Annotated in this window: 43 protein-coding genes (1 of these 43 only partly in view); 25 read left to right on the top strand and 18 right to left on the bottom strand. The window is 69.6% G+C overall.

What is annotated here, in order from left to right:
• Positions 1-15 precede the first annotated feature (15 nt).
• Both BM109_RS31080 and BM109_RS31075 read left to right on the top strand, forming a co-directional pair.
• Positions 16-7,578 carry a LysM peptidoglycan-binding domain-containing protein gene (locus BM109_RS31080; protein ID WP_093351647.1) on the top strand — a complete coding sequence of 2,521 codons (7,563 nt, stop codon included), beginning with the start codon at positions 16-18 and terminating at the stop codon, positions 7,576-7,578.
• Positions 7,578-7,865, top strand: coding sequence for a hypothetical protein (locus BM109_RS31075; RefSeq protein ID WP_256222885.1), 288 nt, complete (start codon positions 7,578-7,580; stop codon positions 7,863-7,865). Before BM109_RS31080 ends, BM109_RS31075 begins: the two co-directional genes overlap by 1 nt.
• Positions 7,866-8,082: 217 nt before the next feature.
• Here BM109_RS31075 and BM109_RS31070 read toward each other — a convergent pair whose 3' ends face one another.
• The 3 genes from BM109_RS31070 to speD are packed head-to-tail and all read right to left on the bottom strand — an operon-like array spanning position 8,083 to position 10,640.
• Positions 8,083-9,480, bottom strand: a complete 1,398-nt coding sequence (locus BM109_RS31070; RefSeq protein ID WP_093351642.1) for an aminopeptidase P N-terminal domain-containing protein — start codon at positions 9,478-9,480, stop codon at positions 8,083-8,085.
• Positions 9,481-9,510: 30 nt separating this feature from the next.
• Positions 9,511-10,224 carry a nucleotidyltransferase family protein gene (locus BM109_RS31065; protein WP_093351687.1) on the bottom strand — a complete coding sequence of 238 codons (714 nt, stop codon included), beginning with the start codon at positions 10,222-10,224 and terminating at the stop codon, positions 9,511-9,513.
• Between the two features lie 29 nt (positions 10,225-10,253).
• Positions 10,254-10,640 carry an adenosylmethionine decarboxylase gene (gene speD / locus BM109_RS31060; RefSeq protein ID WP_093351640.1) on the bottom strand — a complete coding sequence of 129 codons (387 nt, stop codon included), beginning with the start codon at positions 10,638-10,640 and terminating at the stop codon, positions 10,254-10,256.
• A gap of 172 nt (positions 10,641-10,812) precedes the next feature.
• Here speD and BM109_RS31055 point away from each other — a divergent pair, with 172 nt between their 5' ends.
• Together BM109_RS31055 and gap are read left to right on the top strand one after the other, a co-directional pair.
• Positions 10,813-12,915, top strand: coding sequence for a transketolase family protein (locus BM109_RS31055; protein WP_093351637.1), 2,103 nt, complete (start codon positions 10,813-10,815; stop codon positions 12,913-12,915).
• Between the two features lie 59 nt (positions 12,916-12,974).
• Positions 12,975-13,976 (top strand): type I glyceraldehyde-3-phosphate dehydrogenase, encoded by a 1,002-nt coding sequence (gene gap, locus BM109_RS31050; protein WP_093351635.1) that lies wholly within the window; start codon positions 12,975-12,977, stop codon positions 13,974-13,976.
• 64 nt (positions 13,977-14,040) lie between these two features.
• On the opposite strand, the gene BM109_RS31045 is transcribed toward gap, so the two are convergent.
• The 3 genes from BM109_RS31045 to BM109_RS31035 all read right to left on the bottom strand — a co-directional run bounded on the left by BM109_RS31045 (position 14,041) and on the right by BM109_RS31035 (position 15,703).
• The gene (locus BM109_RS31045; protein ID WP_093351632.1) at positions 14,041-14,646 is read right to left on the bottom strand and encodes a hypothetical protein; all 606 of its coding nucleotides are present in this window, start codon (positions 14,644-14,646) and stop codon (positions 14,041-14,043) included.
• Positions 14,647-14,669: 23 nt separating this feature from the next.
• Positions 14,670-15,269: a hypothetical protein gene (locus tag BM109_RS31040; RefSeq protein WP_093351630.1), complete on the bottom strand. Its 600-nt coding sequence runs from the start codon at positions 15,267-15,269 to the stop codon at positions 14,670-14,672.
• Between the two features lie 125 nt (positions 15,270-15,394).
• Positions 15,395-15,703, bottom strand: coding sequence for a putative quinol monooxygenase (locus BM109_RS31035; protein WP_057593255.1), 309 nt, complete (start codon positions 15,701-15,703; stop codon positions 15,395-15,397).
• Between the two features lie 139 nt (positions 15,704-15,842).
• Between BM109_RS31035 and BM109_RS31030 the strand changes: the two genes are divergently transcribed.
• Together BM109_RS31030 and BM109_RS31025 are read left to right on the top strand one after the other, a co-directional pair.
• Positions 15,843-17,171 carry an Nramp family divalent metal transporter gene (locus BM109_RS31030; RefSeq protein WP_093351627.1) on the top strand — a complete coding sequence of 443 codons (1,329 nt, stop codon included), beginning with the start codon at positions 15,843-15,845 and terminating at the stop codon, positions 17,169-17,171.
• 108 nt (positions 17,172-17,279) lie between these two features.
• Positions 17,280-17,570 (top strand): YciI family protein, encoded by a 291-nt coding sequence (locus BM109_RS31025; protein WP_057593253.1) that lies wholly within the window; start codon positions 17,280-17,282, stop codon positions 17,568-17,570.
• 4 nt (positions 17,571-17,574) lie between these two features.
• Here BM109_RS31025 and BM109_RS31020 read toward each other — a convergent pair whose 3' ends face one another.
• Both BM109_RS31020 and BM109_RS31015 read right to left on the bottom strand, forming a co-directional pair.
• Positions 17,575-18,774, bottom strand: coding sequence for a pirin family protein (locus tag BM109_RS31020; RefSeq protein WP_371268910.1), 1,200 nt, complete (start codon positions 18,772-18,774; stop codon positions 17,575-17,577).
• A gap of 20 nt (positions 18,775-18,794) precedes the next feature.
• Complete coding sequence (locus tag BM109_RS31015; protein WP_093351622.1) at positions 18,795-19,211, bottom strand: VOC family protein; 417 nt, start codon at positions 19,209-19,211, stop codon at positions 18,795-18,797.
• 222 nt (positions 19,212-19,433) lie between these two features.
• Here BM109_RS31015 and BM109_RS31010 point away from each other — a divergent pair, with 222 nt between their 5' ends.
• On the top strand, positions 19,434-21,035 hold the full coding sequence (locus BM109_RS31010) for a CYTH and CHAD domain-containing protein (RefSeq protein WP_093351620.1): 1,602 nt from the start codon (positions 19,434-19,436) through the stop codon (positions 21,033-21,035).
• Positions 21,036-21,065: 30 nt separating this feature from the next.
• On the opposite strand, the gene BM109_RS31005 is transcribed toward BM109_RS31010, so the two are convergent.
• Positions 21,066-21,542 (bottom strand): FKBP-type peptidyl-prolyl cis-trans isomerase, encoded by a 477-nt coding sequence (locus BM109_RS31005; protein WP_093351617.1) that lies wholly within the window; start codon positions 21,540-21,542, stop codon positions 21,066-21,068.
• 37 nt (positions 21,543-21,579) lie between these two features.
• Complete coding sequence (locus BM109_RS31000) at positions 21,580-22,506, bottom strand: LysR family transcriptional regulator (protein WP_093351615.1); 927 nt, start codon at positions 22,504-22,506, stop codon at positions 21,580-21,582.
• Between the two features lie 86 nt (positions 22,507-22,592).
• Here BM109_RS31000 and BM109_RS30995 point away from each other — a divergent pair, with 86 nt between their 5' ends.
• The 16 genes from BM109_RS30995 to BM109_RS30920 all read left to right on the top strand — a co-directional run bounded on the left by BM109_RS30995 (position 22,593) and on the right by BM109_RS30920 (position 37,188).
• Positions 22,593-22,979: a DoxX family protein gene (locus BM109_RS30995; protein ID WP_093351612.1), complete on the top strand. Its 387-nt coding sequence runs from the start codon at positions 22,593-22,595 to the stop codon at positions 22,977-22,979.
• Between the two features lie 36 nt (positions 22,980-23,015).
• Positions 23,016-23,603: an NADPH-dependent FMN reductase gene (locus tag BM109_RS30990; protein ID WP_093351610.1), complete on the top strand. Its 588-nt coding sequence runs from the start codon at positions 23,016-23,018 to the stop codon at positions 23,601-23,603.
• Positions 23,600-24,463 carry a pirin family protein gene (locus tag BM109_RS30985; protein ID WP_093351607.1) on the top strand — a complete coding sequence of 288 codons (864 nt, stop codon included), beginning with the start codon at positions 23,600-23,602 and terminating at the stop codon, positions 24,461-24,463. The genes BM109_RS30990 and BM109_RS30985 overlap by 4 nt, the downstream gene beginning before the upstream one ends.
• A gap of 103 nt (positions 24,464-24,566) precedes the next feature.
• Complete coding sequence (locus BM109_RS30980) at positions 24,567-25,769, top strand: M20 aminoacylase family protein (protein WP_093351605.1); 1,203 nt, start codon at positions 24,567-24,569, stop codon at positions 25,767-25,769.
• A 53-nt stretch (positions 25,770-25,822) separates the two neighbouring features.
• Positions 25,823-26,785, top strand: coding sequence for a tripartite tricarboxylate transporter substrate-binding protein (locus tag BM109_RS30975; RefSeq protein ID WP_093351602.1), 963 nt, complete (start codon positions 25,823-25,825; stop codon positions 26,783-26,785).
• A 92-nt stretch (positions 26,786-26,877) separates the two neighbouring features.
• Positions 26,878-27,348, top strand: a complete 471-nt coding sequence (locus BM109_RS41530; RefSeq protein ID WP_093351599.1) for a helix-turn-helix domain-containing protein — start codon at positions 26,878-26,880, stop codon at positions 27,346-27,348.
• Entirely contained in the window at positions 27,342-28,682 is a 1,341-nt protein-coding gene (locus BM109_RS30965) for a HipA domain-containing protein (RefSeq protein WP_371268918.1), read from the top strand. The genes BM109_RS41530 and BM109_RS30965 overlap by 7 nt, the downstream gene beginning before the upstream one ends.
• A gap of 138 nt (positions 28,683-28,820) precedes the next feature.
• Complete coding sequence (locus tag BM109_RS30960) at positions 28,821-29,510, top strand: outer membrane lipoprotein (protein ID WP_093351597.1); 690 nt, start codon at positions 28,821-28,823, stop codon at positions 29,508-29,510.
• 146 nt (positions 29,511-29,656) lie between these two features.
• A complete protein-coding gene (locus BM109_RS30955) occupies positions 29,657-30,571 on the top strand; it encodes a dihydrodipicolinate synthase family protein (RefSeq protein WP_093351595.1) in 915 nt (304 codons plus the stop codon).
• An 82-nt stretch (positions 30,572-30,653) separates the two neighbouring features.
• A complete protein-coding gene (locus BM109_RS30950; protein WP_093351593.1) occupies positions 30,654-31,787 on the top strand; it encodes a branched-chain amino acid ABC transporter substrate-binding protein in 1,134 nt (377 codons plus the stop codon).
• Positions 31,788-31,878: 91 nt separating this feature from the next.
• Entirely contained in the window at positions 31,879-32,823 is a 945-nt protein-coding gene (locus BM109_RS30945) for a 4-hydroxyproline epimerase (protein WP_093351590.1), read from the top strand.
• Between the two features lie 8 nt (positions 32,824-32,831).
• Positions 32,832-33,941 carry an NAD(P)/FAD-dependent oxidoreductase gene (locus BM109_RS30940; protein ID WP_093351587.1) on the top strand — a complete coding sequence of 370 codons (1,110 nt, stop codon included), beginning with the start codon at positions 32,832-32,834 and terminating at the stop codon, positions 33,939-33,941.
• The gene (locus BM109_RS30935; RefSeq protein ID WP_093351585.1) at positions 33,938-34,201 is read left to right on the top strand and encodes a 2Fe-2S iron-sulfur cluster-binding protein; all 264 of its coding nucleotides are present in this window, start codon (positions 33,938-33,940) and stop codon (positions 34,199-34,201) included. Before BM109_RS30940 ends, BM109_RS30935 begins: the two co-directional genes overlap by 4 nt.
• Positions 34,198-35,490 carry an NAD(P)/FAD-dependent oxidoreductase gene (locus BM109_RS30930; protein ID WP_093351582.1) on the top strand — a complete coding sequence of 431 codons (1,293 nt, stop codon included), beginning with the start codon at positions 34,198-34,200 and terminating at the stop codon, positions 35,488-35,490. Before BM109_RS30935 ends, BM109_RS30930 begins: the two co-directional genes overlap by 4 nt.
• A 34-nt stretch (positions 35,491-35,524) precedes the next feature.
• Entirely contained in the window at positions 35,525-36,199 is a 675-nt protein-coding gene (locus BM109_RS30925; RefSeq protein ID WP_093351581.1) for a GntR family transcriptional regulator, read from the top strand.
• A gap of 65 nt (positions 36,200-36,264) precedes the next feature.
• The gene (locus BM109_RS30920) at positions 36,265-37,188 is read left to right on the top strand and encodes a fatty acid desaturase family protein (protein ID WP_093351578.1); all 924 of its coding nucleotides are present in this window, start codon (positions 36,265-36,267) and stop codon (positions 37,186-37,188) included.
• A gap of 4 nt (positions 37,189-37,192) precedes the next feature.
• Here BM109_RS30920 and BM109_RS30915 read toward each other — a convergent pair whose 3' ends face one another.
• Positions 37,193-38,107 (bottom strand): EamA family transporter, encoded by a 915-nt coding sequence (locus tag BM109_RS30915; protein ID WP_093351576.1) that lies wholly within the window; start codon positions 38,105-38,107, stop codon positions 37,193-37,195.
• 80 nt (positions 38,108-38,187) lie between these two features.
• On the opposite strand from BM109_RS30915, the gene BM109_RS30910 reads away from it, so the two are divergent.
• Positions 38,188-39,075, top strand: coding sequence for a LysR family transcriptional regulator (locus BM109_RS30910; protein ID WP_093351573.1), 888 nt, complete (start codon positions 38,188-38,190; stop codon positions 39,073-39,075).
• Here the strand turns inward: BM109_RS30910 and BM109_RS30905 are convergent.
• The 4 genes from BM109_RS30905 to BM109_RS41365 form a co-directional block, all read right to left on the bottom strand.
• On the bottom strand, positions 39,012-40,229 hold the full coding sequence (locus tag BM109_RS30905) for an acyltransferase family protein (RefSeq protein WP_093351570.1): 1,218 nt from the start codon (positions 40,227-40,229) through the stop codon (positions 39,012-39,014). The two genes, BM109_RS30910 and BM109_RS30905, sit on opposite strands and share 64 nt — an antisense overlap.
• Before the next feature lie 56 nt (positions 40,230-40,285).
• Positions 40,286-41,293 (bottom strand): MerR family transcriptional regulator, encoded by a 1,008-nt coding sequence (locus BM109_RS30900; protein ID WP_093351568.1) that lies wholly within the window; start codon positions 41,291-41,293, stop codon positions 40,286-40,288.
• Positions 41,294-41,310: 17 nt separating this feature from the next.
• Positions 41,311-41,631: a hypothetical protein gene (locus tag BM109_RS30895; RefSeq protein ID WP_093351565.1), complete on the bottom strand. Its 321-nt coding sequence runs from the start codon at positions 41,629-41,631 to the stop codon at positions 41,311-41,313.
• Between the two features lie 111 nt (positions 41,632-41,742).
• Positions 41,743-41,913 (bottom strand): hypothetical protein, encoded by a 171-nt coding sequence (locus BM109_RS41365; RefSeq protein ID WP_172705803.1) that lies wholly within the window; start codon positions 41,911-41,913, stop codon positions 41,743-41,745.
• An 86-nt stretch (positions 41,914-41,999) separates the two neighbouring features.
• Between BM109_RS41365 and BM109_RS30890 the strand changes: the two genes are divergently transcribed.
• Complete coding sequence (locus BM109_RS30890; RefSeq protein WP_256222881.1) at positions 42,000-43,448, top strand: MATE family efflux transporter; 1,449 nt, start codon at positions 42,000-42,002, stop codon at positions 43,446-43,448.
• Here the strand turns inward: BM109_RS30890 and dbpA are convergent.
• The 3 genes from dbpA to BM109_RS30875 form a co-directional block, all read right to left on the bottom strand.
• Positions 43,423-44,829, bottom strand: coding sequence for an ATP-dependent RNA helicase DbpA (gene dbpA, locus BM109_RS30885; protein ID WP_093351560.1), 1,407 nt, complete (start codon positions 44,827-44,829; stop codon positions 43,423-43,425). The two genes, BM109_RS30890 and dbpA, sit on opposite strands and share 26 nt — an antisense overlap.
• A 146-nt stretch (positions 44,830-44,975) precedes the next feature.
• On the bottom strand, positions 44,976-45,251 hold the full coding sequence (gene infA, locus BM109_RS30880) for a translation initiation factor IF-1 (protein WP_093351558.1): 276 nt from the start codon (positions 45,249-45,251) through the stop codon (positions 44,976-44,978).
• Positions 45,252-45,666: 415 nt separating this feature from the next.
• Positions 45,667-46,104: the final stretch of an MFS transporter gene (locus BM109_RS30875; protein WP_093351555.1), read on the bottom strand. It continues 801 nt past the right edge of the window; 438 of the gene's 1,239 nt are visible here — the last part of the coding sequence; its start codon lies beyond the right edge, outside the window; its stop codon occupies positions 45,667-45,669.

Genomic DNA, 46,104 nt, shown 5'->3' with positions numbered 1-46,104 from the left:
GGTGACGCGCTGCCCGTGCCGCTCAACGCCGCCAACGTGCGCACCACCACCTACCAGGTCGATGCCAACAACCGGGTGACCAGCAGCACCATCGCGCAGGTGGAGTTCGGTGAATACAACGCGGCTACTGCCCAATACAACATGGGCCGACGCGATCTGGTCCAGCGCAGCGGCTACGACGCCAACGGCAATGTCGTGCGCCAGGAGAACGGCAGGAACGCGGCCACCCGCACCTGGTACGACAAGCTGGGCCAGAAGGTGCTCGAGGTCGATGCGACGGGCTACGGCGTGCGCTGGGAGCGCGACGCCAACGGTGGGGTGTTCCGCGAGACCCGCTTCGCCAAGGGCATCGACCTGGGCAGCATGAGCGAGAGCACACCGATGACCGACGTGCTCGCGAAGTTCCAGTCGAACGCGGACGACCAGATCACCGACTACACCTACGACCGCAATGGCCGCATGCTCAGCGAGTCGCGCCTGGCGGTGGCCTACGGCAGCGTGAACGCCAGCAATGGTGCGCTCATCGAAGGCACACTGGCCGCGATCAAGCGCTATGGCTATGACGCCATGGGCAACCGTACCTCGTCCATCGATGCGCTGAGCCAACGCACCGATCTTGCTTACGACCGGCTGGGCCGGCTGCTGAGCGAGCGCAAGCCCACAGCCACGACCAACACGGGCGCAGGCACCAGTGCATCCTTGCGTCAGACCACCGAGTACGAATACGACGGGTTGAACAACGTGCGCCGCGAGATCCGTCGTGGCACCGACAACGCGGTGGAGAGCGACGACGAGATCGTGCGCTACGGCTACGACGCCACGGGTGTGCGCACCTCGATGGTGACGGCCAAGAACGAGACCTTCACCTACGGGCGCGATGGCAACGGCAACACCACCGCGCAGATGGTGGACCGGCTGGATGCCGACGGCACGGTGTCCAAGGAGATCGTGAGCATCGCCTACGACGCGGCCAATCGGGAGACCACGCGCTTCACGGGCACGCGCAACGCGGCCAATGCGCCGGTCTACGACATCAGCAAGACGGTGACCCTGGGCTACAACGCTTACGGCCAACTCGCGAGCAAGCGCACCGGCAGCGGCAACAGCGGTGGCGCCGCACAGGAGTACTACGACTACGACAAGGCCGGGCGCCTGTGGCGCACCAACTCGCAGGAAGGGGTGAACAAGGCCTGGATGTACGACATGGCGGGCAATGCCACGCTGCTGCTGCAATCGCAGCGCGTGAACCTGCGCGCGATGACCTGGGACCAGATGGCCGGCGATGGCAGCCGGCCCGATCCGGACATCCTGATCACCATCACGTCCTACGACAAGCGCAACCGCGCCGTGAGCGTGATGCAGCCCAAGATGGATGCGTCGCGGCCGAACCTCAAGATGTTCGCCACCGCCATCAACGTGGAGTCGGGCCAGTACGGCGGGCTCGACCTCGCCGTGGCTTCCCCGCTGGCGGGCACCACCTCGATCCAGGCGCCGAGCGATACCTCGGCCACGGGCCAGGTCGCCGTGCTGGGCATGCCGATGAGCGGCGGCAACATCCGTCCCATCACCAACGGGGAGTTCGGTGGCGCCGGCGGCAGGAACAACGCCAGCAGCACGGTCGTCGGCGTGACCGATATCGTGCTCGGCTCGGCCGGCAGCCCGGGCTCGAACATCGAGAGCATCTACGGCGCCGTGACCTGGCGCGTCGAGGTGGGTGGCGTTCCCAACTACCTGGGCCGGGTGACGACCTGGCCCGTGACCGTGCATCCGCGCAACGCAGACATCAACATCATGATGGGGCAATTGCCCTTCAGCCTGGTGCTCGATCGCGGCGTGGCCTACAGCCAGTTGATCCCGATCCGGGTCGTCGCCACCGCGCAGAGCAGCGGCATGGACATCGTCGTGTCCACCGGAGCGGTTCGCACGGCACCGCAGCCCACGCAGAGCCAGGGGCTCAGCGGCACCTTCATGCGCCTGACCGCGGGCGAGGCACGCGACAGCGACACGATCCAGGTGTATCACCGGCCAGCGGGCTCGAGCGGACCGTTCTCGGAGTCGTTGCCCAAGTTCAAGGCCGGCCAGGGCGGCTCGAGCCTCAACGGCACCTCGGTCGATGGCTGGTATCTGACCCGGCTCGAGAGTCTGAGCGGGCCGACCGAACTGCTGGTCGTCGTGACCCAGGCCGACGGCAAGGTGGTGCGCCGGGATTCGATCCAGTGGAACCCGTCGACGCAGCAGGCAACGGCATCCGTGGCCGCGGCCAAGCCCGTCTTCACCGCCGACAACGTGGCTCACTTCACGGGCCTGCAGCTTTCCGGCACCAGCCCCGCCGCGATCCGCGTGCGGCAGCGGCCGCAAGGCAGCCAGGGTGCGTACTCGGAGGCACTGTACTGGCCGGTCGCGGGGGCCAACGGCCGCTTCGACGTCGCGCTGGGCACGGGTGCCAACGACGTCATCATCGACATGCTCGACAGGCATGGCGCGGTGATGGACACGCTCGTGGGCACCATGGATGCGCGTTCCTCGCTCTACGACATGCGCGTACTCGGCAGCCTGCCCTCGAGCGTCACGTTCCGCGACGTGCCGCTGGCGGCACAGACGCTGACCGTCGAGTACCAGCCGCTCACCGCGGGCGGCAAGCCCGCCGGCTCCGTGAGCCTCACTCGCCAGGCCGGCAAGGCCGAATGGGTCTGGGATGCGAGGAACCTGGTCACCGACCCGGCCAGCCTCTACAGCTACGCCGTGCACTTCGTAGCGCGCGATGCCGACGGCTTCATCCTGACCGATGCCACCGGCAACGTGACCATCGGCGCGGTCAGCAATGGCACCAAGGCCTCGCTGACCGGCAGCATCAAGCACCAGGTGCTGACCTTCGATCCGGGCCTGCCCGAGGGCAAGACGCTCAAGCTGCGCTATCGCCCCAAGGGCGCCACCACGCAGGACTTCGTCGAGGCGACGGCCACGCGCGGCAGTGTCAACGCGATCTTCAAGTGGGATGCCACCGCCAACAACCTGGACCCGGCCAAGGAATACGAGTTCATCTACGACGTGTACAACGCCGCGGGCGCGGTGATCGGCAACGGGGAGGGCTATTTCCGGCCCGACAGCGACAGCAGCAACGATGGTTCCAACGTCAACGTGCACTGGGGCATCCCGAATCTGCCCGGCGATCAGGTCGTCAACGGCACCTGGGTGATCCAGCGGCGCCAGGACTACGATGCCTTCGATCATGTCGTCATGGAGAAGGACGGCAAGGAGAACGTCACCGACCTGCGCTACAACACTCTGGGCCTGCTGGTCGACAAGATCGGTCCGATGGTGGAAGTCACGTCGGCCAGCGGCCAGAAGCAGATGGTGCGACCGGCCGAGCACTATGGCTACAACCTCAACGGCCAGCTCGTGGGCAAGCGCGATGCCAATGGCTACCTGAGCACGCTCGAGATCGATGCCGCGGGCCAGACCGTGGCCGAGTGGCATCCGGGCGCCGCGGCTGGCAGCGCGATCGCCGTGCGCAAGACCTACGACATCTTCGGCAACCTGATCACCGTCACCGACGAGATCGGGCGCGTCACGACCAACAAGTACGACCTCAACAACCGCCTCGAGCGCGTAGATCGGCCCGTCAACCTCGATGGCTCGCGTGCCTACGATACCTATGCCTACGATATCCTCGGCCAGCGCATCGCGCATGGCAATGCGCTGAGCTTCAAGGAGCGCACCTACTACGACAGCCAAGGGCGCGTCACGCGCTACATCTCGGCCGAGGGCGCGACCGTCAACTACGGCTACACCTACGACAACACGATCGGCTCGGCCGGTGGGGTGAACACCGGCGGCTGGGTGAACACGACCACCGACGCCAACGGCCGGGTGCAGACGGTCAAGAACGACGTCTTCGGCCGTACGATGTGGAAGCAGGACCTGGGCGGACACCAGTTCACCTATGGCTACAACTGGTCGGGCCTGATTGCCACCCAGACCGGCACCTCGGGCCAGAACATCAACTACAGCTACTACGACAACGGCTACCTGCGCAAGGTCATCGATGCCGGGGTGTCCACCGAGAGCACCTTCGAGTACGACAACAACGGCAACCGAACCTTCGAGGGCTTCAAGTCCACCGCGAGTGGTGTGGCCATGGTGTTCCAGCAGTCGCGCGTGGAGTACGACGCCTTCAATCGCGTCAAGAAGATCGACGACGCGCGCTACCTCATCGAGTACGACTACGACGCCAACGGCAATCGCCGCCGGGTGCTCAGCACTTACACCAACATCGTCGACAACAGCAAGGAGACCCAGGAGTACTGGTACGCCTACGACGGCATGAACCGCTTCACCGTGACCATGGGACAGATGGTCAGCGGGCAGATCGTGCGCGGAACCTCGGGCGACGGCGTGACCATCGAGTACGACAACGCTGGCCAGCGCAAGGCAGCAACCTACGCCAACGACGGGCACCGCGAAGACTACGACTACGACGGCGCCGGCAACCTGACCACGATGAAGCTCAACGGCGTGCTGCGCAGCCGCCGCACCAACGACCTCGCAGGGCGGGTCACGCGCTACGAGGAGCTGTTCGCGGACCAGAGCGTCAACGTGCAAAAGGACCGCAGCTGGAACAAGGACAACCAGCTCACCAAGGAAGTGGAGAGCACTTTCTCCCAGGGCGGGACCAAGGCATCGCTGGCGACGACCACGTACGGGCTCATGGGCGACGGCACGATAGCGACCACGAGCACGGTCACCAACAAGTACGACCCGACCCCCGGACTGCCCAACAACGGCATCAGCATCACCGTGCTCAACACGGCCTATGCCTACGAGTGGTGGGACAGTGCCAAGCAGAGCTCGATCACCATCGCCCCGAACAGCACCGACGTCACCACGCTCTGGGCGCCTGGGTATTCGGCGTTCGGCTACGACGTCAACGGCCACATCAAGACGGCGACCGACCGCAACCTCACGACGCCGCGCAGCTTCTCGTACTGGACCGACGCAGAAGGCCAGGTGCTGCAGCGCCAGGAACTGATCGGCGGCACCGTCAATCCGCAGACCGGCGCCGTGAACCTGACAGGTGCAGCCAAGAGCCGCGATCACCGCTACTTCTACTTCGACGGCAAGCGCGTGGGCAATGTGGGCAACGACGGCACCGAGCGCGAGGACTACGCCCAGCAGCTCGCGCGCAGCGCGAATGCCTTAGAGAGTCCCGACAACAAGTACCGCAAGTTCACGCCCACGAACTCGGCTGACTTCGACGAGAACTACCAGCCGATCAACGCGGGCTACCCCGGGGCGGCGCCGGGCAGCTACACGGTGCGCACGGGCGACACGCTGTCGAGCATCGCGCGTTCGCTGTGGGGCGATGCGACGCTGTGGTACCTGCTGGCCGAGGCCAACGGCCTGGATGGACAGCCTTCGGCGCCGCTGGTGGCCAATACCGTGATCGCTGTGCCTAACCGGGTCACCAACGTTCACAACACCAGCGAGACCTTCAGGCCTTACGACCCGGGCCGCGCCATGGGCGATACCAGCCCGACGCTGCCCGATCCGGCGCCGCCGCCGCAGAAGGGGGAGAAGTGCGGAGGGTTTGGGCAGATCATCGTGGCGATCGTGGCCGTGGTGGCGTCGATCTATACCGCAGGCGCGGCGGCCACTGCACTTGCTCCGGCGGGATCCGCTGCGGCCGCCACGACCGGTTTCGGAGCCACGATGTCGCTCGGAGCTTCGGCGATGGTCGGAGGCGCTGGCGTGGGTTTTGGCGCTGGTGTCGCGGCCGCATCCATTGGTGGCGCGGTGGGATCCATTGCCGGCCAAGTGACCGGCATCGGCCTCGGAATACAGGATTCGTTCAGCTGGAAGGGCGTATTGCAAGGGGCTCTGCAAGCGGGCGTCACTGCAGGCATCGGTGGCTGGCTCAGCGGCGGAGGTGGCGGCGCCTGGCTTGCGGGCAAGGGCGGAGACTTGGCGGCCGCCAGTCGATCGGCCATCGGCAACATCGCCAGCCAGGGGCTAAGTATTGCGACTGGCTTGCAGAAGAGCTTCGATTGGCGAGGTGTCGCGGCCGGTGCGGCATCGGGATACGTATCGGCTTGGGCGAACCCGGCATTGACCCAATCCTTGGGGGCGATTGGCGGGGATCTGGCGACTCGCATGGCCGCTGGTATCGTGAGCGCGGCGGTTCGTGGAGGAGCCGTTGGCAAGGCGCTACCGGGAATTATCGGAGACGCGCTAGGCTCTGCAATAACAGTGGGCGACCAATTGGCTGGGGATATTGCGGCGAGCAGCCACATGAATACCCTGACTCCAAATCCGCGTGGCGGCCAGAGCTCCAGCGGTAGCGCCATTGCAATAACCACCGATGAGCAAGGCGGCGGCGATGATCCGCTGGGTGCGTTCATCGCGCTCAACGATCGGTGGTCCGGCGTTTCTGCGGCGCGGACTTTTGCAGAAGATCGTGTACTACGCAACACAGCCATAAATCCCTTGGGACTATCGACGAGAGGTATCGAAGGCATTGCAATCGCAAGGCGATTCAACGCGGCTGAGCAGGCGGACTCGATGGCAATGGATGACGGATTTGCCGGAGAGTCTGCGATGAGCGCGCAGGAGGTCGAGCGTAGGGTTCGACGGGACATTCAGGCTCAAGAAGCCCGCGAGGACTCGCTGCAAGGTGCGCGATTCCTCCAAACCGGCGGGGGTGCTCGTAGCGCGCCACGTGGAGGCACGCGTGGCGGTATCGGCAGCGGCGGTTTCGAGATGGTGCAGAACGGAAATTGGGATGCGGCGCTGAACATCGCAGCTGATGTCGGGATACTTCCCGATTTGTCTGGACTGCAGCAGGACATTGGAACGATCAATCGCAAGACAGCCGAGAGCCGCATCGCAGACATGCGCCAGCGCATGATTGAAGCCGGTGTCAAGGATGTACCGACAACCTATCGAGAGGGTTGGAGCTCGGGCATCGATGGCGTGGCACATAACGTACCGGACTATCAAGGCACGGTGGACGATCTTCGAGGCCGCTATACCGATTTCTTGCGTGATCAACGCTTGCGTGAGACTTGGGGTGACGACTATCGGGACATGCGCCTGGGAAAATCAAGAATGACGGTGCAGGAGTTTGAGAAGCGAGTTCTGGATACGCAACAGCGAGCGATTGATCGGGCCTATGCATCCGGTGTAGACGCCATCGCCAACGGAGATCTGGTTGTCAAGAATGACGACTATGCCCGGACGCTCGGCAACTACATCGACAAGCAGGTACGTGACGCGCTGCGATCCATGGCAAGAGCAGAAGAAATCAATGACACCGGAACCTCGAAGCTCTGGGCGATCAACCGGCGAATCAGCAGTGCTCTGGTCAACGGCTATGGCATTCCAGACAACCGCCTTGGGATGAATCTGTATGCGGATACCACGCTTGCACGCAAAAGTGCGGACACCGAGCAGATCATGAAATGGAACGAAATTCGGCCAGGGAGCTATCTGATAATGCGGCCAACCGCTCTCGGCGGCTCATATGTAATCCCTCGTGCGGCGGTGCCACCGCCCCCTAGGCCTGGTGGAAGGAGCTTGTGATGTCTCTCAAAGACCGTCTTGCAGACTTTGCGGGGGCGTTGACCAGTGCAACGATGGCCCCCGATGAGTACGCGGTGCCGGAGTATCAAAACTACGAGAGCAACAAGGCTGACCTCACGGATCTATGGAGTCAGATCCGCCCTCAGATCAAGCGCGATGTACAGCAGGCGAACCTTATCGACGATCAGCTACAAGAAATGTTCTCGTTCTTCGACAGAGGCGAGAAGAACAAGGGAAGAAAGCTTGCTTGGGCGATCTACAACTCGGATGTGGAGAAGCTGAGATAGCGTGCGATGGTTCGCGCATGCGAATCCTTTCACGGCCTTTGCCCCGTGCTTGTCCAGCAGCCAAGCCAGCGATTTGCATCATTACGCCAACGATGGCGAGCGTGCTTGTGGCGGTGCGTCTCCGACTATTCCCGCGCTTTTACTCGCTGAGTTCACCACCCCGGGTTACATACACGGCTGACATCTCGAGCTTCTATCTATGTGACTCGCGCGGCGCTCAGGCCCGCATCAAAGCCTCGATCTCGTCCCCCTTCACCGGCACGCCGCGCGAAATGAGTTCGCAGCCGGTGGCCGTGACGATGGCGTCGTCTTCCGTGCGGATGCCGATGTTGTGGAACTGCTCGGGCACGCCGTCGGCCGGGCGCACGTAGATGCCGGGTTCGAGCGTGAGCACCATGCCGGGCTGCAGGATGCGGCTCGGGCGGTTCTTGATGAGCTCGTTCGACAGCGGGTCCTTGCGCTCGCTGACCTCGCCGACCTGCGTGGGCTCGACGTAGCTGCCGCAGTCGTGCACGTCCATGCCGAGCCAGTGGCCGGTGCGGTGCATGTAGAACTGGAAGTAGGCGCGGCTGTCGATCACGTCGTCGAGGCCGCCGACCTTGTTGGCGTCGAGCAGGCCCAGGTCGAGCATGCCCTGCGCGAGCACGCGCACGGCGGCGTCGTGCGGGTCGTTGAAGCGGTTGCCGGCCTTGGTGGCGGCGGCCGAGGCGTCCTGGCTCGCGAGCACGAGGTCGTACAGCGCGCGCTGCGGGCCGGTGAACCTGCCGTTGGCCGGAAAGGTGCGCGTGATGTCGCTGGCGTAGCCGTCGAGCTCGCAGCCGGCGTCGATCAGCACCAGCTCGCCGTCGCGCACGGGCGCGGCATCGGCGCGGTAATGCAACACGCAGGCGTTGGCGCCGGCCGCGACGATGGAACCGTAGGCCGGGTACTGCGAGCCGCCGAGGCGGAACTCGTGCAGCAGCTCGGCGTCAAGGTGGTACTCGCGCACGTCCTTGCCCTCGCGCAGCATGCGCGCCGACAGCTGCATCGCGCGGATGTGGGCGCGGGCGCTGATCTGGGCGGCGCGGCGCATGATGTCCTGCTCGTGCGCGTCCTTCACGAGGCGCATCTCGTCGAGCGGGCCGCACAGGTCGCGCTGCTCCTCGGGGCACAGCGCGCCGTAGCGCACGCGCGCGCGCACCGACTGCAGCCAGCCGTCGACGCGGGTCTCGAGGCCCTTGTGGGTGGCGAACGGATACCAGACGACCGAGCGGTTCTCGAGCAGTTTGGGCAGCTTCGCATCGAGCTCGGTGACCGAGAAGGCCTCGTCGAGGCCGAGCGCGTCGGGCGCGGCGTCGGGGCCGAGCCGGTAGCCGTCCCAGATCTCGCGCTCCAGGTCCTTGGGCGCGCAGAACAGCGTGGCGCGGCCGTCGCCGCCGAGCACCAGCCAGGCATTGGGCTCGGTGAAGCCGGTCAGGTAGTAGAAGTAGCTGTCGTGGCGGAACAGGAAGTCGCTGTCGCGGTTGCGCTGGCGTTCGGGCGCGGTCGGGATGATCGCGATGCCGTCCTTGCCCAGTTGCGAGGCGAGGCGAGCGCGGCGCTCGGCGTAGATCTTCTTGGTGTCGGTGGTGGTCATCGCGTGGAGACTTCCTCTGAGACGGGCTGGCTACGAAGGCCGGTTGAGTTCGGCGAGGCGCTCGGGCGTTCCCACGTCGGTCCAGGGGCCGGTGTAGAGCTCGGCGCTCACCAGGCCATTGTCCATCGCGGCACGCAGGATCGGCGCCAGCGGGGCTTTGATGCCGCCGGGGTTGCCGCAAGGGATGGCGCAGTAGGGCCGCGCGAACAGTGCGGCGCGGTACAGGCCGATGGTCGAGAAGGTGTGGCGCGGGCCGTCCGGCGTGTTGAGCGCGAGGCCCTCGGCCGAGAGGCCGAAGTCGCCCTTCGGGTTGTGCGCGGGATTGGGCACCAGCCACAGGTGCGCGAGCTTGCCGCTCGCCACGAAGCGCTCGACCGCGGCCTGGGTGAAGACGAAGCCGGGCGCGAACACGTCGCCCGCCGCGACCCAGAACGGATCGCCCAACAGCGGCAGCGCACGCACGATGCCGCCGGCGGTTTCGAGCGCGCCGCCGAAGTCTCGGGCCTCGTCGGAGTATGAAATCGATAGCGCCACCTGGCCGCCCAGCAACGGTTTCGGCCCGAAGTGGCTGGAGATCCGGTCGCCGAGCCAGGCCGTGTTGAGCACCAGCTCGGTGAAGCCGCCGGCCGCCAGCGCCTCCATCGGCCATTGCATCAGCGGCTTGCCTCGGACCTCGAGCAGGGGCTTGGGGGTGACATCGGTCAGCGGCCGCATGCGCTCGCCGCGACCGGCCGCGAGCACCATGGCCTTGGCCGCCACCGTCGCGTCCCGGCTCAAGCGCTGGCCGCCACGCGCCCGCGTTGCAGCTCGTTGCGTTCGCTGTGGCGCGGGCGGAACAGCGAGACCAGGCAGTCCATCAGCGCATGCGCCTTGGCCGAGTGGTCGCCACCGAAGTTGCAGACGTAGACGTCGAGCGTGACGGCGCGCTGCTCGGGCCAGGTGTGCAGGCACAGGTGCGATTCGGCCAGCAGCACGGTGGCGGTGACGCCGCCCGGGCCGTGCGTGGTTGCCGGGAAGCCGTGGACCAGCTTGCCCACCGGCTGCAGCCCCGCGGCCGACACCGCCTTGAGGCAGACGGCGCCGAGCGCCTCGCCGTCGGTGAGCCACTGCGCGCCGCATTGGCAGTCGTGAAGGTCGGCGGTGAGGTGCAGCCCGTGCATATGTCCGCGACTTTAGTACATCGCCCATGAGGGAAAACGCGGGTCCGGCCGGCTGCGCAAAATAAGCGCAGAGGGGTGTCAGCAGGCTGTCGGTGCCGGTTCGGGCTCGCCCGGTAAAATCGCGGGTTCTCCCGAGTCCCTCCCACCCAACTCCCCCGAAAGTTCCCTGCCCATGGCCAACCAAGCCCTGATGGCCAACGCGATCCGCGCGTTGGCTATGGATGCCGTTCAACAAGCCAATTCCGGACATCCGGGCGCACCGATGGGGATGGCCGACATGGCCGTCGCGCTGTGGGGCGAGCACCTGCGCTACAACCCCGCCAACCCGCACTGGTTCGACCGCGACCGCTTCGTGCTGTCGAACGGCCACGCCTCGATGCTGCTGTACGCGGTGCTGCACCTGACCGGCTACGACCTGCCGATCGACGAACTCAAGAACTTCCGCCAGCTGCACAGCAAGACCGCGGGCCACCCCGAGGTCGACGTGACCCCCGGCGTGGAAACCACCACCGGCCCGCTGGGCCAGGGCATCACCAATGCCGTGGGCTTCGCGCTGGCCGAGAAGCTGCTGGCCGCCGAGTTCAACCGCAAGAGCCACGACATCGTCGACCACCACACCTACGCCTTCCTGGGCGACGGCTGCATGATGGAAGGCATCAGCCACGAAGCCTGCGCGCTGGCCGGCGCCTGGCACCTCAACAAGCTGATCGCGCTGTACGACGACAACGGCATCAGCATCGACGGCCAGGTCAAGCCCTGGTTCATCGACAACACCGAGGAACGCTTCAAGGCCTACGGCTGGAACGTCATCGGGCCGATCGACGGCAACGACGCCAAGGAAGTGTCGAAGGCCATCGCCAAGGCGAAGAAGGAAGAGTCGCGCCCCACGCTGATCGTCTGCAAGACCACCATCGGCAAGGGCAGCCCGAACCGCGCCGGCACCGCCAAGGCGCACGGCGAGGCGCTCGGCGCCGAAGAGATCAAGCTCACGCGCGAAGCCCTGGGCTGGACCGCACCGGCCTTCGAGATCCCGACCGAGGTCTATGCCGACTGGAACCACAAGGACGAAGGCCACCGCCTCGAGACCGACTGGAACGAGCGCTTCGCCGCCTACGCCGTCGCCTACCCCGAGCTGGCCGGCGAGTTCACGCGCCGCATGAAGGGCGAGCTGCCCAAGGAATTCCACCAGGTCGCGTTCGACACCGTGGTGGCCGCCCACACCAAGGCCGAGACCGTGGCCAGCCGCAAGGCCAGCCAGCTCGCGCTGGAATCGTTCACCGCCGCGCTGCCCGAAATGCTCGGCGGCAGCGCCGACCTGACCGGCTCGAACCTCACCAACACCAAGAGCACCGCCGCGCTGCGCTTCGATCCGAAGACCGGCGCCGTGGTCATGAACGTGCCGGCGGTCGAGGCCAAGCCCGGCGCGGAAGACGAAGCCAAGTCCGAAGCGCCGGCCGAAGCCCCGCACGGCACCATCGGCCGCCACATCAACTACGGTGTGCGCGAGTTCGGCATGGCCGCGATCATGAACGGCGTGGCGCTGCATGGCGGCTACATCCCCTACGGCGGCACCTTCCTGACCTTCAGCGACTACAGCCGCAACGCGATCCGTATGGCCGCGCTGATGAAGCACCGCGTGATCCACGTGTTCACGCACGATTCCATCGGCCTCGGCGAAGACGGCCCGACGCACCAGTCGATCGAGCATGCCGCCTCGCTGCGCCTGATCCCCAACCTCGACGTCTGGCGTCCAGGCGACACGGCCGAGACCGCCGTGGCCTGGGCCGTGGCGCTGCAGAACCAGGCGCGCCCGACCGCGCTGCTGCTGAGCCGCCAGAACATCGCCTATGCGGCGAAGAGCGAACTCGGCGACATCAGCCGCGGCGCCTACGTGCTGTCCGAGCCCGAGAACGTCGGCCTGAAGAACAAGAAGACCGCGGCGGTCCTGATCGCCACCGGTTCCGAAGTGCAGCTCGCGCTGGCCGCGCAGAAGCTGCTGGCCGAGAAGAAGATCGCGGTGCGCGTGGTGTCGATGCCCTCGACCACCACCTTCGACCGCCAGGACCTGGCCTACAAGAAGGCCGTGCTGCCGAAGAAGCTGCCGCGCGTCGCGGTCGAGATGGGCTGCACCGACGGCTGGTGGAAGTACGGCTGCGCCGCTGTCGTCGGCATCGACACGTATGGCGAATCGGCGCCCGCGCCGGTGCTGTTCAAGCACTTCGGTTTCACGGCCGAGAACGTCGCCGCCACGGTCGAAGCGGCCCTGCGCGACTGAGCGCCGCGCGCCCCTCTTCCGGTCCGATCACAAGTTTTTCAACCTTAGGAGCAAGTCAGATGGCTATCAAACTCGGTATCAACGGCTTCGGCCGCATCGGCCGCAACGTGCTGCGCGCAGCCGTGCAGAACTTCAAGAACGAGATCGAAATCGTTGCCATCAACGACCTGCTCGAGCCCGACTACCTGGCCTACATGCTGCAGTACGACTCGGTGCACGGCCGCTTCAAGGGCGAGGTCACGGTCGAGGGCAACACGCTGATCGTGAACGGCAAGAAGATCCGCCTGACGCAGGAGCGCGACCCCGCGCAACTGAAGTGGAACGAGGTCGGCGCCGACATCGTGCTCGAGTCGACCGGCCTGTTCCTCACGAAGGAAACGGCGCAGAAGCACATCGACGCGGGTGCCAAGAAGGTGATTCTCTCGGCCCCGTCGAAGGACGACACGCCGATGTTCGTCTACGGCGTGAACGACAAGAAGTACGCCGGCGAGGCCATCATCAGCAACGCCAGCTGCACCACCAACTGCCTGGCCCCGCTGGCCAAGGTGCTCAACGACAAGTGGGGCATCAAGCGCGGCCTGATGACCACCGTGCACGCCGCCACCGCCACGCAGAAGACCGTGGACGGCCCGAGCAACAAGGACTGGCGCGGCGGCCGCGGCATCCTCGAGAACATCATCCCGTCGTCGACGGGCGCGGCCAAGGCCGTGGGCGTGGTGATCCCCGAGCTCAACAAGAAGCTCACGGGCATGAGCTTCCGCGTGCCGACCTCCGACGTGTCGGTGGTCGACCTGACGGTCGAGCTGGTGAAGGAAGCCACGTACAAGGAAATCTGCGCCGAGATGAAGGCGCAGAGCGAAGGCGCGCTCAAGGGCGTGCTGGGCTACACGGAAGACAAGGTGGTGGCCACCGACTTCCGCGGCGACCCGCGCACCTCGATCTTCGACGCCGAAGCCGGCATCGCGCTCGACGGCACCTTCGTGAAGCTCGTGAGCTGGTACGACAACGAATGGGGCTACTCGAACAAGTGCCTCGAGATGGTGAAGGTCGTCTCGAAGTAAGCCTTCGAACCCGCCAGGAAGAACGCGCTCCCCGGAGCGCGTTTTTTCTTTGGGGGGCGCTGCTTCAGCGCAGCTTCTCGTTGCGCCGTATCTCGCTCGCGAGCTGCCCCGCCATGCGCGCCGCGGCGCGGCGCGCGGCCAGGCCGAAGTCGCCCTTGTATTCGCCGAACTCGGCCGTGCCGTTGCCAACCGCGCGCACCCGCGTGACTTCGGCGCCCGCGGCATCGGTGACCACGCACTGCACCTCGGCGGTGAAGGAGGTCGGCGGCCAGGCCAGCAGCGAGCTGGAGCTCGAGTCGGTCGTGATCTTCGGCGTGAACACCAGCGCGATGCCGGCCGCCTGGTTGGCCTTCACGTCGTTCGCGGTGCGCAGCACCACCACGTCGCGGTAGACGGAGCGCAGCGCATCGCGCACCGGCTTCTCGAGGTCGCGGTAGGGGAAGTAGCTGACCTTGTCGCCGCTGCCGCCGGGCGTGACCACCTGGGTGTCGCGCTGGGCGTCGGTCATCACGTAGGCCACTTTCTTCTGCACCAGGTGCTGCAGCGAACGCGGTGGCGCCGGGTCCGTGACCATGGTGATCGGATGGGTGCAGGCCGCGAGCAGCAGCGCGCCGAAGGCGAGGGCGGCGATGCCGGCGGCGCGCGTGCAGGACAAAGAGAACAGGGACATGGCGGCGCCTCGTGTCGTTGTCGTCATGGCCGGATCGCCGCCACGAACTGCGGGTCGGCATAGACCTGGCGCAGCAGCGCGCGCACCAGGCGCGGGTACTCGGCCTGGCCGGCCGGCACGGCCACCGCGGCGCCATAGCCCGATTCGAACTTGGTCTCGCCGCGGTAGGTGCGGCGCAGCCGCTGCGTGTCGCCGCGCGTGACCACGATCTCGACCTCCATGCGGCCGCCGCCGTTGAACACGCCGAGGTCGAGCTCGTTGAGCAGGATGCGCGCCGCGATGCGCGTGGGCGCCTTCGGATCGAGCACCGAGATCTCGGCCAGGTCCCGCCGCATCGCTTCCTCGAGGTAGAGCGCGAAGCTGCCGTTGGGCGAGACCAGGCGCGTGCTGCGCATGCGCACGTTGTTGACCTTGTCCTCGGGATCGGTGGGCTGGGCGCGTGCCACCGCCACCATGCCGGGGCGCGTGGCCTCGAGGCGGTCGAGCGCCTCGTAGTCGGCCGCATAGGGCGGCGCCATCAGCGGCGCGCAGCCGCTGGCCAGCAGCACGAGCGCGGCCAGCGCGGCGGGCACCGCGGTGGCGCGCGCGCAGCGGCGCAGGCCTTGCGAACGGAAGATCGCCATGTCCGTGGTCCCCTCTCTGTGTCGTTGAACGGCTGCCGGCAAAGGTAGCAGCATCCCGTGCGCACGAATACAACGGAAAGGGGTAGGCGGCGAAGGAGAAAGAAGCGCCCGTCGGGCGCGCGGCCTCAGACCGGTTCGAGCACGTGGATCAGCTTGCTCTCGACCAGTGCCTTGGTCTTCTCGCCATGGGCCTTCATGTGCGGCGCGACCGCATGGGCCTGCAGGTCGGCCAGCGTCTCCCACTTCTCGATCACGACGAAGGTGTCGGCGCCGAAGCTGGCCTTCGAGGGCGGGATGCCCTGCGCATCGATGGTGGCGCCGTATTCGATGCAGCCCTTCTCGGCCAGCACCGCGGCACGGTTCTCGGCGAAGGCGGCGAGCAGCGCGGCGCGCTGGCCCGGCTTGGCGGTGATGACGGCGACGACGTGGATCATGGGCGAGGGTCTCCTGGGGATGGGAAGAACGGGCCGGTGCGGCCGCGAGCCTTCGAATCTAAGAGATTCCGCGCGGGCCTGCCGGATAGGGTGGTCCGCTGGGCGACAAGGCCGAGGGCTTGTCCCTATCATCGCGCGCATGTTCTTCCCGCTGCCCCGCACCGCCACCGCGCCCTTCTGTCCGTCCGAGGTGAAAGGCAGTGTCGCGGTGCCGCAGGAGCTGTCCTTCGGCCGCAAGCTGCTGCGCTATGCGGGTCCGGGGCTGCTGGTGTCGGTGGGCTACATGGACCCGGGCAACTGGGCCACCGACATCGAGGCCGGCTCGCGCTTCGGCTACGGCCTGCTGTTCGTGGTGCTGCTCGCGAGCCTCGCGGCGATGCTGCTGCAGACCTTGTGCGTGCGGCTCGGGCTGATCGCGCAGAAGGACCTGGCGCGCGCCTGCCGCGAGCGCTATTCGCCGCGCGTCAACCGCTTCCTCTGGCTCGGCGCCGAGCTGGCCATCGTGGCCTGCGACCTGGCCGAGGTGCTCGGCAGCGCGCTCGCGCTGCACCTGCTGTTCGGCGTCTCGATCCCGGTGGGCATCCTCATCACCGCCTTCGACACCCTGCTGGTGCTGGGCCTGCAGGGCGCGGGCTTCCGGCGCGTGGAGGCGATCGTGCTCGGCCTGGTCGGCACCATCGCGGCCTGCTTCGTCGTCGAGCTCGCGATGGCGCCGCCCAACTGGTTCGGCGTGGCGGTCGGCTTCGTGCCGATGCTCGAGCGGCTGCACCAGCCGGGCGCGCTCTACCTCGCGATCGGCATCGTGGGCGCGACCGTGATGCCGCACAACCTCTACCTGCATTCGTCGATCGTGCAGACCCGGCTGGTGGCGCCGACCGAGCCCGCGCGGCGCGAGGCGGTGCGCTTCTGCACGCTCGACGCGGTGGTCTCGCTGTCGCTCGCGCTGCTGGTCAACGCGGCCATCATGGTGCTCGCGGCCAGCGCCTTCCACGGCACCGGCCACACGGCGGTGACCGAGATCGACGATGCCTACCGGCTGATCGAGCCGGTGGTGGGCAGCGCGCTGGCGGCCACGCTGTTCGGCGTGGCGCTGCTGGCCTCGGGCCAGAGCTCGACCTTCACCGGCACCATCGCGGGCCAGATCATCATGGAAGGCTTTCTCGACCTGAAGATCCCGTGCTGGCAGCGGCGCCTGATCACGCGCGCGCTGGCGCTGGTGCCGGCCTTCGTCGGCGTGTGGTGGTTCGGCGATGGCGGCGTGGGCAAGATGCTGGTGCTGAGCCAGGTGGTGCTGAGCTTCCAGCTGCCGTTCGCGATGTGGCCGCTGATCCGCTTCACGAGCGACCGGGCGCTGATGGGCGGCTTCGCGAACGGGCCGGTGGTGAAGTCGCTGGCCTGGCTGCTGTTCGCGGTGATCAGCGCGGCCAACGTGTGGCTGGTGGCGTCGGTGGTGCTGGGCATCGGCTGAGCGTCGACCGTCGGTCGCGGATTTGCATCCGGTTACCCGGCGCGGCTTCGGGCGGTCATGCGAAGGCCCTAGCATCGGGCCCGTCGCATCACCCAGGAAGCCCCGCGCATGTTCATCGTGACCCTCACCTACATCCGCCCCCTCGAGGAGGTCGACGCGCTGATCGACGCGCACATGGTGTGGCTGCGAAAGCATTACGAGAGCGGGCTGTTCATCGCCTCTGGCCGCCAGGTGCCGCGCCGCGGCGGCGTGATCATCGCGCGCTCGGGCGACCGCGCCGCGCTCGAGGCCGTGCTGGCGCGCGACCCCTTCGTGCAGGGCGAAGTGGCGCGCGCCGAGGTGATCGAGTTCGTGCCGAGCATGACGGCGCTGGGCGCCGAGATGCTCAAGACCTTCTGAGTCTTCAGGGGGCCGGCTTGTCCTCGCGTCCGCCCGGGTGCCGCGCGAAGCGCGCCGGGTCGCGGCCATGCACCGGCGCCCCGTCGTCCCAGGGCCAGCCGCCGAACTGCGTGCGGCGGTAGTCGGCCAGGGTCTGGCTGATCTCGGCCTGCGTGTTCATCACGAAGGGCCCGTACTGCACCACCGGCTCGGCGATCGGGCGGCCCTGCAGCAGCAGGAACTCGGCCGTGTCGGCGTCGCCGTTGACGATCTCGACCGCGGTGCCGGCATGCAGCTCGATGGCCGCCGGCCCCTGCACCTCGCGGCCCGCGATGCGCGCCTGCGCACCCTTGAAGAAGTACAGCATGCGCCGCGTGCCTGCGCCGCTGGCGGCCGGCAGCGTCCAGTCGGCGCCGGGCGTCATGCGCAGGGTCCAGATCGCCACGTCGGCCTCGGTGCGCGCGGCCCACGAATCGGGCGGCGGTGCCAGCGGATCGATGGGCGCGGGCGCGCCGGCCTCGGCCGCGTTGCCGAGCTGGCCCGCGATCACCGCGATCTCGGTGCGGCCGCCGCGCGGCGACTCGACCACCAGGCGCGGGATTGCTTCCGACCAGAACATCGTGAAATGCGGCTCGGCCATCTTGCTGGCGGCCGGCAGGTTCAGCCAGATCTGGAACAGCTCGAGCGGATTCGCCGCGTTGGCGTCGAGCAGCGGGAACATCTCCGAATGCACGATGCCCTTGCCGGCCGTGAGCCACTGCACGTCGCCGCCGCCGAAGCGCGCGGTGGCGCCCAGCGAATCGGAATGGTCGATCAGGCCCTTGCGCACGATGGTCACGGTCTCGAAGCCGCGGTGCGGATGCGAGGGAAAGCCCGGCACGGTCTCACCGTGGTACATGCTCCAGCCGTCCTTGCGGCTGAAGTCCTGGCCGATGTCGCGGCCCGCGAGCGAGGCCTCGGGGCCCATCTGCGCATTGGCGCGCGGATAGGCGTCGTCGTGGTAGACGCAGAACAGGAACGGGTCGACCGTCTCCCACGGGAAGCCCAGGGGCTTGATCCCCACGATGGGGTTGTAGCTGGCGGTGGCGGTGGGCACGTCGGCCTTCCTTTCGGGATCGGACGCCGTCGATGGCGCGGCGTCCTTGGCCCCCATGTCGGGGCGCTTGCGCCCATCGGAAGGGCGCGTGCGCGCGACAGTGCGGCTCGCGGATGGAACGATGGGCATCGCCGGACCGCCTGCCGCCCTTATTGCTGCGGCATCTGCGCGTTCGGGTCCATGAACACGAGTTCCCAGAGGTGGCCGTCGAGGTCCTGGAAGCCATGGCCGTACATGAAGCCGAGGTCCTGCGGCGCGCGCGGCGTGGTGCCGCCGGCGGCGACCGCCTTGGCCACCAGCTCGTCGACCTCGGCGCGGCTCTCGCACGAGAGGCACAGCAGCACTTCGGTGCTGGTGCGGGTGTCGGCGATCGCCTTGTCGGTGAAGGTCTTGAAGAAGGACTCGACCAGCAGCATCGCGTGGATGCTGCCTTCCTGCACCACCATGCAGGCGGCATTGGCGTCGGTGAACTGCGGGTTGAAGTTGTAGCCCAGCGCGTTGAAGAAAGCCTTGGACTTGTCGAGGTCCTTGACGGGGAGGTTCACGAAGATCTGCTTGGTGGCCATGGTGTTTCCTGTGCGTCGAAAGAAGAGAACGAAAAAGGGGGCTTCGGGGCGCTGGACGGGTTGTTGTGTACAGCGTCCACAAATTATGCAAAACAAAATGGACGGTGTCCACATCAATTTGCAAGAAGACGCTTCCGGCCCCCGGCGGCCCGCCCCGATGCCCGCGCGCGCCGTGCGCCGATGGGTGGCGCCGCGGCGCGCAGGGTGCATCATGGCCGGCTCATGGAAATCGAATTCAAGTTCCACATCCCCACCGACCGCCTGAAGGCCGTCGACGCCGCGCTGCGCCGCGGTGCCGTGGTGCGCACGCGGCTGCAGGCGCGCTATTTCGACACCGCCGACGAGCGGCTGGCCGCGCAGGGCATCGTGCTGCGGCTGCGCAAGGAGGGCCGGCGCTGGGTGCAGACGGTGAAAGCCACCGGCGACAACGCGCTGCACCGGCTCGAACACAACGTCGACCTCGGCACCGCGGGCGCCTCGCCGGGCATCGATCCGCAGCGCCACCAGGGCACGCCGGTCGGCGAACGGCTGGCGCAGGCGCTCGCGGGCGAGGATGGGCAGCCCGCGGCGCTGGTCGAGCGCCAGTCCACCGACATCGTGCGACTCACGCGCGACGTGCGCAGCACCGGGCCCGGTGGCGTCGTCGCTGAGTTGGCGCTCGATGTCGGCAAGGTGGTCGCGCATGCCGGCACGCCCGAACAGCGCGAATCGCCGGTCTGCGAGCTCGAGCTCGAACTCAAGCGCGGCAGCGTGCCGGGGCTGGTCGCGCTCGCGCAGCGCTGGTCGCAGCAGCACGGGCTGTGGTTCAGCACCATTTCGAAGGCCGAGCGCGGCGCGCGCCTGCTCGCGGGGCTCGACGTGGTGCTCGCCGTCAAGGCCGAGCCGCCGCGCTTCGCGAGCGCGCCCGATGGCCGCGCGATCCAGCGCGCCGTGGTCGCGAACTGCCTCGCGCAGATCCTGCCGAATGCCACCGAAGTGGCCGCGGGCAGCGACGACGAGGAACAGGTCCATCAATTGCGCATCGGCATCCGGCGCCTGCGCACGGCCCTGCGCGAACTCGAGGGGCTCGACCCCACTGGCGCCTTCGACCGCGCGGGCTGGGAGCCGGCGCTGGTCGACTGCTTCCGCGCGCTCGGCGCGCTGCGCGACCGCGAGCAGGTGGCGAAGATCGCGCAGCCGAAGCTGCGCGAGGCCGGGGCGCCCGAGGTGGATCCGCTGGCCGGCGAGGCGGCCGGCACGGACGCTACGAAGCTCTCGTCCGGCGAGGCCGTGCGTGCGCCCGCGTTCCAGGCGGTGCTGGTGGCCTTGATCGGCTTCACCGCGACCGAGGCCCCGGCACCCGAACCGGCCGCGGAGGGCGCGCCGCCGCCCGTCACGCCGCTGGACTCCGACGACGCCCGCCGCTTCCTGCGCAAGCGCCTGCAACGCCTGCACGAGCAGGCCCTGCGCGATGGCGGCCGCTTCGAATCGCTGGACACCGACAGCCAGCACCGCGTGCGCAAGCGCCTCAAGCGCCTGCGCTACCTCGCCGAATTCGCGGCGCCGCTGTTCGAGACCCGGGACGAGAAGAAGAGCGACGACAAGAGCGCCGCCGAGCGCTACCTGAAGCGGTTGCGTCCCGCGCAGGACGCATTGGGCGAGTTCAACGACGAGGCCGTCGCGATGGCCCTGTACCGCGAAGCCACCGCGCACGATGCGCGCGCCTGGTTCGCGGTGGGCTGGTTCAGCGCGCGGCACGCGGCGGGCGCGGCGGCCTGCCGGGAGGCGCTGGAAAAGATCGAGGGCGCGCCGCGGTTCTGGAAGAAGGGCCGCGGCAAGTCCTGACGCGGGGCGCGCGAGCGAGCGCGTCCGATGTCAGTGGTGGTGGCCGTGCGCCCCGTGCACGTGGCGATGCTCGATCTCCACCGGCAGCGCCTCGCGCACGTCCGTCACGGTCAGGCTGAAGCGCAGCGCCTTGCCGGCCCACGGATGGTTGCCGTCGAGCAGCACGACCGGGCCCTTGATCTTCATCACGGTGAACACGTGCTCGCGGCCGTCGTCGAGGCGGCCCTGCAGCTGGCCGCCCACCTTCACGCCGGGCGGGAAGTCGGTCTTGGGAATGCTGCGCACCAGCGTCTCGTCGCGCTGGCCGAAGGCGTCCTCGGGCGCTAGGTTCAGGGTGGTCTGGTAGCCCTTCTCCTGGCCGTCGAGCGCTTCCTCGATCTTGGGCAGCGTGTTCTCGTAGCCGCCATGCAGGTAGGCCATGGGCTCGGGGCTGGCTTCGATCAGCTTGCCCTGGGCGTCGGCGACTTTGTACTTGAGGGTGACGACGGTGTCTTTTGCGATTTTCATCGGGCCATTTTCCGTGCAAACCGATGGGCCGTAGCAGCTAGGTCTTCCATGAGCGGAAGGCCTCGGGCAGCGTTTCTTCGGTGCTCAGCTTCTGCGTCACCATCGCGATGAAGGCCGATACCGCGAGCGGCAGGTGCTTGCGGCTCGGGTACAGCACGGTCAGCCCCTGCCCCGTGCGCTGGTACCGCGGCAACACCGGCATGAGCCGGCCGGCCGCCACGTCGAGCCGGCCCATCGAGGGCGGCAGCAGCGCGATGCCCAGGCCGGCCACGGCCGCCCGGCGCAGCGCCTGCGCGGTGTTGCCGCTGAAGCGGCCCGTGACCTGCACTTCTTCTTCGCCGTCCGGCCCGGCCAGCCGCCAGGTCGCGCGGCCGCTGGGATGCGCCGCGGTCACGCAGTCGTGCTGCGCCAGGTCCTGCAGCGTGGCCGGGGCGCCGTGCGCGGCGATGTAGGCGGGGCTCGCCACCAGGCCGTCGGTGCGCGGGCCCAACAGCTTGCGGCCGACGTAGCCCGAATCGGGCTGCGCGCCACCGCGGAAGGCGACGTCGATTTGTTCGGCGATCAGGTCGGCCTTGGCATCGCTCAGCACGAAGTCGACCCGCACCAGCGGATTCGCGGCCAGGAAGTCGGCCACCCATTCCATCGGGAAGAAATCGAAGAAATCCGCGGTCGCCGCCACACGCACCAGGCCGCTGGGCGCGTGGCTGCCGGTGATCAGTTCCTGCCCGGCCTCGACCAGTCCATCGACCGCGCCCGCGCAGCGCTCGTGAAAAGCCTGGCCCGCGCTGGTCAGCGTCAGCTTGCGGGTCGAGCGCTGCATCAGCCGCGTGCCCAGTTGCGCCTCGAGCTGCTGGATGCGCCGGCTCACGGTGTTGGGCGGCAGCCCGAGGCGCCGGGCGGCTTCGGCAAAGCTGCCATGGCGCACCACCTGCACGAACATGGCGATGTCGTTGAGGTCGAGCATGGGATTCGATTCCTTCCAAGAATGGACGAGTGAAATCCGACTCTACCGTCTAGTCGATCAATGGGTGCGACCCTAACCTTGTACCCATGACTTCCTCGTCCTCTCTTTCTCCCCTCCAGCGCCGCATCGTCTGGGGCGTTCGCATCCTCCTGGCGCTGGCTTTCGGCGCGGCCGGCGCCGCCAAGCTGGCCGGCGTGCCGCAGATGGTCCAGGTGTTCGACGCCATCGGCTTCGGCCAGTGGTTCCGCTACATGACGGGCGTGGTCGAGGTCGGCGGCGCATTGCTGCTGCTCGTGCCCGCGACCGGTTTTTTCGGCGGCCTGCTGCTGGCCGCGACCATGGTCTGCGCCGTGGCCACGCACCTCGTGCTGATCGGCGGCAACCCCGCGCCGGCCATCGTTCTCACGCTGCTCTCGGCCTTCGTGGCGTGGCGGCTGCGGCCTGTGCCGCGGCCGGCCGCCATCGCGCGCTGATCCCTCTTTGTCCCCCACCCCATTCAGGAGTACCCCATGACCCAACAGCAAAAACCCCTCATCGGCATCGTCATCGGCTCGACCCGCGAAGGCCGCTTCGGCGAGAAGCCCGCGCACTGGATCCACGAGATCGCGAAGCAGCGCACCGACCTCGCCTTCGAACTGGTCGACCTGCGCGACCATCCGCTGCCCTTCTTCGACGAAGCCGGCGCGCCGGCCTGGGGCCCGGTGAAGAACGAGGCCGCGCAGCGCTGGCAGGCGAAGCTGGCCAGCTTCGACGGCCTCGTCGTGGTCACGCCCGAGTACAACCACGGCCCGAGCGCGGTGCTGAAGAACGCGATCGACTGGGCCTACAAGGAGTTCGTGCGCAAGCCGATCGGCTTCGTGGGCTACGGCGGCGTGGGCGCGGCGCGCGCGATCGAGCAGCTGCGGCTGATCGCGGTCGAGATGCAGATGGCGCCGGTGCGCAACGCGGTGCACATCGGCATGGTCGAGTTCCTCGGCATCTGGCAGCAGGGCAAGAGCTTCGAGGACTTCCCGCACCTCGCGCAGGCCGCGGGCGGCATGCTCGACGACCTCGCGTGGTGGACCAAGGCACTGAAGACCGCGAGGGAGGCCGTATGACCGCCGAAGTCGCGACACGAACCCGCGCCATCGTCTACCGCACGCGCGGCATGAAGCACGGCCCGATCGCGCGGCTCGTGAGCCCGGGCGACCTCGGCGAGTTCCTCAAGCCCTTCGTCTTTCTCGACCTGTTCGGCTTCGACACCGAAGGCGGCCACCGCGGCTTCGGCATGCATCCGCACTCGGGCATCGCCACGCTGACCTGGCTGATCGAGGGCGACACGCTCTACGAGGACACGACCGGCGAACAGGGCGTGCTGCGCGGCGGCGGCGTCGAATGGATGCGCGCGGGCAATGGCGTGTGGCACACGGGCGCGCCGGCGCCGGGCGTGCAGCGCGTGCGCGGCTTCCAGCTCTGGGTGGCGCTGCCCGCATCGGAAGAGAACGCGCCCGCGCAGAGCATCTACCTCGCGCCCTCGCAGGTGCCGCGCGAAGGCCCGGCGCGCGTGCTGCTCGGCAGCTACGGCGCGGCGCGCAGCGCGATCCCGGCGCCCGCGCCGATCAACTACCTCGCGGTGCAACTGAAGGACGGCGAGCACTGGCGCTACACGCCGCCGGCCGGCCACACGGTGGGCTGGCTCGCGGTGGAGAGCGGCCGGCTCGATGCGGGTGACGAGGCCGGCGGCCCGATCGGCGACGGCGAACTCGCGGTGTTCGAGGAGTCGGGCGAGGCCATCGAGCTGGTGGCTCGGGGCGACACCTCCTTCGTGCTGGGCTCGGCGGTCAAGCATCCGCATGAGCTCGTGATGGGCCACTACTCGGTGCACACCAGCCGCGTGACGCTGGACCAGGGCGAGGCCGAGATCCGTCGCATCGGCGCGAAACTGCGGCAGGAGGGCCGGCTCGGCCGGGCCGCATAGCGCAGGAAGCGCGGCTCCGACGAGCCGCGTAATCGAGCATGCGCGCGCCGGGCGGCTGCGCCAGAATCGTTCGCTTCCAGAACGATTCAGCCAGCCGCCCCCCATGAACATCGTTGATTCCTTCGCCGACGTCGCCCGCTTCGTCGATATCCGGCGCGACATCCACGCCCACCCCGAACTCGGCTTCGAGGAACACCGCACCTCCGAGAAGGTCGCGGGCCTGCTCGCCGAATGGGGCATCGAGGTGCACCGCGGCATCGCGGGCACCGGCCTGGTCGGCGTGCTGCGCAAGGGCACGGGCGCGCGCACCATCGGCCTGCGCGCCGACATGGACGCGCTGCCGCTGCACGAGGCCAACGAGTTCGCCCACAAGTCGCGCCACGCGGGCCGCATGCATGCCTGCGGCCACGACGGCCACACCACCATGCTGCTGGCCGCCGCCTGGCACCTGTCGCAGCAGGGCCCGGACGACTTCGACGGCACGGTGCATTTCATCTTCCAGCCCGCGGAGGAGATGGGCAAGGCCGGTGCCAAGAAGATGATCGACGAGGGCCTGTTCGAGCGTTTCCCGTGCGACGCGGTCTTCGGCCTGCACAACTTCCCGGTCGGCGACGTGGGCCGCTTCGCGCTCAACGAGGGCGCGCTCATGGCCTCGAGCAACACCTACCGCATCACGCTGCACGGGCGTGGCACGCATGCCTCGATGCCGCACACCGGCATCGACCCGGTGGCGGCGGTGGTCAACCTCGCGCAGCAGCTGCAGACCATCGTCGCGCGCACCATCCCGAGCACCGAGCGCGCGCTGCTCGCGGTCACGCAGCTGCGCGGCTCGGACGCGCCCAACATCATTCCCGACGAGGCCACGGTCGGCGGCACCATCCGCACCTTCTCGATCGAGGCCATCGACCTGCTCGAGGCCCGGCTGCGCGAGGTGGCCGCGGGCGTGGCGGCGGCGCACGGCTGCACGGCCGAGGTGTTCTTCAACCGCTCCTCGCCACCGACGGTGAACCATCCGGCCGAGGCGCGCTTCGCGGCCGGCGTGATGCGCGAGGTGGTGGGCGACGACATGGTCACCACCGACTTCCCGGCGGTGATGGGCGCCGAGGACTTCGCCCACATGCTGCTGGCGCGGCCCGGCTGCTATGCCTTCCTCGGCAATGGCGACGGCGACCACCGCCTCGACGGCCACGGGCCCGGGCCTTGCATCATCCACAACAGCTCGTTCGACTTCAACGACGAGATCATCCCGATCGGCGCGAGCTACTTCGTGCGGCTGGCGCAGCGCTGGCTCGCGCCGGGGCGCTGAGCGTCCACGCGGACTTCTTCTTTTCTCCCAACCCGACGAAAGCGGCCCCACCGATGACCACCCCGTTCGCCCGACGCTCGCTCCTTGCCCTGGCCTTCGCTGCGGCCGTACTGCCCGCGGCGGCGCAGCAGCGCGTGATCCACATCGTCGTGCCCTTCGGCACCGGCGCGGTGCAGGACACCGTGGCGCGCGCCTTCAACAACGAGCTCGGCGCGGCGCTCAATGCGAGCGCCATCGTCGAGAACCGCGCGGGCGCGGGCGGCACCGTGGGCGCGGCGATCGCGGCCAAGGCGCCGGCCGACGGCAACACGCTGGTGCTCGCGGCCGCGAGCCACAACATCGCGGGCTTCCTCTACAGCAAGCTGCCCTACGACCCGCTCAAGGACTTCGTGGGCGTGGCCAACATCGGCAACGCGGGCTACGTGCTCGCGGTGGCCAGCGGCATGAACGTGGCGACCACGGCCGACTTCATCAAGGAGGTCAAGGCCAACCCCGGCAAGTACAACTACGCCTCGGCCGGCAACGGCAGCGCCACGCACCTCGCGATGGCCTCGTTCCTCGCCAAGGCCGGGCTGCAGATGACGCACATCCCGACCAAGTCCACCGGCGAGGCGGTCAACGAGGTGCTCGCGGGCCGGGTGCAGGCGGTGATCTCGTCGAGCATCGGCGTGATGGGCTTCCAGAGCGATCCGCGCATGAAGCTGCTGGCCTCGACCGGCCAGTCGCGCAGCCCCTTCCTGCCGAAGCTGCCGACCGTGGCCGAGAGCGGCCTGCCCGGCTATGCCTTCGATTCGTGGATCGGCCTGCTCGCGCCGGCGGCCACGCCCAAGGCCGAGGTCGAGCGGCTCAACGCGGCCGTCAACAAGGTGATCGCCGACCCGGCGATCCAGGAACGCTTCACGCGGCTGGGCGTGGAGCCGCGCAGCCAGAGCGCCGAGGAATTCCAGAAGCTGCTGCGCGCCGACTGGGATGCGATGGGGGCGGTGGTGAAGGCCTCGGGGGCGAAGGTCGATTGACGGCGAATACAAGCTTTGGCAGATAAAAGGTAAAAATAAGCCAAAACCTATAAGTTGACAAAACAAGGGAGGGCCTATATCTTGAAAGCAAGATGGACTACCCCCTTCGTTTTGCCGATCAGCTTCGGGCGCACCTCCAGGCGCTGCGGAAGAAGCGCGGCCTGACGCAGGCGCAGGCCGGCAGCCTCGTCGGCGTCAGCCAGGCCCGGATCGCCGAGATCGAGGCGAATCCGGGGGCCGTCGGTTTCGAACAGCTGATGAAGCTGCTGGCGGCGCTGGGCGCGTCGATCTCGCTGCGCGACGAAGACGAGGCCCCGGCCTTCGCGGCGCCGGCGAGCGCCGAGCTTCCCGACGGCGATCGGCGCGCGAAGGATCGCAACGCGGTGCACGCCTATGGGCGGATACCGTCGCCGGCCTCGCCGGTCGCCCAGGAAAAAGGCGTAGAACCGGCGGCGGCCGCCCCGTCGCCCCCCGAACCGCAAGCACCGCGCCCCGCCGCGGATGGCCCCGCGCCCGCCGTCCGCGGGCGCTTCGCCGCCACGCCGAGGAAGGGCTCCTGGTGAGACGCGCGCTCAAGGCCTGGATGAACGGCGAACTCGTCGGCACCTGGTCGGTCGATCGCGAATCCCACACCTTCCGCTACGAGCCCGCGTGGCTCGCGTCGCCGCGGCGCCGCTCGCTGTCGCTCTCGCTGCCGATCACCACGGCGCTCGAAGTCCAGGGCGAGGCGGTGCGCAACTACTTTGACAACCTGCTGCCCGACAACGAGCGGATCCGCGCGCGGCTGGGCCAGCGCTTCGGGCTCAAGAACACCAAGGTCTTCGACCTGCTCGAAGCCATCGGCCGCGACTGCGTGGGCGCGGTGCAGCTGCTGCCCGACGGCGCGGTGCCCGAAGGCTGGGATCGCGTGAACTGCGAGCCGCTCGCCGACGAGCAGGTGGCCGAGCTGCTGCGCGCCGTGCCGACCGAATCGACGCCCGAGCGGCTGCGCGACCGCGACCTGTTCCGGATCTCGCTGGCCGGCGCGCAGGAAAAGACCGCGCTGACCCGCGTCGACGGCCACTGGTGCCGCCCCCACGGCGCCACGCCGACCACCCACATCCTCAAGCTGCCGCTGGGGCTGATCGGTGGCTCGCGGCGCATCGACGCCTCGGACTCGGTGCAGAACGAATGGCTCTGCGCGCGGATCGTCGGCGCGCTGGGCCTGCCGGTCGCGCCGACGTCCATCGCGACCTTCGGCGACCAGAAGGTGCTGGCGGTCGAGCGCTTCGACCGCGAGTGGATGGCGGGCGCGAACGGCGAGCGCTGGATCGCGCGCCTGCCGCAGGAAGATTTCTGCCAGGCGATGGCGCTGCCGCCCGAGCGCAAGTACGAGCAGCACGGCGGCCCCGGCATGACCCGCTGCCTGCAACTGCTGCAGGGAAGCCGCAGCCGGGACGACGGCACGCTGTTCCTGCTCGCGCAGCTCGCCTTCTTCCTGCTGGCGGCCACCGATGGGCATGCCAAGAACTTCTCGATCCATCTGCAGCGCGGCGACGTCTACGAGATGACGCCGCTCTACGACGTGCTGTCGATGTGGCCCTACTTCGGCAACGGCGCGAGCCAGTTCCAGCCGCGCCGGGCCGAGCTGGCGATGGCCGTGCGCTCGAAGAACGCGCACTACGCGCTGCACACCATCCAGGCGCGCCATTGGTGGGGGCTCGCGATGCGCAACGGCGGCGACGACACCTGGCGCGCGATGCTGGCGATGGTCGAAACGCTCGACGAGGCGCTGGCCGAGGTCGAGGCCGTGCTGCCCGCGGACTTTCCCGCGCGGACCTGGGAGGCCGTTTCCCGCGGCATGCGCGCCGAGGCGCGGCGCTTTCTTTCGGGCGTGGCGCCCGCCGCGACGCCCTGACCGGGTGTCGTCCTCCAGCCGGATGCGCTCGCCGCGTGCCGGCGTGTAGGACGCCCGTGCATTGACTTCGGCCTTCCGCGGGCGATGCTGGGAACGGGTTCCGGCGCGCGTGCGCCGGACGCAAGAAGGAAGGCTTTCATGGAACAGACAACGACAACAGGCATGCCCTCGCGCCAGGGTGGAACGCAGAAGCTCTGGGTGGTGATCGGCGTGCTCGCGGTGGCGGTGGCCGCGCTCGGCGGCGCGCTGTGGCAGAAGCACCAGGGCGGCACGGCGGCGTCACCGCCCGGGGCCCTGGCCACGGGCCCGGCGCCCGACGACTTCAAGCCCGATGCGGCGCCACCGGCGCTTCAGCCCTTGCCGTCCGGCCCGACCGCGAGCGCGACCACGGCGGCGCCCGCTCCGGCCATGAATGCCGCGCCGCAGCCCGTTCCAGCCACGGGCCCCGCGCCGATGGCCGCCGCGCCCGAACCGGCCGCCGCCCCGCCCTGCGCGGTCTGCGGCCATGTCGAGACGGTGCGCGCCGTGCAGCGCACCCAGCGCCCGAGCGGCGTCGGCATGGTGGCCGGCGGCGTGGTCGGCGGGCTGGTGGGCAACCAGATCGGCCATGGCGGCGGCCGCACGGCCGCGACCGTGCTCGGCGCGGTCGGCGGCGGCTACGCGGGCAACGAGATCGAGAAGCGCACCCACACGGTCACCGTCTACCAGGTCGGCGTGCGCATGGACAACGGCACGCTGCGCAGCGTCGAGACGCGCAGCGCGCCGCCGATCGGCAAGGCCGTCCGGCTCAAGGGCCACACGCTGAGCCCGGCCGACGGCCGCAAGTAAGCGTTCCCCACCCCACCTGGAACCGCGCCCGACAGGCCCTGCCGGGCGCATGCTCGTTTACGAGAATATTGACGGTATATCGTTAATATATTTAAATCCGCTCCGTCCCAGCCCCGCCCATCCGGGCCCATCCAAGGAGCGAATTCGTGAGCAACCCCCGCTGGCAAGGCATCTTTCCCGCCGTCACCACCAAGTTCCATGCCGACGAGCGCATCGATGCCGAAGGCACCGCGCGCCACATCGACTTCCAGATCCGCAACGGCATCCACGGCCTCGTCACCTGCGGCTCGCTCGGCGAAGCCAGCACGCTGTCGCTCGAGGAGAAGCTGCAGGTCGCGCAGATCGCGCTCGAGGCCGCCGACGGCCGCATCCCGGTGCTGGCCAACGTGTCCGAGACCAGCACCCGCGACGCGCTGCGCTACGTCGAGGGCGGCAACAAGCTCGGCGTGGCCGGCTACATGGTCATGCCCTCGGTGATCTACGTGGCCGACGCGCGCGAAGCCATGCTCAACGTGCGCACCATCGCCAACGCGGCGCAGAAGCCGGTGATGGTCTACAACAACCCGGTGGCCTACCGCGTCGACCTCAAGCCCGAGCACATGGTCGAGCTGGCCGACTGCGAATGGATCGCGGCCATCAAGGAGAGCACCGACAACATTCGCCGCATCACCGACCTGCGCAACACGGTCGGCGACCGCTACCAGCTGTTCCTCGGCGTGGACGACCTCGCCTACGAGGGCCTGGCGCTGGGCTGCGACGGCCTGCTGGCCGGCGTGGGCTGCGCGTTCCCGCGCGAGACCGTGGCGCTGTACGACCTGATGAAGGCCGGCCAGTTCGCCGAGGCGCTCAAGCTCTACCAGTGGATGACGCCGATGCTGCACCTCGACGTCTCGACCAAGCTGGTCCAGAACCTCAAGCTCATCGACCACCTCGTGGGCGTGGGCACCGAGCACGTGCGCCGTCCGCGCCTGCCGCTGGTGGGCGTCGAGCGCGAGGCCATCGAGGCCATCGTGAAGAAGGCGCTCGCGACCCGTCCGGCCAAGTACCAGTCGGTCGCCTAAGCCCTTCGTTTGCTGCGTTTCCCCCGAGGGCGGCGCCCTCGTTTCCCCCGTACCCTCCGTGTCCCTTTATCCAGGAAGAAGCATGAAGACACCATCGAAGATGATTCCGCTGCTCGGCCTCGTGGCGCTCGCCCTCGCAACCCAGGCGAAGGCGCAGGAGCAGGTGGTCAAGATCGGCCATACCGGGCCGCTCTCCGGCCCCAATGCATTCGCGGGCAAGGACAACGAGAACGGCGTGCGCCTCGCGATCGAGGAGCTCAACGCGAAGAAGCTCGTGGTCGGCGGCAAGACGCTCAAGTTCGAACTGAAGTCGGAGGACGACGCCTGCGATGCCAAGAGCGGCGTGGCCGTGGCGCAGAAGTTCGTCGACGACAACGTCAAGTTCGTCATGGGCCCGTACTGCTCGGGCGTGGCCATCCCGGCCTCGCGTGTCTACAGCGACGGCGGCGTGCTGCTGTCGACCGTGGGCACCAACCCGAAGGTCACGCAGGGCGGCTACAAGAACCTCTACCGCATCATCGCGAGCGACAACCAGATCGGCGGCAGCATGGCCGTCTACGCGGCCAAGGTGCTCAAGGTCACCAAGGTCGGCGTGATCGACGACCGCACCGCCTTCGGCCAGGGGCTCGCCGAGGAGTTCACCAAGGAAGCGAAGAAGCAGGGCCTCACCGTGGTCGGCCAGGAGTTCACCACCGACAAGGCGGTCGACTTCACCGCCATCCTGACCAACATGAAGGCCAAGCAGCCCGAGGCGATCTTCTTCGGCGGCTACGCGCCGCAGGGCGCGCCGATGACGCGCCAGATGAAGCAGCTCGGCATCAACGCCAAGCTGCTCGGCGGCGACACGCTGTGCAGCCCCGCGATGGGCAAGCTCGGCGGCGACGCGGTCAACGACGCGGTGTTCTGCGCCCAGGGCGGCTCGATCCTCGAGAAGGCGGTCAGCGGTCCGGCCTTCAAGGAGAAGTTCAAGAAGCGCTTCAACGCCGATGCCGATGCCTATGCGGCCTCGTACTACGACCAGGTGATGTTCATCGGCGAGTCGATGGCCAAGGCCAACTCGATCGATCCCGACAAGGTCGGCGCCGAGCTCTACAAGACCACCTACAAGGGCGTGGCCGCGACCTACGCCTACGACGACAAGGGCAACATGAAGCAGGCGCCGATCACGGTGTTCACCTTCAAGAACGCCGCGCCGACTGCGCTCGCGAGCTACTGAGTCGCGTCTCCCGGGAAAGGGCCGCGGCCCCTTCCTCCTCTCTTTTCTTCAACGCATCGCCGTCTTCACGGACGGCGATGCGCCCAGCCCCATGCACCGCATCCAGATCATCGACTCGCACACCGGCGGCGAGCCCACCCGCCTCGTGACCGGCGGCTTTCCAGACCTCGGCCGCGGCAGCATGGCCGAGCGCCGCGCGCTGCTGGCCGAACGGCACGACCCCTGGCGCGCCGCCACCGTGCTCGAGCCGCGCGGCAGCGACGTCGTGGTCGGCGCGCTGCTGTGCGAACCGGTCGCACCCGATGCCGCGGCCGGCGTGATCTTCTTCAACAACGCGGGCTACCTCGGCATGTGCGGCCACGGCACCATCGGCCTGGTCGCGAGCCTCGCGCACATGGGCCGCATCGGCCCCGGCGAGCACCGCATCGAGACGCCCGTGGGCACCGTCACCACCACGCTGCACGAAGACGGCGCGGTCAGCGTGCGCAACGTGTCCGCGTACCGGCACGTGCGCCAGGTGGCCGCCGAACTGCCGGGTCATGGCACGGTGCGCGGCGACGTGGCCTGGGGCGGCAACTGGTTCTTCCTCGTGAGCGAGGCCGCGCACGGCCAGCGCGTGGCGAGCGACAACCTCGCCGCGCTCACCGACTACACGGCCGCGCTGCGGCGCGCGCTCGCGGCGCAGGGCATCACCGGCGCCGAGGGCGCGGAGATCGACCACATCGAACTGTTCGCCGACGACGCGGACGGCGCCGACAGCCGCAACTTCGTGCTGTGCCCCGGCAATGCCTACGACCGCTCGCCCTGCGGCACCGGCACCAGCGCCAAGATCGCCTGCCTCGCGGCCGACGGCAAGCTCGCGCCCGGCCAGGTGTGGACGCAGGCCAGCGTGATCGGCAGCCGCTTCGAGGCCAGCTACGAGCCCGCCGACGACGGCCGCGTCATCCCCACGCTGCGCGGCCGCGCCCACATCAGCGCCGAAGCCACCCTGCTGATCGACGAGGCCGATCCCTTCGCCTGGGGCATCCGCCTCTGACGCGGCAGATGGCCGATGCGGACGCGATCGTCATCGGCGCCGGCATCGTCGGCGCCGCCTGCGCGCATGCGCTCGCGCGCGCGGGCCGTCGCGTGTGCGTGATCGATGCGCGCCGGGGCGGCGCCACCGGCGCCGGCATGGGCCACCTCGTGGCGATGGACGACAACCGCGCCGAGCTCGAGCTCAGCAGCCGCTCGATCGACCTGTGGCGCGCGCTCGCGCCGCGCCTGCCGGCCGATTGCGCGCACAGCGCCTGCGGCACGCTCTGGATCGCCGCCGACGACGCGGAGATGGCCGAGGCCGAACGCAAGCGCGAACGGCTCGCCGCGCAGGGTATCGCGAGCCGGTTGCTCGACGCGAGGGCATTGGCCGCGGCCGAACCGGCATTGCGCGCCGGCCTCGCGGGCGCGCTCGAGGTGCCGGGCGACGGCATCCTCTATGCGCCGAACGCGGCGCGCTGGCTGCTCGCGGATGCGGGCGATGCGATCGAGTTCGAGCAGGCCCAGGTCGATGCCATCGAGGACGACGGCACGCTGCTTCTGGCCGACGGCGGCCGGCGCCGTGCCGCGCAGGTCGTGCTGGCCGCCGGCCTCGAGGCGGCCGCGCTGTGCCCCGAACTGCCGCTGCGCCCCAAGAAGGGCCACCTGCTGATCACCGACCGCTATCCGGGCACCGTGCGGCACCAGCTGGTCGAGCTCGGCTACGTCACCAGCGCGCACCATGCCGAGGGTGACTCGGTCGCCTTCAACGTGCAGCCGCGGCCCACGGGCCAGCTGCTGGTCGGTTCCTCGCGGCAGTTCGACACCACCGATCCCGCAGTCGAGCCCGCGATGCTCGCGCGCATGCTGCGGCGCGCGATCGACTACCTGCCGGGCCTCGGCGAACTCAACGCCATCCGCAGCTGGACCGGCCTGCGCGCCGCCACGCCCGACGGCCTGCCGCTGCTGGGCGCGCATCCGTGGCGCGAGAAGCTGTGGCTCGCGCTCGGCCACGAAGGCCTGGGCGTGACCACCGCGCCGGGCAGCGCCGAACTGCTGGTGGCGCTGATGACGGGCACCGCGCCGCCGTTCGATGGGCGGCCCTTTGCGCCCGGGCGGCTGCTGGAGACGGTGGCATGAACGCCGCGCCGCAGGTTCTGTTGCAGATCGACGGCCGTGAGGTGCGCGTCGCGGCCGGCAGCTCGGTGGCCGCCGCGCTGCGCATCGCCGACATGACGCCGGCCATGGGCGTGGCGCGCGTCTCCGTCACGGGCCAGCCGCGCGCGCCCTTCTGCGGCATGGGCATCTGCCAGGAATGCCGCGTCGCCATCGATGGCCGCCGCCGCCTCGCCTGCCAGACCGTCTGTAGCGAAGGCATGCGCGTGGAGACCCTGCGATGAGCACCGACGCCATCGGCCTCGAACACTGCGACCTGCTGATCGTCGGCGCCGGCCCCGCGGGCATGGCCGCCGCGCTGGCGGCCGCGCCCAGTGGCGCGGCCATCGTCGTGATCGACGACAACCCCGTGCCCGGCGGGCAGATCTGGCGCGACGGGCCCGGCGCCGCCCTGCCGCCGGCCGCGCGCCGGCTGCGCGAGGCGCTGGCCGCCCGCGCCAACGTGCGCGTGCACAGCGGCACGCGCGTGGTGGCCGCCAGCGCGCCGCGCGAGCTGCTGCTCGAGGAGGCAGAGCGCGCCTGGCGCCTGCGCTGGGGCAGGCTCGTGCTGTGCACCGGCGCGCGCGAACGCCTGCTGCCCTTTCCGGGCTGGAACCTGCCCGGCGTGACCGGCGCGGGCGGCCTGCAGGCGCTGATCAAGGCCGGCCTGCCGGTGGCGGGCGAGCGCATCGTCGTCGCCGGCACCGGCCCGCTGCTGCTGGCGGCCGCGGCCACCGCGCGCCAGGCTGGGGCGAAGGTGCTGCGCATCGCCGAGCAGGCGGCCTTCGGCGCGGTCGCGGGCTTCGCGCTGGGGCTCGCGCGCTGGCCCGGCAAGGCGATGCAGGCGCTGACGCTGGCCGATGCGGCCTACCGCACCGGCTCGCACGTGGTCGAAGCACGGGGCACGACACGGCTCGAATCGGTGCGCCTGAACCAGGGCGGCCGCCTGCAGGAGATCGCCTGCGAGCGCCTGGCCTGCGGTTTCGGCCTCGTGCCCAACACCCAGCTCGGCCAGATGCTCGGCTGCGCGCTCGCGCCCTTCGGCGACAGCGGCACGCTCGCGCTGGCCGTCGACGAGCGGCAGGCCACCAGCCTGGACGGCGTCTACGCGGCCGGCGAATGCACGGGCTTCGGCGGCAGCGAACGCGCGCTCGCGCAGGGCGCCATCGCGGGCCATGCGGCCGTCGGCGACGAAAAGGCCGCGCGCTTGCAATACGCCGAACGCGCGCGCTGGAACGCCTTCGCCACGCGCCTGCACCGCAGCTTCGCGCCCGGCCCGGCCATCCGCGCGCTGGCCCGGCCCGACACGCTGGTGTGCCGCTGCGAGGACGTGCCCCTCGCGGCGCTCGCCGGCTGCGGCGGCTGGACCGACGCCAAGCTGCACCAGCGCTGCGGCATGGGCCCGTGCCAGGGGCGCGTGTGCGGCGACGCCGCGCAGTTCCTGTTCGGCTGGACGCCGCCCGCGCCGCGGCCGCCGCTGTCGCCCGTGCGCATCGCGACGCTGGCCGGCCTGGGCGCGCGCGACCCGGACTGATCCACACTACGCAGATCCGCGTCCCCGAACATCCATGGCTGCTCCGATCCCCGTCCCTGCCCCTGCGTCCGCCCCGAAGCGCCGTGCCGCCGACATGGCCTACGACGCCATCGAGACCCTGCTGTCCACGCTGCAGCTCGAGCCCGGCAGCCAGATCGTCGAAGCCGAGCTGGCCGAGCGCACCGGCTTGGGCCGCACGCCGGTGCGCGAGGCGCTGATGCGCATGGTGTCGATCGGCCTCGTCGTGCAGCAGGCGCGCCGCGGGCTGCTGGTGTCGACCATCGACCTCGCCGACCACCTCGACGTGGTGCAGACGCGCCGCGTGCTCGAGCAGCTGATCGCCACCTGCTCCGCGCGCCGCGCCACCGCGCCGCAGCGCAAGGAGATCGTGCGCTGTGCCGAGCAGATGGTGGAGGCGGCCGCGCGCGGCGACCTCGACGGCTACATGCGCGCCGACCATGCGCTCGACCTCGTGAACCACCAGGCCAGCCACAACGACTCGGCCGTCAAGGCCGTCACGCCGCTGATCGTGCAGTGCCGCCGCTTCTGGTACGCCTACCAGCACCAGGGCGAGATCGTCGAGGGCGCCAACGCCCACCTCGAACTGGCGCAGGGCATCGCCACCGGCGACGAGGCCGCCGCCACCGCGGGCGCCGACCGGCTGATGGACTACCTCGAGCGCTTCGCGCGCAAGATCATCGACCGCTAGGAGGCTGCGCGGGCCTGCGGGGAAGTCCGCGTGCATCGCCCGGACCCGCGGCGCATACTGGCCCGATGGCCGCCGCACCCCGAGCCCGTCCCGAGGATTTCTTCAGCATCGACGAATGGCAGGCGCTGACCGCGCGCTCGTCGTGGAAGGGGCTGTGGCTGGTCGCGCACTGCTGGGGCGTCATCGGCCTCGCGATGCTGGTGGGCATCGTCTGGCCATGGACCATTCCGCTGATGGTGCCGATCGTCGGCGCGCGCCAGCTCGGCCTGTTCATCCTGATGCACGACGCGGCCCATGCGGGGCTGCACCGCAACCGCCGCGTCAACGATTGGGTCGGCCACTGGCTGTGCTCGTCCACCCTGCGCGACTACCGGCCCTACCACCTGCAGCATCACCGCTTCGTGCAGCAGACCGAGGACCCCGACCTCGTGCTGTCCGCGCCGTTCCCGATCTCGCGCGCCTCGATGTGGCGCAAGGTCGTGCGCGACCTCAGCGGCCAGACCTTCTACAAGCAGCGCTTCGGCCATATCGCCGAAGGCATCCGCCAGCGCGCACCGGGCGAGTCGGCGCTGAAGGCGTTCGGCCGCGAACTCGCGAAGGACCGGCGCTTCTTTCTCGCCAACGGCCTCGGGCTGCTGGCCTTCGCACTGGCCGGCTACTGGTGGGCCTGGGTCCTGATGTGGCTGCTGCCCATGGCGACCTGGCTGTCGCTCGTGAGCCGGGTGCGCAACATCGCCGAGCATGCGCTGGTGGCGCAGAACGAGGCCGATCCGCTGCGCCAGGCGCGCACCACGCATGCCAACCTGGCCGAGCGCATCTTCATCGCGCCCTACTGGGTCAACTACCACTGCGAGCACCACATGTTCACCAGCCTGCCGTGCTGGAGCCTGCCCGAGGCGCACCGGCTGTTGCAGCGCGGCGGCACCACCGCGCGCATGGAGGTGCAGCCCGGCTACCTGAGCCTGCTCAAGCAGGCCACGGCCGCCTGATCCTTCAGCGCGTCGCGGGCCGCGCCGCCGTGGGCAGCGCCCCGCGCTGCGCATGCTGGCTCAGCCAGATGCTCGCGATCACGATGGCGATGCCCGCCACCTGCAGCGGCGACAGCCGCTGGCCCAGCAGCACCCAGCCGAGGATCACGGCCGTCACCGGGCTCAGGAAGGCCAGCGAGGCGATGGCGGCCGGCTCCAGCCGGGCCACGCCGCGGAACCACAGGATGTAGGTCAGCGCGGCGCCCACCAGGCCTAGCCAGCCGAAGCCCAGCCAGTTGGTGGCCGTGAGCGGCGGCAGCGCCGGTTCGAGCCACAGCGCCACCGGCAGCAGCAGCAGGCCACCCGCGGTGAGCTGCCAGGCGGTGAAGGTCAGCGCCGAGACCGGCGGCTGCCAGCGCCGCGCCAGCACGGTCCCGAAGGCCATCGACACCGCGCCCGCGAGCGCCGCCGCGATGCCCACCGCGTCGAGCCTGGCCTGCGGCGTGAGCACCAGCAGCGCCACGCCGCCGAAGCCCACCGCGGCCGCCACCACCGACAGCGCGCGCACCCGCGTGCCGAGCAGCGCGCTCGCGAGGAACACCACCATCAGCGGCTGCAGCGAGGTGATCGTGGCCGCCACCCCGCCCGGCAGCCGGTAGGCCGCGATGAACAGCATCGCCCACAGCAGCGAGAAATTGAGCACGCCCAGCACCAGGATGCGGCCCCACCAGGCGCGCTCGGGCAGCTGCCGCACGATGGCCAGCAGCAGCAGGCCCGCGGGCAGCGCGCGCAGCATCGCGACCGTGAGCGGGTAGTTCGCGGGCAGCAGCTCGGTGGTGACGATGTAGGTGCTGCCCCAGATCGCGGGCGCGGCGGCGGTCAGCAGGATGTCGGCGCCCCGGGCGGGAGGGCGGGCGCTGCGGTCGGTGGTGTCGGTCATGGAGGCTTGAATCTATTCAATTGACCGCTGGTTGTGAATGTCTGAATAATGAATTGATTCATTACCAATGGTTGTGGATCATGGACCATCTCACCGCCCTTCAGGTCTTCCGCACCGCCGCCACCAGCGGCAGCTTCGCGGGCGCGGCGCGACAGCTCGGGCTGTCGGCCGCCGCGGTCAGCAAGAACATCGCCGAGCTCGAGGCGCACCTGAAGGTGCGGCTCATCAACCGCACCACGCGCAGCATGAGCCTCACCGAGGCCGGCGCCGCCTACCACCAGCGGCTCTCGCGCATCCTCGACGACCTGAGCGAGGCCGACGCCGCGCTCGCGCCGATGGGCAGCAGCCCCTCGGGCGTGCTGCGGGTCAGCGCGCCGCTGACCTTCGCGCTGACCTGCATCTCGCCCGGCATCCCGGCCTTCATGGAGCGCCATCCGAACCTCAGGCTCGAGCTCGACCTGCAGGACGCGCGCACCGACCTGATCGGCGGCGGATACGACCTCGCGATCCGCGGCAGCGACCGGCTCGAGGACTCGAGCCTGGTGGCGCGCGAGCTCACGACCATGACCCACGTGCTGTGCGGCGCGCCGGCCTATTTCGCCGCCCGCGGCCGGCCCGCGCGGCCCGAGGACCTGAAGGCCTTCGACTGCGTGCAGTTCACGCTCTCGGGCCATGCCCACAAGTGGACCTTCCGGCGTGCCGGCCGCAGCGTGGCGGTGCCGGTCGACGGGCGCTACAAGGTCAGCTCCAGCCTCGCGGTGCGCGACGCGCTGCTCGCGGGCTTCGGCCTGAGCCTGATCCCGCGCATCTACGTCGCGCACGAACTGGCCGCGGGCCGGCTCGAGGCGGTGCTGGAAGACTGGGAGGCCGACCGCACGCCGGTCTATGCCGTCTATCCCTCGCGTCACCTGGCCGCGAAGACGCGCGCCTTCGTCGACTTCCTGCTCGAGCGCTTCGCCTCGGGCTGACCGTTGAGCAGCCGGCCGATGGGCGTGCGGCGCGCCAGCAGCTCGTAGCTCGCGAGCGCCATGATCGAAGTGGCCGCGATGTTGAGCCCCATCTTCGCGAGCGCCCCGAGCGGCGCATGGAACAGCAGGACGCCGAAGCCGACGGTGCCGAGCATGTGGACCAGGTAGACCCAGTAGGAACTGCGCGAGAGGTAGTCGAGCACGCCGTTGCGCCGCGGCAGCCAGCGCACGAAGGCGCCGATCAGCGCCAGGCTCCAGAGCCAGCCGGCGGTGCCGTAGGCGAAGGCGACCCAGAACGCGGCGTGCGGCAATGGCGTCGTGCCGCGCGCGGCGCCCAGCAGCACGAGCGTCGCGCCGAAGAAGGCCAGGCCCGCGAGCGCCAGGACCTGGCAGCGCGCGGCGAAGCGGGCGAACAGCTCCTGCCGCCCGTGCAGGCACAGGCCGAACACGAAGAACAGGCCGCTGTGCACCCATTCGCCCCAGGGCGGCAGGAAGGAGCCGCTCTGCGGCGCCAGGCCCGTGGGATGGAAGGACCCGGCCACGGCCAGCGGCAGCGCCAGCACCAGGACGCCCCAGGGCTGGCGTGCCAGCAGCGCGAAGCCGTGCCCGAAGCCCGCGCGCAGCCGCGCCGGCACGAAGCGGCCCAGCTTCGCGCCGGCCCAGGCCAGCACGCAGAACCAGAACAGCTGGTAGATGAACCACAGGTGCAGCGTGTTGAATGGCGAGCCGCCCGGCGGGCGCGGCGGCGCCAGCGCCGCATCGAGCCCCGGCACGCCACGCACCGTGAGGTGGATGTAGACCATCGCGAGCAGCGTGGTCAGCACGAACAGCGGCGGCCAGAACAGCGCGAAGGGCAGGGCGAGCCGCAGCGCGCGGTTGCGCAGCATGCCGCCGGCGCCGCGCCGCTCGATCAGCAGCGCGACGAAGAAGCCCGCGAGCACGAAGAACACCGGCATGCGAAAGCCGTGGATGAACAGCAGCAGCAGGTCGGCGACGCGCGAGGTCTGCGGGTCGCGCCAGGGCAGCGGCGAGGCGACGGTGAGGTGGTTGAGGGCCACGTGCAGCACGATGCCCAGCCACATCATGAGGGCGCGCAGGTTGTCGAGCGCGTGCAGACGTTGCGGGGCGGAAGGAGGGGTGTTGGCGTTGTTCATGCGGCCACTGTTGGGCCTCACGCAACGTCAGGGTCAAGCGGGGACGAGCGGGTTTTTCAGGCCGCGCGCAGCGTTGCCATGGCGCGCAGCAGCAGCTCGCGCACCGGCGGCGCGGTCACCGCCGCGGCCTGCAGCACGGGCTCGGTGGCCATGGCCTGCATCAGCCGGCCCGCGATGCCCGGGTCGTGGTCGCAGAAGGCATCGAACAGCGCGGCCCACTCGCGCGCGATCGCCTGCACGGCCGGGTCGCCGGGCGCCGCGCCCCGGGCCTGCAGGGCCTCGAGTTCGCCCGAGAGCCGGCGCCAGGCCGCGTCGGGCGGCGTGCCCAGGCGCGCGAAGTCCTCGGCGTCGAGGTGGCGCAGCAGCGCGGCCATGCGCAGCCCGATGGCCTCTTCGATGTAGCCGATCAGCGCGGCCGAGGGGCCGTCGTCGCGCCGCGCCACCGGCTCGCTGCGGTACATCTCGCCCCAGCGCTCGATCAGGTCGTAGTTGCCGTCCATCCACTGGCCCATCAGCGTCATCCAGCGCGCGGCCAGCGGCTGCAGCTCGAGCGCATCGGCCGGCACGCCGCGCGCCATGCGCTCGCTCACCTCGGCGATCAGCGGCGGCCACTGGTCGGCCACCGCCTTCCAGTTCGCCATCAGCGCGCGGATCTCCTCCGGGCTGAAGTAGCGGCCGTAGGTGCTCATCTGCTCGAGCGTCGCGAGCCAGTCGCCGGTGTCGGGCCGGCCGCCCTCGGCCAGCCGCTGTTCGAGCAGCGCGAGCCGCTCGCGCAGCGTGGTGGCCTGCGCGATCTGACGGTCGAGCGCGGCGATCTGGCGCGCGACGATCGCGGGCAGCGATTCGCCGCCTGCGCCCAGCAGCCCGCCGATCTCGGCCAGCGGCAGCCCGAGCAGCCGCAGCGCCTGGATCGCGTGCAGCCGCGCGATGTCGTCGGGGCCGTAGAGCCGGTAGCCGGCCTCCGAGCGCGCCGAGGGCGCGAGCAGGCCGATGGCGTCGTAGTGGTGGAGCGTGCGCACCGTGAGCCCGGTGCGCCGCGCGAGTTCGCCGACCTGGAGCAGCATGGCGGCGGCGCCGGGGCTCAGTCCCCGGACGGCACCGGTTCGGGCCCGGGCCAGCCCAGCAGCTCGGCCAGCCGCTGCACCACCCAGTCGGCTTCGGCCGGCTGCAGGCCCGCCTCGGGCACCGCCAGGCCGGCGCGGATGCGCGCCAGGATCTCGCTTTCGACCGGCACCTCGGTGTGGTGCTGGATCTGCGCATGGCCCACCAGGTGGCTGGCCAGGTCCTCGCAGATCTCGTAGCGCTCGCGCACCACGCCGATGGGCTCGCGCAGCCGCTGCCGCGCGTCGGTGTAGACGGCGAAGAACGAGGGCGGGATCAGGATCTGGTTGTCGTCGGACATCGAAGGGTTATAGCCCCTGGCAGGGGCCCCTCAACGACGAAACGCGCCCGCGGGCGCGTTTGTCGGGGTTTCGCGCCACCGGCCCGGCGGGCCGTGGCGGCGAAGGCCGGATCAGCCGCCCTTCTTGGCGCGCTTGCCGGGGTTCTTCTTGCTGCGCGTCGCGGTGCCGCGCTCGAGGCTGACCTTCTGGCCGCCACCGTTGCGCGGCAGGGTGAAGCCGGGCAGGGGCACGGGCTTCGGGCTGGCGAGACGGTCGGCTTCGGTACGGATTTTCTTGGGCATGGAAAGCTCGGGTAAAAGTGAAGTTCGAAGGCGTAATTAGGCCACAGCGAGGATTTTGCATGCCAGAAAGCGCAATGGGGGGAGACATGGCCCGGCCGAGGTTCGTCACGGGCTCGCTGCTGCGGCATGTCTGCGTGATGGCGGGCACCGGCGCCATCGGCCTGATCGCGGTGTTCGCGGTCGACCTGATCAACCTGTTCTACATCTCGCTGCTCGGCGAGAAGGCCATCGCCGCGGCCGTGGGTTTCGCGGGCGTGGTCGGCTTCTTCCACACCTCGCTGTGCATCGGGCTGATGATCGGCATCGCCGCCGTGGTCTCGCGCACCGTGGGCGCGGGCCGCGCGCACGATGCGCGCCGCATCGCCACCGCGAGCCTGGTGCTGATGGCGGCGATCTCGCTGGTGGCCGGCAGCGGCACCGCCTTCTTCCTCGGCCCGGCCGTGCATGCGCTGGGCGCCGAGGGCGAGACCGCGCGCTTCGCGCAGCGCTACCTCGCGATCACGGTGCACACGATGCCGCTGCTCGGGATCGGCATGGCCTGCTCGGCGCTGCTGCGCGCGGTCGGCGACGCGCGGCGCGCCATGATGGTCACGCTGGTCGGCGCCTTCGTCACCGCGGTGCTCGACCCGATCCTGATCTTCGGCTTCGGCATGGGGCTCGACGGCGCCGCCGTGAGCGCCGTGTTCTCGCGGCTGGCGCTGGCCGCCGTCGGGCTGCATGGCGTGGCGGTGCGGCACCGCATGCTGGGCCGCTTCGAGCCGAAGCAGCTGGGCGCCGATGCCCGCGCGATGGCCGCGGTGGCCGGGCCGGCGGTGCTGACCAACCTCGCGACGCCGGTGAGCGCCGCCTTCGTCACCCACACCATCGCGCAGTTCGGGCCCGCCGCCGTGGCCGGTGCCGCCACCATCGACCGCGTGAGCCCGGTGGCCTTCGGGCTGGTCTATGCGCTGAGCGGCGCGGTCGGGCCGATCCTGGCGCAGAACCTCGGCGCCGGGCAGTACCGGCGCGTGCGCCAGGGGCTGCGCGACAGCCTGCTGGTCATGGGCGTGTCGGTGGCGGTGGCCTGGGCGGTGCTGGCGCTGGGGCAGGACGTCCTGATCCGGGCCTTCTCGGCCGACGGCGTCTCGGCCGAGCTGATCGCGCTGTTCTGCAGCTGGCTCGCGGCCAGCTTCTTCTTCGCGGGCGGGCTGTTCGTGGCCAATGCCTCGTTCAACAACCTCGGCCATCCACTGCTGTCGACGGTCTTCAACTGGGGCCGCGCGACCGTGGGCACGGTGCCCTTCGTCTGGTGGGGTGCGCAGTACGGCGCGGCGGGCGTGCTGATCGGGCAGGCGGTGGGCGCCTCGATCTTCGGCGTGCTCGCGGTGACGGTGGCGTTCCGGCTCGCGAACCGGCTGGCGCTGCGCGAGGACCTCGCGCCGGCGCCGCCCGAAGACGCGGTGCCGGTGCTCGATGCACCGGTCGCGCCGACCTCGGCGGCCGGTGGCGCCGCGGCGCTCGCGGGCGACCTCAGAGATCCAGCAGCCGGACCTTGACGCTCTTGCCCTTGATGCGGCCGTCGTTGAGCTTGCGCGCTGCCTCGGCGGCGATGCCACGGTCGACCGCGACGTAGGTCGAGTACTCGTTGACGTTGATCTTGCCGACCTGCTCCTTCGCATAGCCGCAGTCGCCGGTCAGCGCGCCCAGCACGTCGCCGGCGCGGATCTTCTCCTTGCGCCCGCCCACGATCTGCAGCGTGGCCATCGGCGGCGCGAGCGGCGCGCCCTTGCCGGGCGTGAGCTCGGCCAGTTCGTGCCATTCGGATTCGCGGCCCTGCAGCTGCTCGATCTTTCCGACGAAGCCCATCTCGTCCATGCTCGCGAGGTTCAGCGCCAGGCCCTCGGCGCCGCCCTGCTGGCCGACGCGGCCGGTGCGGCCGATGCGGTGCACGTGCACCTCGGCATCGGGCGTCACGTCGACGTTGATCACCGCCTCGAGCTGCGCGATGTCCAGGCCGCGCGCCGCCACGTCGGTGGCCACCAGCACCGAACAGCTGCGGTTGGCGAACTGCACCAGCACCTGGTCGCGTTCGCGCTGCTCGAGTTCGCCGAACAGCGCGAGCGCGCTGAAGCCCTGCGCCTGCAGCACGTCGACCAGGTCGCGGCACTGCTGCTTGGTGTTGCAGAAGGCCAGCGTGCTGGCCGGGCGGAAGTGGTCGAGCAGCCGGCTCACGGTGTGCAGCCGTTCGCCGTCCTTGATCTGGTACCAGCGCTGGCGGATCGCGCTGCCCGTGTGCTGGGCCTGCACCGCGATCTGCTGCGGGTTCTTCATGAACTGCTGCGCGAGCTTGGCGATGCCCTCGGGGTAGGTGGCCGAGAACAGCAGCGTCTGGCGCTCCTTCGGGCACTGGCGCGCCACGGTCACGATGTCGTCGAAGAAGCCCATGTCGAGCATGCGGTCGGCCTCGTCGAGCACCAGCGTGTTGAGCGCGTCGAGCGCGAGGTTCTCGCGCTCGAGGTGGTCCATGATCCGCCCCGGCGTGCCCACCACCACGTGGGCGCCGTGCTCCAGGCTCGCGGTCTGCCCGCGCAGCGCGACGCCGCCGCACAGCGTGACCACCTTGATGTTCTCTTCCGCGCGCGCCAGCCGGCGGATCTCGGTCGTGACCTGGTCGGCCAGCTCGCGCGTCGGGCACAGCACCATCGCCTGCACCGCGAAGCGGCGCGGATTGAGGTTGGCCAGCAGCGCCAGCGCGAAGGCGGCGGTCTTGCCGCTGCCGGTCTTGGCCTGGGCGATCAGGTCCTTGCCGAGCAGCGCGCTCGGCAGGCTCGCGGCCTGGATCGGCGTCATGCGCGCGTAGCCGAGCTGCGCCAGGTTGGCCAGCATCTGCGGCGCGAGCGACAGGGTGGCGAAATCGTCGGGGGAGGTGGTGGTCATGGCGTGGCCGCCAGCAAGCCCGGCGGAGGCGTGAGAGACGGTGGAAAGACGTGGGGAGGAAAAAAATCAGGGCCTTGCAGCCCGCCGCCGGGGCGACAGTGCTGCAAGGCCCTCGGGGGCTGCGACGGTCGGCGCGTGCCGCTCGTTCAGCGGCGCTGGGCGCCGTTGTTGCCGCCGGGACCCGACGGCGGAGGACCGCGGCGTTCCAGGTGACGGAACGTGATGCGGCCCTTGGTCAGGTCGTAGGGCGAGAGTTCCAGCGACACCTTGTCGCCCGCCAGGATGCGGATGTGGTGCTTGCGCATCTTGCCGCCGCTGTAAGCGATCAGCTGGTGACCGTTGTCGAGCGTGACGCGGTAGCGCGAATCGGGCAGGACTTCGGTCACTGCGCCGTTCATTTCGATCAGTTCTTCCTTCGGCATGCTTTACCTCGAATCTTCGTTGTCTGTTGGATATGAATGAAATCCGTCGTGTTTGGTTTCAGGCGCGACGGCCGGCCGACACACACGGCGCAGCGGGGACGCGCTCTGCTCGCTTCAACATGAACGAAGACCGTGGTGGCAATCATGGGCGCCGGAACTGGCGCTCCAACACACGGCAAAAACCGGCGTGCCTGGCGGGGGAGGTGCGGAACCCGGGGATTTCAAATCGGGTTCAGGGGGCCTCGGTGCCAATCGGCCAACCGGTGGGGTGACGAGAAAAGACTTCGTCGTAGTATCGAAACGAACCCGGCATTGTAACCGGACTGGCATGACTGTTGCTCAGGTTTCGGCCGGGACTGGCGCGAACGCGCGACAAATCGGCCGATATTGCTATCAAAAGAGTAGCTGAAAGCCCTCAGGCCGCCGCGGGCTCCCCGACCCGCGCGACCGTGCCGCCGCCGCGCCGGCGGCCATGGGCCAGCAGCAGCACGCCGGCCAGCTGGCAGGCCGCGCCCACCCAGCCGACGGCGCTCACGCCGAACCACGCGATCGCCACGCCGCCGAACAGCGAGCCGACCGCGATCCCGAGGTAGATCGCCGAGGCGTTGAGCGACAGCGTCATCGGCGCGCGCTCGGGCGCCAGCCGGATCAGCCGCACCGCCTGCGCCGGCCCGAAGCCCCAGCCCGCGAAACCCCACAGCGCCGCCAGGCCCACCACGGCCGGCAGCGCCAGGCCGCCGGGCAGCGCCTGGGCCGCGAGAGACAGCCCGCCGAGGACCGCCACCAGCAGCAGCGCGAAGCCGCGCGCCACCCGGTCGGCGCCGAAGCGGTCGGTGGCCCAGCCGCCGGCCGC

The sequence above is a fragment of the Variovorax sp. PDC80 genome, from assembly GCF_900115375.1.
GTDB lineage: Bacteria > Pseudomonadota > Gammaproteobacteria > Burkholderiales > Burkholderiaceae_C > Variovorax.
The sequence above is the reverse complement of the archived record's forward strand: the minus strand, read 5'-3'. Positions and strand labels throughout refer to the sequence as shown.

What these genes read in the sequence shown, in the direction of transcription:
- BM109_RS31065 (WP_093351687.1), bottom strand. Translation starts at nt 10,224, where the DNA reads ATGGTGCTCGCGGCCGGTCGCGGCGAGCGCATGCGGCCGCTGACCGAT.
- speD (WP_093351640.1), bottom strand. Translation starts at nt 10,640, where the DNA reads ATGCACGGGCTGCACCTCACCGCCGACCTTCACGACTGCCAATGCGGC.
- BM109_RS30945 (WP_093351590.1), top strand. Translation starts at nt 31,879, where the DNA reads ATGCACCGCATCCAGATCATCGACTCGCACACCGGCGGCGAGCCCACC.
- BM109_RS31030 (WP_093351627.1), top strand. Translation starts at nt 15,843, where the DNA reads ATGTTCTTCCCGCTGCCCCGCACCGCCACCGCGCCCTTCTGTCCGTCC.
- BM109_RS30995 (WP_093351612.1), top strand. Translation starts at nt 22,593, where the DNA reads ATGACTTCCTCGTCCTCTCTTTCTCCCCTCCAGCGCCGCATCGTCTGG.
- BM109_RS31000 (WP_093351615.1), bottom strand. Translation starts at nt 22,506, where the DNA reads ATGCTCGACCTCAACGACATCGCCATGTTCGTGCAGGTGGTGCGCCAT.
- BM109_RS30895 (WP_093351565.1), bottom strand. Translation starts at nt 41,631, where the DNA reads ATGTCCGACGACAACCAGATCCTGATCCCGCCCTCGTTCTTCGCCGTC.
- BM109_RS30910 (WP_093351573.1), top strand. Translation starts at nt 38,188, where the DNA reads ATGGACCATCTCACCGCCCTTCAGGTCTTCCGCACCGCCGCCACCAGC.
- BM109_RS31025 (WP_057593253.1), top strand. Translation starts at nt 17,280, where the DNA reads ATGTTCATCGTGACCCTCACCTACATCCGCCCCCTCGAGGAGGTCGAC.
- BM109_RS31040 (WP_093351630.1), bottom strand. Translation starts at nt 15,269, where the DNA reads ATGGCGATCTTCCGTTCGCAAGGCCTGCGCCGCTGCGCGCGCGCCACC.
- BM109_RS31010 (WP_093351620.1), top strand. Translation starts at nt 19,434, where the DNA reads ATGGAAATCGAATTCAAGTTCCACATCCCCACCGACCGCCTGAAGGCC.
- BM109_RS30915 (WP_093351576.1), bottom strand. Translation starts at nt 38,107, where the DNA reads ATGACCGACACCACCGACCGCAGCGCCCGCCCTCCCGCCCGGGGCGCC.
- BM109_RS30980 (WP_093351605.1), top strand. Translation starts at nt 24,567, where the DNA reads ATGAACATCGTTGATTCCTTCGCCGACGTCGCCCGCTTCGTCGATATC.
- BM109_RS31020 (WP_371268910.1), bottom strand. Translation starts at nt 18,774, where the DNA reads ATGCCCATCGTTCCATCCGCGAGCCGCACTGTCGCGCGCACGCGCCCT.
- BM109_RS30925 (WP_093351581.1), top strand. Translation starts at nt 35,525, where the DNA reads ATGGCTGCTCCGATCCCCGTCCCTGCCCCTGCGTCCGCCCCGAAGCGC.
- dbpA (WP_093351560.1), bottom strand. Translation starts at nt 44,829, where the DNA reads ATGACCACCACCTCCCCCGACGATTTCGCCACCCTGTCGCTCGCGCCG.
- BM109_RS31015 (WP_093351622.1), bottom strand. Translation starts at nt 19,211, where the DNA reads ATGGCCACCAAGCAGATCTTCGTGAACCTCCCCGTCAAGGACCTCGAC.
- BM109_RS30935 (WP_093351585.1), top strand. Translation starts at nt 33,938, where the DNA reads ATGAACGCCGCGCCGCAGGTTCTGTTGCAGATCGACGGCCGTGAGGTG.
- BM109_RS30905 (WP_093351570.1), bottom strand. Translation starts at nt 40,229, where the DNA reads ATGAACAACGCCAACACCCCTCCTTCCGCCCCGCAACGTCTGCACGCG.
- BM109_RS30890 (WP_256222881.1), top strand. Translation starts at nt 42,000, where the DNA reads ATGGCCCGGCCGAGGTTCGTCACGGGCTCGCTGCTGCGGCATGTCTGC.
- BM109_RS30940 (WP_093351587.1), top strand. Translation starts at nt 32,832, where the DNA reads ATGGCCGATGCGGACGCGATCGTCATCGGCGCCGGCATCGTCGGCGCC.
- BM109_RS30930 (WP_093351582.1), top strand. Translation starts at nt 34,198, where the DNA reads ATGAGCACCGACGCCATCGGCCTCGAACACTGCGACCTGCTGATCGTC.
- BM109_RS31055 (WP_093351637.1), top strand. Translation starts at nt 10,813, where the DNA reads ATGGCCAACCAAGCCCTGATGGCCAACGCGATCCGCGCGTTGGCTATG.
- BM109_RS30975 (WP_093351602.1), top strand. Translation starts at nt 25,823, where the DNA reads ATGACCACCCCGTTCGCCCGACGCTCGCTCCTTGCCCTGGCCTTCGCT.
- BM109_RS31075 (WP_256222885.1), top strand. Translation starts at nt 7,578, where the DNA reads ATGTCTCTCAAAGACCGTCTTGCAGACTTTGCGGGGGCGTTGACCAGT.
- BM109_RS31035 (WP_057593255.1), bottom strand. Translation starts at nt 15,703, where the DNA reads ATGATCCACGTCGTCGCCGTCATCACCGCCAAGCCGGGCCAGCGCGCC.
- BM109_RS30960 (WP_093351597.1), top strand. Translation starts at nt 28,821, where the DNA reads ATGGAACAGACAACGACAACAGGCATGCCCTCGCGCCAGGGTGGAACG.
- BM109_RS31070 (WP_093351642.1), bottom strand. Translation starts at nt 9,480, where the DNA reads ATGACCACCACCGACACCAAGAAGATCTACGCCGAGCGCCGCGCTCGC.
- BM109_RS30900 (WP_093351568.1), bottom strand. Translation starts at nt 41,293, where the DNA reads ATGCTGCTCCAGGTCGGCGAACTCGCGCGGCGCACCGGGCTCACGGTG.
- BM109_RS30950 (WP_093351593.1), top strand. Translation starts at nt 30,654, where the DNA reads ATGAAGACACCATCGAAGATGATTCCGCTGCTCGGCCTCGTGGCGCTC.
- BM109_RS31005 (WP_093351617.1), bottom strand. Translation starts at nt 21,542, where the DNA reads ATGAAAATCGCAAAAGACACCGTCGTCACCCTCAAGTACAAAGTCGCC.
- BM109_RS41530 (WP_093351599.1), top strand. Translation starts at nt 26,878, where the DNA reads ATGGACTACCCCCTTCGTTTTGCCGATCAGCTTCGGGCGCACCTCCAG.
- infA (WP_093351558.1), bottom strand. Translation starts at nt 45,251, where the DNA reads ATGCCGAAGGAAGAACTGATCGAAATGAACGGCGCAGTGACCGAAGTC.
- BM109_RS30920 (WP_093351578.1), top strand. Translation starts at nt 36,265, where the DNA reads ATGGCCGCCGCACCCCGAGCCCGTCCCGAGGATTTCTTCAGCATCGAC.
- BM109_RS41365 (WP_172705803.1), bottom strand. Translation starts at nt 41,913, where the DNA reads ATGCCCAAGAAAATCCGTACCGAAGCCGACCGTCTCGCCAGCCCGAAG.
- BM109_RS30985 (WP_093351607.1), top strand. Translation starts at nt 23,600, where the DNA reads ATGACCGCCGAAGTCGCGACACGAACCCGCGCCATCGTCTACCGCACG.
- gap (WP_093351635.1), top strand. Translation starts at nt 12,975, where the DNA reads ATGGCTATCAAACTCGGTATCAACGGCTTCGGCCGCATCGGCCGCAAC.
- BM109_RS30990 (WP_093351610.1), top strand. Translation starts at nt 23,016, where the DNA reads ATGACCCAACAGCAAAAACCCCTCATCGGCATCGTCATCGGCTCGACC.
- BM109_RS31045 (WP_093351632.1), bottom strand. Translation starts at nt 14,646, where the DNA reads ATGTCCCTGTTCTCTTTGTCCTGCACGCGCGCCGCCGGCATCGCCGCC.